Source organism: Bradyrhizobium sp. MI1.4, from assembly GCF_055811315.1.
The window spans coordinates 1-55,940 of the sequence record NZ_JBVVPP010000022.1; the positions used below are offsets into that span (position 1 = coordinate 1).

The window sequence follows — 55,940 nt, forward strand, 5'->3', positions numbered from 1 at the left end:
GCGGGCCCTCAGGATGGCCGCAGATACGCTCTCTCTATTGCGCGGCTGCTTCCCGCTTGCGCGATCCTGTCGCGGCGAGATATCAAACCCTCATGGTGAGGAGCCCGCCAAGGCTGGCGTCTCGAACCATGCAGGCCGAGGTCTCAGGGAGTAGAGATCTAGTCGCCCCACTGCGCGAAGGCGTCGTTGAAGGCGCGCTCGCCGGGAGCGCCCTTCTCGATGGCGATGATGGCGCGGCGCTGGTTGGCGTAGACCAAGGGCACGTCGAACCAGGAGCGCTCCTTCAGCAGCTGGACGTTGCGGCTGCGGTCGGCATCGACGTTGGAGAGGCCGACCAGGAAGAAGCCGTCGGTGACCTTGACCGCGAGGCCTGCGAGCGGCGTGCCGCGTGCCTGCTCGTTCGACTTCATCAGGATGCCCGGCACGTTGGAAACGCCGCCGCCCGGAAAGTCCGGCGGCAGGACGAAGGTCAGCTCCGCGGTGTGGCTCGCCGGCAGCGAGGAGTCGGTGTTGCGGCGGAACGACATCGTCATCTTGAACTTGCGGTCGGGAATCTCGATGTCGGCGCGCACGGCGACGTCGGCCTTCTGATTGCCCGACGCCTTGATCGGCTCGAGCCGCCACACCACCGAGCCGACATATTGCTTGCCCTTCGGATCGGATGGATCCTCGTCGTAGAGCACGACTTTCTGCGCCACCGGCGCGACCGGCTGGTCGCTGGCCGAGGGCTGGCCGACGCGATCCGGAATCTTGGGCTTGCTCTGCGGCTGAGACGAATCCTTGGGCGCCTCCACCACCTGCGTCGGCGAAGACTTCAACAGGTTGGTCGCGGTCTGGACCAGCTGCTTGCCCCACAGGATGCCGGCACCGACCAGGATCAGCACGATGCCGACGGCGATCGCGCTCTTGAACGGAAAGGCGCGGCCGGTGCGGGCGCGCTTCTTCTTGGGTTCGCGGTCGAGAACGGGGATGTGCGGACGTTGCGACGGCGGCTGCGACGGCGGCGCGTAGCGCTCAGCTTCCTCGATCGATTCGTCGTAGGAATACGGCGCGTCGGCTCCGGCGCCGCGATTCTCCAGGCTCGGCTCGAGCCGGTCGAATTCCGGCGAGGGCGAGGGCACGTTGGCGTAGGTGCGGCGCGCCGCGCGGTTGGCCTGCGCGGCGGCGCCGCCGAGCTCGTTGGCGTCCGCCGTGATGTCGCGGAAGCCGCGCACGCCCGGTGCGGGCGGCAGCGGCGGTGGCGGTCCCATGTCCGGCGGACGGCGCCCACCAGCGCGATCACGTCCGACCGGCGGAGGCTCCGGCATCGACGACGGGGCCGGCGGACCCGGCTGCCGCGGCGCGTCGAAACGCGGGGCCCGCGGCGCACGCGGGGCGTCGCCCTGGTCATCGACATTGAAGGAGGGCCGGTCAGCCCGCGGCGGCGGCGGAGCCGGACGGGTGCGCGGCGGGGCAGCGGTTTGCGGCGCGGGCGAGTTGCCCTCGGTGGCGCGGGTGCTGGCACGGCGGAAGGCGTCGCCGCTGCCGCTGCTGCGGGCGCCGCCACCGGGGCGCGAGGCCTCGCGGGCACGCTGGGCCGCCTCTGATTCGACCTTGCGGACGGCCTCTTCCAGCGAGAGGCGCTCGCGGGTGATCTCGGATTCGGAGAGCGGCGGCTGCACGCTGCGCAGTTGCGCGATCAGCGCCGTGCGCGCCCGCTCGTAGAGCGCGCGACGGCTCTCGCCGGGAGCGTTGGGGTCCAGGGCGGCAATAGCGCGGGCGATCAGCGGGTAGTAATCAGCCATTTCTACTCAATTATACGCGCGTCCCGGTAAGAGATCGTTAAGCCTCAAACGGATTTTGTACCAGGATAGTATCCTCGCGTTCGGGGCTGGTGGAAAGCAGCGCCACCGGGCACCCCACCAATTCCTCGATCCGGCGGACATATTTGATCGCCTGGGCCGGCAGCTGGGCCCAGGACCGCGCATTGGCGGTCGGCTCCTTCCAGCCCTCGATGGTCTCGTAGATCGGCTCGACCCGGGCCTGGGCGCCCTCGCCCGCCGGGAAATGATCGATCTCCTTGCCGTCCAGCCTGTAGCCGGTGCAGACCTCGATCGAATCGAAGCCGTCGAGGATGTCGAGCTTGGTCAGCGCCAGACCGTTGATGCCGCAGGTCCGGACCGCCTGGCGAACCAGAACCGCATCGAACCAGCCGCAGCGGCGGGGCCGCCCGGTATTGGTGCCGAACTCGCGGCCGCGCTCGCCGATCTTGCGGCCGGTCTCGTTGTCCTGCTCGGTCGGGAACGGGCCCTGGCCGACGCGGGTCGTATAGGCCTTGCAGAGGCCGAGCACATAGCCGACCGCGGCGGGGCCGAGGCCCGAGCCGGTCGCCGCCTGCGCCGCCACCGTGTTGGACGAGGTGACGTAAGGGTAGGTGCCGTGATCCACGTCGAGCAGGGCGCCTTGCGCGCCTTCGAACAACATGCGCTTGCCCTCGCGCCGCTTGATGTCGAGCAGCCGCCACACCGTCTCGGCATAGGGCAAGAGCTGCGGCGCGAGCGCGGTCAATTCCTTCACGATCTCCTTGCCGTCGAACTCCGGCAGGCCGAGGCCGCGGCGCAATGCGTTGTGATGCGCCAGCAGCCGGTCGATCTTGTGCGGCAGGGTGTCGAGATCGGCGAGGTCCATCAGGCGGATGGCGCGGCGGCCGACCTTATCCTCGTAGGCCGGGCCAATGCCACGGCGGGTGGTGCCGATCGCGGTCGCCGCATTGGCGGATTCGCGATGCGCGTCGAGTTCGCGGTGCAGCGGCAGGATCAGGGTGACGTTCTCGGCGACCCGCAGATTGTCCGGGCCGACCGCGACGCCCTGCGACCGCAGCTTGGTGACCTCGTCGAGGAAGGCGGCGGGATCGAACACGACGCCGTTGCCGATCACCGACAGCTTCTGATCGCGCAGCACGCCCGAGGGCAGCAGCGCCAGCTTGTAGGTCTTGCCGTTGATCACCAGCGTGTGGCCGGCGTTGTGGCCGCCCTGGAAACGGACGACGATGTCCGCCTGCTCCGACAACCAGTCGACGATCTTGCCCTTTCCTTCGTCGCCCCACTGGGCGCCGACGACGACAACATTGGCCATTCGCGGGTAATCCCTATGCAATCTGTCAGATGCGCCCAGCCCAATCACGGCCGGGGCCGCTCGAACGCGAGGCAGCCAACCGGATAAAGGATGCAGCCTCTCTAGGCAAGCAAGAACGGGACTTTTTCGAGGCCGCGAGCGCATCCCAAGCCTTTGATATCCCCTGAAAATCCAGAAACCTTCGCGGCGGGTGCAATGCTTCGACCAAAGCGTGAGAGGCTGCTTCCGCCGCTGCATGGTCGCGATGCATCCGGCCCCCGTTGATGCAACCTCGATTTCCGTGTCTTTGAACGGGGCCGGGTTTGAACCGGCCCGGGTGCCACCGGGCTGGAGGCTTGGCGCATGACGCGGGGCCACAACAATCCAATGTCCGCCACCGACGAGACCACCGGCGCCGCCACGTCCGGCCACAACTGGATCGCCAACCAACCTTATCTGCTGCTCAGCATCACCGCGCTGTGCTGGGCCGGCAATGCCATCGTCGGCCGGCTCGCCGCCGGTCACATCCCGCCGGTGACGCTGTCGTTCCTGCGCTGGTTCTTCGCCTTCCTGCTGGTGCTGCCGTTCGCCTGGAAACACCTTGCGCAGGACTGGCCCGCGATCCGCGGCAGGCTCGGCCTGATGGTCACGCTCTCGATCACCGGCATCGGCGCCTTCAACACGCTGCAATATTGGGCGCTGGAGCATACGCAGGCGCTCAACACTCTCCTCTTGCAATCCGCCGCGCCGCTGGTCGTGGCGCTGTGGTCGCTCGCCATCCTCGGCGTCCGCCTCACCGTAGCGCAGGCCTTCGGCGTGCTGCTGTCGATGTGCGGCGTGCTGATCATCCTGCTGCATGGCGACTTCACCACGCTGTCGAACATCGACTTCAACAAGGGCGACCTCATCTTTGTCGTCGCGCTGATCATCTTCGCGCTCTATTCGGTGCTGACCTTGAAGCGGCCCCCGATGCACGGCCTGTCGTTCCTCGCCTTCACGTTCGGCTGCGGTGCTGCCTGTCTCATTCCGCTGGAGATGTGGGAGTTGTCCGCGCGTCCCGTGATGAAGCTCGACGGGCCGAACCTCCTGACCCTGTTCTATGTCGCGGTATTCCCCTCGACGCTCGCCTATCTCTGCTTCAATCGCGGTGTCCGCCTGATCGGCGCCAACCGCGCCGCGCCGTTCTTCCATGTCGTGCCGGTGTTCGGCTCGATCATGGCAATGGCGTTTCTGGGCGAGCACCCGCAGGCGTTCCACTTCATCGGCTTCGCGCTGGTGCTGGCCGGCGTGTTCGTGGCGTCACGGAAGCAGGCGAGCTAGGCTTGGGGCCCGGTTCGATCGGCTGCGATCAAGCGTTTGTCGACGGGTTCATCCACACCATCTCCCAAACATAGCCATCGGGGTCTTCAATGTGTCGGTTGTACATGAAGCCGAGATCCTGCGCCGGATTGGGATCGGCGCGACCGCCCGCAGCCACCGCGCGCGCCAGCGTTGCATCGACGGCATCGCGGTCGTCGACCGTGAGAGCGAACATAGCCTGGCTGTGGCGCCGCGCGTCGCCGATCTCGCGGCTGGTGAATTCACGATACCGGTCGTGGGTCAGCAGCATCACGCCGATCGCGTCCGTGAACATGAGCGACGTCGAATTTGCTCCGGAGAATTGAGGATTCACCGCGCCACCCAGGGCTACGTAGAACGCTGTCGATGCGGCGAGATCGCGTACCGGCAGGTTGACCAGAATCATCTTGGACATTGCTTTTCCTTCGAAAGCGGCTGGAAGCCGCGCTATGGTCTGACATTGGGAACAGAGAGCTCTCAACACTCCTCCCTGGACTGCATTCAAATGTAGCGCGCGGCGCCCATGCAGAGCGCGGCGATGCCCAGCAGGCCCGCCGCCGCACGTTGGGCGGCGGCGATACGTGCACGGAGGTCCTCCGGCTTGCCGGTGCCACGACGCAGGGCCACGAGCGCACGGGGACCGATGACAGCCTGAACGCCCGCCGCAATCAGTGCGCAGACAGCACCGACGGCGAGCACCTGTTCGGTCGTGCCGAAGCTGTGGGAATGAACGAGATGGCCGAGATAGCCGCCGGTCAGGATGGCAATCGTCGCCGCGCCGAGTTGTGGAAAGACCAGCTGCTCACCGGCAACTCCGCCGATGCGGGCCAGCGCAAAGCTTGATCCCGCCCAGAACACGGACGACAACACATGAAGTGACAAGGCGATCACGAGGGCAGTTTGCATGGCAAGCTCCGAACCGGCTTCTAAATTAGATATACTACATGTATAGTCAATACGTCAACAGAATGGCAAGGCGATGCCGAAGCGCAATTATGTGAGCTCCGCGCGGGCTTCCGCGGCGGCGGCGACGCGCGAGCGCATCATCGCGGCCGGCGCGCGACTCCTACGCGAGGACGCGAGCATTGCGAACTTCTCCCTCGACGTGGTCGCCAAGGCGGCCGGCGTCACGCGATTGACCGTCTACAACCAGTTCGGATCGCGGCGGGGATTGCTGGAGGCCGTGTTCGACGACATCGCGCACCAGGGCGGACTGTTCGAACTGGCCGAGGTGATGACGATGGCGGATCCGCGCGCCGCGCTCGACCGCGTCATCGAAATCTTCTGTACGTTCTGGGGGCGCGATCCCGCCATCGGTGGGCTCAACCAGGCCATCGCGACCGATCCGGAATTCGGCGAGGCGCTGATCGAGCGTAACGAGCGACGGCGCGAATTGCTGACCGCGCTGCTGTCGCGGATCGTGGGCAAGCACGCGGCAAAGCGCGCCATGCGGGACACGGTTGATTTGATCTTCGTGCTGACGAGTTATCCGACGTTTGCAGCGCTGAGCCGGCAGCGGTCGACGGAGGAGGTCTGTCGCTTGCTGCAGACGGCGTGCCACGCGGCTGTGGACGGGCTGAAGTAAGCCGGCAGCAGGCGGCGCTACTTCATCTTGAACTTGCTGTACGCTTCGCTGGTCGCAATGATGACGTGCTCGGCGCAGGCGTTGACGCGGTGCGGATCAGCCTCCGTCTCGTAGGCCTTCGAGGTCATCATGTCGATGAAAGCCGTGACGGTGGGATAATAGACCAGCGCCGCGAAATCCCAGTCGTTGCCCTGCTGCGGGCCGAGCGCGACGGCCCTGGCCTCGCCGGTCCAGAGCAGCGTGCCGCCGCGTGCCTTGATCATCGGCACTGTGACCGCACTGTAGCGCAGATAGGCGTCCCAGCCGGAACCGTCGCCGTCGCCGGAGTGCGCGTGGAAGCGCATCAGGTTCAACATCACCACCGGTGCATGCCGATCGAGCCGATCAAGGCCATCGATGTTCAACATATTAACCGCCAATGCCGCCTCCTCTGGTCATGCCTGCATTGTAGCATTGCGGTCGCATGACTTGTGTCACGACGCAAATCCGGCGCAAGCTCGTATGCAACGCCAATGACGATCGCTTCGCCCGCGCCACCGGCCTCCAATCCGGCCAGTTGGCTCAACAACCAGCCTTATCTGCTGCTCAGCCTGAGCTCGCTGTTCTGGGCCGGCAACATCGTGCTCGCGCGCCACGTCGGCGCGCATGTGCCGCCGCTGACGGTGACCACGATCCGCTGGTTCGGCGTGTTCCTGATCCTCCTGCCCTTCGCCTGGCCGCATCTGAAGCGCGACTGGCCGAATCTGCGCAAGAGCCTGCCGCTGATGCTGTTCCTGTCGCTGGTGGGCTTTGCCTTCAACAACGCGATCTCGTACTGGGCGATGCAGTACACGGAAGCGCTGAACGCGCTGCTGATCCAGTCGGCCGGACCGTTGTTCGTGGCGCTGTGGTCGCTGGTGCTGTTCGGCGTGCGGCTGACCGGTGCGCAGCTCGCCGGCATCGGGATCTCGCTTCTCGGCGTGCTGATCATCATCCTGCGCGGCGATCTCGCCGCGCTCGCGAGCATCAGCTTCAACAGGGGCGACATCATGTTCGCCTCCTCGCTGGTGGCGTTCGGGATCTACTCTGCCTTCATCCCGCGGCGGCCCAAGATCCACCAGCTCTCCTTTCTCTCCTTCACCACCTGCTGCGGCGCGACGATGCTGCTGCCGACCGCGATCTGGGAGGCCTGGAGTGGTCGCGTCCTGCAACTCGACGGGGTGACGCTGGCGACGCTGGGCTACATCCTGATCTTTCCCTCGACGCTGGCCTATCTCTTCTTCAACCGGGGCGTGGCGCTGATCGGCCCGAACCGCGCCGCGCCGTTCTTCCATCTGGTGCCGGTGTTCGGCTCGGCGATGGCGATCCTGCTGCTCGGCGAAAAGATTCAGCCCTTCCACCTGATCGGCTACCTGCTGGTGCTCGCCGGCGTCGTGATCGCCTCGCGCCAGGGTTCTGCGGTGAAGTAATTCCGCGACGCGAGACGAGGCGACAAACTCGCGCCTTCCGATTTCGACGAGGAGACGCTAGGTTCCCCGCCAACCAAAAAAGAGGGAACGACCAGACATGCTTTCAGCGTTGATCCGAAACCTGCGTGCCATCGGCACGGGCGCCCTTTGTCTCGCCGCCGCGTCCGCTGCGCAGGCCGACAATTATCCGAGCCGCAACATCACGCTGGTGCTGCCGTTCGCCGCCGGCAGCGGCACCGACACCACGACGCGGCTGATCTCGCAGCATTTGTCGCAGGCCCTCGGCGTCGGCATCGTCATCGAGAACAAGGCGGGCGCCAACGGCATGATCGCCGCCACCTATGTCGCGCGCGCCGCGCCCGACGGCTACACGCTGCTGGTGACCACCAACACCACGCATTCGGCCAATCCCTATCTGCTCAAAAGCCTGACCTACGATCCGGTCAAGGACTTCACCCCGATCGCGCGCACCGGCGACCTGCCCTTCATGCTGGTGATCCACCCGGAGGTGCCGGCCAAGACCGTCGGCGAGCTCATCGCCTACGGCAAGGCCAATCCGGGCAAGCTGAGCTACGCCTCGGGCTCGTCCTCGGCGATCGTGTCGGGGGCGACCTTTGCACACAATGCCGGGCTCGACCTCCTGCACGTGCCCTACAAGAGCTCGCCGCCGGCGCTCAACGACGTCATGGGCGGCCGCGTCTCGATGATGTTCGTGGACATCCTGACCGGCCTGCCGCATGTCCAGGGCAACGCGCTACGCGCGCTCGCCGTCACGACGAAGGACCGCTCGTCGCTGGTGCCGAACCTGCCCTCGATGCAGGAGGCCGGCGTGCCGGACTTCGACATCTCGTCGTGGCAGGGCTATTTTGGCCCCGCCGGCATGCCCAAGGAGATCGTGACGCGACTCAACGCCGAGATCCGGAAGATCGTCGAGAAGCCGGAGATCAAGGCCCAGCTCGCCACCCTCGGCATGGACGCGTTTTCGGGCACGCCCGAGCAGCTCGGCACGTTCGTGAACGAACAGCTGGTGTTGTGGGAGAAGCTGATCCGCGAGGCAGGGATCGAGAAGCAGTAGGGGCTCGCGAAAGCCGCGCGCTCGGCATTCTCCGTCATGGCCGGGCTTGTCCCGGCCATCCACGTCGATCAAAGCGTCCGGTGTCCAAGAACGTGGATGCCCGGGACAAGCCCGGGCATGACGATAGAGGAGATGGCGTCGCTTTGGTGTGGCGACCTACGCCGCGCGCACCTTGGCGAGGAAGCCGTCGACTGCGCTGCGCAGCGCGCCGGACTGGCTGTCGAGCTCGCGAGCGTTGGTGAGCACGTCGCTTGCCGCCGTGCCGGTCGCTTCCGCGGCCGAGGTGACGCTGCCGATATTGGCGTTGATCTCGTTCGATCCGGCCGCGACCGACTGAATGTTGCGGGCGATCTCGCGGGTCGCCTCGCCCTGCTGCTCGATCGATGCTGAAATGCCCGCGGTGATCTCGCTCATCTCGGCGATGGTCTGAGTGATGCCGCCGATGGCGGCGACCGCATCGCTGGTCGATGTCTGCATCGCCGCGACCTGGGCGGAGATTTCCTCGGTCGCCTTGGCGGTCTGGTTGGCGAGCGCCTTGACTTCGGAAGCGACGACGGCAAAGCCGCGGCCGGATTCACCGGCGCGCGCCGCTTCGATGGTGGCGTTGAGGGCGAGCAGATTGGTCTGTGCCGCGATCGAGTGGATCAGCTTGACCACCTCGCCGATCTTCTCGGCGCCGGTGGAGAGTTCCTGCACCGTGGCATTGGTACGCTCGGCGTCGTTGACAGCGCGGCTCGCCACTTCGGTCGAGCGGGTGACCTGGCGCGAGATCTCCGCAACCGAGCTCGACAGCTCTTCGGCAGCCGCGGCAACCGTGCCGACATTGCCCGACGCTCTCTGCGAGGCCGCGCCGACCGTCGCCGCACGCGACGAGGCGTCGCCGGCGGTCGCGGTCATCGATTGCGCAGTGGCTTGCATGCCCGTCGCAGCCGAGGAGACCGAGCGGACGATACCATTGACGCTGCGTTCGAAGTCGCTGGCGATGCCCTCCATCACGCTGCGACGTTCCGCCGCTGCGCGATCCTTGGCATCGGCTTCGCTCTTCTCGATGTCGCGGATGCGGACAGCGTTGTCCTTGAAGATCTGGACGGTCGACGCCATTGCGCCGACCTCGTCACCACGGCCGACGCCGGGAATGTCGCCGTCGAGCTTGCCCTCGGCGAGATCCTTCATGCGGGCTCCGAGCAGGGCGAGCGGGCGGCTGATGCTGCGACCGATCAGCCAGGCAACGCTGCCGGCGACGATGACGATACCGAGCATGGCCAAGCCGAGCAGCCAGTAGACCGGACCCATCTTGGCGTCGATATCATCGAGATAGGCGCCGGTGCCGAGATACATGTCGAAGCCGGGGACCGCGACCGCGTAGCCGAGCTTGCGGATCGGCTTCTCCTGGCCGGGCTTCACATATTCATAATACAGCAGGATCGAACCATTGGCCTTAACCCCGTCCATCAACTCGGCAGACAGCTTGCGGCCGTTGGTCACGACATCCATGCGGTTGCTGCCGATCTGCTTCGGATCGGGCGCGAGCTGGGTGATGCCGTCATAGGACGTGCCGAACAAATAGCCCGCACCGTTGTCATACGTCATTGCATTGCCGTAGCGACGAATCTCGGCCATCGCCGCATCCTTCGTCAGCTCGCCGGCGTCGACCCGCTTCTTGAGGGCAGCGGCGTAGTTGCGCCCCATCTCCACGATCGCCTTGGCCTGATCGATGCGCGCGTTCACCATCTCCTGCTTCATCAGGTATCCGGCGAGGATCCCGGAAATGCACAGTCCGAACAAGGTGACGCCGACGAGGATGCCGAGCTTGGGGGCGATCTTCATATTGCTTAATTTCACGGGATGCTCCGGCAACACAGGGATAAGGACGCGCGAGTGAATCGATCGAAATCAAATTAACCTTTTAGGGGGTGACCCCTTAGCAAGCTGTTACGGGGCGCCCCGTAGAAGCCCGGAGAAGACGTCGAACCAGTCGTATAAATCGCCTCAATGACAACCGGGAATTGTACGCGACCTCCTCGATTTCGCGTAAAAGACGCAAAGGCCCGCGCAAAGCATGGGTCACAACAAGAAACCAAATCGGGAGCAGGATATGCCGAAATACAGGGTGGTGACGCCGAAGGGCGCGAGCTTCACGGTCGCGAGCAGCGATTATTCCTACGAGCGCGAGGCGCTCGATCCGATCGACGCCGAGATCGTCGAGGCGCCGGCCGACGAGGCCGGGTTCATCGCCGCCGCGAAGACAGCGGACGCCATTTACGCCAAGGGCATCCCGATCACCAAGACCATCATCGACGCGCTGGAGAGCTGCAAGGTCATTACGCTCGGCTCGGTCGGCGTCGATAGCGTCGACATCAAGGCGGCAACTGCGCGCGGCATTCCCGTCACCAACATCCCCGACACCTTCATCGAGGAGGTCGCCGACCATGCCATGATGCTGCTGCTCGCAGGCTTCCGCCGGCTGGTCGAGCAGGACCGGATGGCGCGCAGCGGCCGCTGGGCGGAGGGCCGGCCGGCGTTGTCGAAGATCCCACGACTGATGGGCCAGACGCTCGGCTTCATCTCGTTCGGCCGCGTCGCGCGTGCAGTTGCGAAACGCGCAGCTCCGTTCGGTCTGCGGATGATGGCCTACGATCCCTTCATCCAGGAAACGCTGATGTCCGACCACGGGGTGATTCCGGCGACGCTGAACGAGGTGTTGTCGCAATCCGACTTCCTCTCGATGCACGCCCCCGCTCGGCCCGAGGTGCATCACATGCTCACCGAGAAGCACTTCCGGCAGATGAAGAAGGGCTCGGTCTTCATCAACACCGGCCGCGGCGCCACCGTGGACGAGGAAAGCCTGATCAAGGCGCTTCAGGAGGGCTGGATCGCCCATGCCGCCCTCGACGTGCTGGAGAAGGAGCCGCCCTCGCACAACAACCCCATCCTCAGCATGGAGAATGTGACCCTGACCGCCCATGTCGCCTCCGCCTCGGCACGGTTTGACGAGGCGCGCAAGCGCCGGGTGGGCTACGAATTGTCACTGGTGCTTCAGGGCATGTGGCCGGTAAGCTGCGTCAATCCGTCGGTGCTGCAAGACACCGCGCTCCGCCGCTGGCAGCCTGTCAGCATGGACCGCGGCCCGAACAGCTAGACGGGACGGCCGCGAAGGCGCGCCGGCAACCGGAAAGACCCTTCACCGGCGATCAACGCCGGGAAGGGAAACATATAGGGAGGAACCGATGAGGAACGACATCACGCGTCGTGATGCCTTGGCGCTGGGCCTGTCCGCTGCGGCAATCGCGGCAACCGGTGCTCCGGCAAATGCGCAATCCGCGATCAAGGCCGCGGACGTCCCCACACCGAAACTGCCGATCGAGAAAGGCGCATCCCTGCGCATGCTGCGACCGGTACGTTTCGTCCAGGCCGACGAGGACGTGTTCCGCGCCAATGCGGCCAAATTCACCAAGGAGACCGGGGTCGAGGTCAAGGTCGACTTCGTCGGCTGGGAGGACATCAACCAGCAGACCGCGGTGACCGCGAATTCCGGTGCCGGCCCCGATATTATCATCGGCTTCTCCGATGCGCCGCACATCTATATCGACAAGCTGATCGAGCTGACCGACGTCGCCGACTATGTCGGCAAGCGGTACGGCGGCTGGCTGCCGCTGGCGCAGCGCTACGGCAAGAAGAACAAGAGCGACGCTTGGATCGGACTGCCGTTCGGCGCGACCGCGGGTCCGCTGATCTACCGCAAGTCGATCCTGCGATCGGTCGGCTTCGACAAGGTGCCGGAAGACCATGCCGGAATCCTCGATCTCTGCCAGAAGCTTCAGAAGGCCGGCAAGCCGGCCGGCTTGGCGCTCGGCAACGCCAAGGGCGACGGCAACGGTTTTGCGAACTGGGCGCTGTGGTCGCACAACGCGGCGCTGCTCGACGAAGAGGGGAACGTCGTCATCAACAGCAAGGAGACGATCGCCGCACTGAACTGGGTCAAACAGCTCTATCCGACCTTCGTCGCCGGCACGACGTCATGGAACGACGTCAGCAACAACCGCGCCTACGCCGCGCAGGAGATCTCGCTGACCGCCAACGGCGTCTCGCTGTATTTTTCACTGAAGAACGATCCGGCGACCAAGGCGATCGCCGACGACAGCGAACATCAACTGCTGCCGAAGGGTGTCGCCAAGGTCTCGCCGATGGCGGGCCTGACGCTGAACGCCATGCTGTTCAAGCACAGCCAGTACCCCAACGCCGCAAAGGCCTTCCTGCAATACATGCTGGAAAAGGACCAGTACGAGCCGTGGCTCAACGCCAATTCCGGCTACTGGGCCCAGCCGCTCGCGGCTTACGCGGAGGCCAAGGTCTGGAGCGAAGATCCCAAGATCAAGATCTTCAAGGACACCATGAACACCATCTACTATGACGGCTATGCTGGCCCGATCTCGACCGCGACCGGTGCCGTCAGCGCCGACTACGTGCTGATTCAGATGTTCGCATCCGTCGCGACCGGCGCTGCCACGCCGGAAGCCGCGGCCGCGGAAGCCGAGCAGCGCTGCAAGCGGTACTTCCGGCGGCAGAAGTAGCGCTGGACAAAGGGCGTCATTGCGAGCGAAGCGAAGCAATCCAGCCTGTCTTCCCAGTTACAGCCTGGATTGCTTCGTCGCACCAGTGCAAAATTGCTTCGCAATTTTGTCACGGGCTCCTCGCAATGACGGGCTTGGTGACTTTCAGAGACGGGACAACAAACCGATGTCCGTGACCACACTCTCTTCTCCAGCCCTCGTGCACCGGCAACCCTCCTGGCTGGTGCGCCTGTTCGACTACAAGCCGTTCCTGATCGTGATGTGCCTCGCACCTGCGATCGGGCTGCTCACGGTGTTCCTGACCTATCCGCTCGGCCTCGGCATCTGGCTCGCCTTCACCGACACGACAATCGGCAGAAAAGGCGTCTTCGTCGGCTTCGAGAATTTCCAGTATCTGCTCACCGATTCCCTGTGGTGGAACGCGGTGTTCTACAGCGTGGTCTACACGGGGATCGCGACCTTTGGAAAGTTCGCGCTCGGCTTCTGGCTCGCACTGCTGCTCAACAACCATTTTCCGTTCAAGAGCCTGTTGCGTGCGATCATCCTGATGCCCTGGATCGTGCCGACGGTGCTCTCGGCGCTGGCGTTCTGGTGGATCTACGATCCGCAGTTCTCGATCATCTCCTACCTTCTGGTCGACGTGCTGCACTGGCGCACCACCAATATCGACTTCCTCGGCTCGCCCTGGCCGGCGCGCTTCTCGCTGATCGCCGCCAATATCTGGCGCGGCATTCCCTTCGTCGCGATCTCGCTGCTGGCGGGCCTGCAGACCATTTCGCCCTCGCTCTACGAAGCCGCGATGCTCGATGGCGCCAGCGCCTGGCAGCGGTTCCGCTACATCACCTTCCCGATGATGATGCCGATCCTCGCGATCGTCATGACCTTCTCGATCATCTTCACCTTCACCGATTTCCAGCTGGTCTACGCCATCACCCGGGGCGGCCCCGGCAACTCAACCCATTTGCTGGCAACGCTGGCCTTCCAGCGCGGCATTGCGGGCGGCGAGCTCGGCGAGGGCGCGGCGATTGCGGTGTCGATGATCCCGTTCCTCGTGTTCGCAACGCTGTTCTCTTATTTCGGCCTGGCGCGCCGCAAATGGCAGCAGGGAGAGAGCAATGACTGATACCGCCGCCGAGCCGGCCGCCGTCGCCACCACGCCGCCGGACACCATGGCCTGGGATTCCGGGCTGCGGCGGCTGATGATGATCTATCTGCCGCTCGGCTGCTTCGTGCTGATCCTCCTATTTCCGTTCTACTGGATGACGATCACGTCGTTCAAGCCGAACGCAGAGCTGATGAACTACAAGGAGCACAACCCGTTCTGGATCTCCTCGCCGACGCTGGCCCACATCAAGCACCTGTTGTTCGACACCGCCTATCCGCGCTGGCTGTGGACGACGATGCTGGTCGCGGTCGGGGCGACTACGCTGTCGCTGATCGCGAGCACGCTGGCCGCCTATGCGATCGAGCGCCTGCGCTTCCGCGGCAGTCCCTATGTCGGCCTCGGCATTTACATGGCCTATCTCGTGCCGCCGTCGATCCTGTTCATTCCGCTCGCGACCGTGGTCGTGCAGTTCGGCCTGTTCGACAGCCCGCTTGCGTTGATCCTGGTCTACCCGACCTTCCTGGTGCCGTTCTGCACCTGGCTCCTGATCGGCTATTTCAAGTCGATCCCCTACGAGCTCGAGGAATGCGCGCTGGTGGACGGCGCCACCAGGCTCCAGATCCTGCGACGGATCACGCTGCCGCTGGCGGTGCCCGGCCTGATCTCGGCCGGCATCTTCTCCTTCACGCTGTCCTGGAACGAGTTCATCTACGCGCTCGCCTTTATCCAGAGCGGCGCCAACAAGACGGTGCCGGTCGCGATCCTGACCGAGCTCGTCACCGGCGACGTCTATCAGTGGGGCGCGCTGATGGCGGGCTCGCTGCTCGGCTCGCTGCCGGTTGCGATCTTCTACTCGCTGTTCGTCGATTACTACGTGTCGTCGCTGACGGGCGCGGTCAAGGAGTAGCTGTCGGCTGCGGCGTTTGGCCCGGTTTCACAAAACTGCAATGCGCGGTCCGCATAAGACGGCCTCCGTTAACAGGAGACGCACATGCGCGCGACTTTGCTTAGTACCGTCGCAACGATCATTCTGACCGCGAGCTCCGCGCAGGCGCAGAGCGAAGGCGAATTCCCCGCCAAGCTCGCCGGCCACGTCGTGATGCCGGCCGCCACGTTCATCGACGCGCCGGCTGATGCTCCCGCCGATCTCAAGACATCCGGTAAATACACCACCGGGAAGCGGGTCGACGCGCTCGGCACGGTGATGGGCAAGTCCTATGAGCGGGCCACCGGCGTGTCGCTGCCGTTCAAGGGCCAGCCGCTGCAGGGCCATTCCGGTATCAAGTCGATGGGGGACGGCACTTTCTGGGTCATCACCGACAACGGCATGGGCGCGCGCGCCAATTCGCCAGATTCGATGCTGTACCTCAACCGCTACAGGATGGATTGGGCCGGCGGCAAGATCGAGCGGCTGGAGACCGTGTTCCTGCACGATCCCGACAGACGCGTGCCGTTCCGCATCGTGCATGAAGACACCGAGAGGCGTTACCTCACCGGCTCCGACTTCGACACCGAAGGTTTCCAGATTATCGGCGACACCTTCTGGATCGGCGACGAGTTCGGCCCCTACATCCTGAAGGCCGACAAGACCGGCAAGATTCTGGCCGTATTCGAGACGGTCGCCGACGGTAAGCCCGTGCGATCGCCGGATCATTGGGCGGTGGCGACCCCGGGCGCGCCGGGTGCGACCTACACCAACGTCAACCTCCGACGCTCCAAGGGTTACGAGGGCTTCGCCGCCTCGAAAGACGGCAAGTTTCTCTACGGCCTGCTCGAGGGGCCGCTCTGGGATGCCGAGAAAAAGGACTGGGAGAAGGTCGACGGCAAGGAAGCCTCGCGCATCCTCGAATTCGACGTCGCCGCGGAAAAATTCACTGGCCGCTACTGGCAGTATGTGTTCGAGCAGAACGGCAATGCCATCGGCGACTTCAACATGATCGACCCGAGCGCCGGCCTGATCATCGAGCGCGACAACGGCGAAGGCACGCCCGAAAAGGCCTGCCCGCAAGGCACCCGCGGCGAGAACTGCTTCCCCGACGTGGCCAAGTTCAAGCGCGTCTACAAGATCGAGCTCACCGACGCCAATGTCGGCAAGCCCGTGCGCAAGATCGGCTACATCGACCTCCTGAAGATCAGGGATCCCGACAAGAAGGCGAAGAAGCCGCTCAATGACGGCGTCTACACGTTCCCGTTCTTCACCATCGAGAACGTCGATCGTGTCGACGAAACCCACATCATCGTCGGCAATGACAACAATCTGCCGTTCTCGTCCAGCCGCGATCCCAACAAGGCCGACGACGACGAGTTCATGCTGCTCGATGTCGCGGACTTCCTGAAGGCGAAGTAAGCCAGCGCTCTCTCAACGCGGGTCATCGCCCGGCTCGACCGGGCGATCCAGTACGCCGCGGCGCCAGCGATCAAATCGTGAGGCCGCGGCGTACTAGATGCCCCGCCCTCGTGCGTAACTGCGCACTAGGCGGGACATGACGGACAGTGAGCGAGCACGAGGTAAAGACAACTCGCACCTCGGCGCCGCACATCAACCCGCCGGCACGATCACCATGCTCTTGTCCTTCGGCCAGCGAACGCGCCAGGCGAAATTGATGTCGCGGACCTCACCGGGCTTGGCGTCGAACGACCATTCCAGCACGCCGCGCCGGTCGCGAATGTTGCTTGCGGTCGGCGGCGTGGTCGCAGGCAGCATCTCGACGAGGATGTCCTCGTTCTCGCTGACCGGCAATTGATCCTCAATCGCGACCTTGATCGGGAAGTCGTGACCGTTGCGGATCGTCGTCTTGAACGATCGCTCGTCGGTCTTCGACGTCGTGACCAGGAGACCGGCCGAACCTTCGTTGCGCTTGAGCACCGCGCGCTCGATCCTGACCTTGTCGTCGGCGCCGAAGCCGAGCCGCACGATATCGTCCTTGGCCGAAGCCGAGAGTTTGCCGCGGCCGACGAAAGTCCCGTCGCGATAGATTGCGACCTTGCCCGGCAACAGGCTCGTGTCGTCGGTCTGCTTGAAGCTCGCTTCGAGGAAGGCGGTGGGGTCCATCACCGGTGCCGCGCGCACCATGAGATCGGCGGGCACGGTCATCGAGGCGATGCGCAGGCTCTTGGCGCCCTCGGCGGCCCCGAGGCTGACGCGGCCGGGAATTTTGTAGGTGGCCTGGAAGTCACCGATCTCGGCGACCGCCTGCTGCTCTTCGGCGCGTTCGCGGATATCGTCCGCCGCCTTGGCCGCCGAAGTTTCCATCTTGCGCTGCTGCATGGGCGCCGCCGCAGGCATTGCCGAATCCGAAACTGAGCCCAGCGCCCGCGGCCTCGGTACCTGCGGATATTGTGCGACCAGCGAATTCAGCTCCGGCGCGCTGCCGCCGCGGCCGATGCGGACCGTGGAGACGCCGAGCGTGACATTGGACCAGTCCTCGCCGGTCGATTGCGTGACTTCGGCACGGCGGACAAGCTCGAGCTGTGGTTTGCGATCCTTCGCGCCGGTGTCGAGGCGGGCGCCGTAGAGCGGCAGCCAGCGCGCATTGCGCACATTGTAGGTGACCCTCAACGTCGCCTTGGTAGCCACCGGCGCGGCGATGTCCATGCGGACTTCGAGCTTGCTCGGCGGCTTGGCCTTCCGCTCGACTTCGAGCTGGGCGATCTGCCGATCGATCTCGCGCATCTTGCGCGTGGCGTCGCGGACGGCGGTATCGGCGCTTGCAATTTCCTCGCCGACGGTGGCAAAGGCCGTGCGCCATTCGGCAATCGGCCGCGCCTCGCCCTTGTCGCCGATGCCCGCAGGCGACGCTTCCGCAAAGTGCTCCGCGAATTTGCGCCGCGCAATGGCCGAGTCGATCGCGCCTTGCAGGTCGGCGCGCTGGTCGTTCAGCGCCTCGATGCGCTTGTCCAGCTCCGGCAGATTGACCGGCGCCGCACGCGGCGTTCGCGCATCGATCGTACCGATGGTGAGCTTCGCTCCCCCCTCACCCTCCACCCGGATCGAGGAGGTGTCGAGACCAAGCGGGAAGTCCTTGGCAATGAGCGTCGAGTCACCAGACGGCAGGTCCACCGCGATGACGCGGGTGACGGTCGCGCCATCGGGGTAAACCGTAACGGTATCGATCGCCGATGTGGCGTCCAATTCGGCGGCCCATGACCACGACGCGAATGCCGTGGTCACCAGAACCAGGCTCGTCGTTGCCAAACATTTTGCGGTGATGCGCATCAAGTCCCTCCTCCAAGTCATCGCCGCCGCCAGCCGGACGCGCGATCCAATGCCTCGCCAACACGGTTGGACGCGGCAGGGGAGGAACTGGTTCGATTGGGGTTTCCGTGGGGCGCCGCCGCGGCGGCAGCAAGGCCCGCGACGGAGCGCTTAATCCTGAGGGGTAGAACCCTGCGCGAAGATGCGGCGAAGCAGGTCCGTCACGTTCTTCGCACCGGCCTTCCTCAGAATGCCGGCGCGATAGCCCTCGACCGTGCGCGCGCTCAGATGCATGCGCCGGGCGATCTCCTTGTTGGTCAGGCCCGCGGCGAGATGCTCGAGCACGTCGCCTTCGCGCGCGGACAGGGGTTCGCAGCCGGGCAACCACCGCTGCCGGTTGGAGCCCGGCTGCGCGAACTCGTCGATGGCGGCATCGATCCGGTCGACGATGTCGCGGGTGCGGAACGGCTTCTCGATGAAGTCGGCCGCACCGCTCCTGATGGCGTCGACCGCCATGGCGATGCTGCCGTTTGTCGCGGTCACCAGCACCGGCGCCATGCAGTTTTCCTCGCGCAGGCGCTTGAGCACGTCGAGACCGGAGCGATCAGGCGGCATCTCCAGCAGCACGCAGGCCGGCATCCGCGCCTTAGCCTCCGTGAGCAGAGACGCGCCGTCGGCGAAGCAGATCACGTTGTATGCGCTCTGTTGGAGCGCGGTGGAAAGTTGTTCGCGGGAGGCGGCATCGGTGTCGATGACGAATACCTCACCCTTGGAAAGCATGTTTCCCGGCATAATTCCGATCCAGCAATGTCTTGGTCAAAATGGTCCGAGACGGCAGCGGGGCCTCGTCGCGCCGCGCCGTCATTTGCACAGCACTCACGCCCGTGCTTCGGTTTCACTTATGTATGTTCCACCCTGTTCCCGGATTTGACCGATCGGGACAGAAACTTTACATTTCGGGACATCGGCGGGACGACCGGCAGGAACGGGGCGCATGACCGACCTCATTCGTAGCGCGGGCTTGAGCTATTACCTGGAGGTCGCCCGGTCGGTCGGGCTCGACCCCAAACACATGATGCGCAAGGTCAGGCTGCCGCTGGCCTGCCTCGACAAGCCCGATACACCCATTGCCGTCACAAGCCTGCGACGTCTGCTCGAATTGTCGGCCGAGGCGTCCGGAGCCGAAGATTTCGGGTTGCGGCTTGCTGAACGCGGCGGGCTGACCAATTTCGGCGCGGTCGGCCTGATCGTGCGCGAACAGGCGACCGTTGGTGAAGCCATCGAAGCCTTCTCGCGCTTCATCCCGATCCATCACGACGGCATGAAGCTGGACGTCACCCGCGACAAGCAGACCGTCAGCGTCACGCTGCACCTGCGCGGCCGGCAGCCGGCCGCGCCCCGCCCGGGGGTAGAACATGCGCGAGGCCCCCGGCCCCCCCTACATCAGTCGGGGGTAGGGAGCGGATTGCGGGCCCCGGAAGTGGAACCGCAATTCGGGCCCCCCTGCCCCCCACCCCCGCCCCCCGCCCTCCGACACAACCCGCCACCCCCCCCCCCCCCCCCGGCGCCCCGCCCCCCCCCCCCCCCCCCCCCCCCCGCCCGTCCCCGCCCCCCCCCCCCCCCCCCCCCCCCCCGCCCCCCCCCCCCCGGCGGGCCCCGGCCCCCCCCCCCCCCCCCCCCGCGCCAGTCGATCGACATGGCGCTCGGCAGCGTCCACCGCATCATCCAGTCGCTGTTCGGCAGCGATTGGCGGCCGCAGGAAGTGCACCTGCATTACCCGCCGCCGCACGACCGCAAGCGCTACCGCGAGTTCTACGGCTGCCGTGTGATCTTCAACGCAGAGGACGATTCGATCCTGTTGTCGGCGCACGACATGGAGCGCCGGATCCCGAGCGCGCATCCGCTGATCGCGAGCTATCTGCGCAAGCGGATCGAGGCGATCGAGACGCGGCCGGCAAGCTGGGAGGAGAAGGTCGACGAGGTCGTGCGTCTCCTGCTCGCCGGCGGCGACTGCACGGTCGAGCGCGTGGCCGAGCACCTCGCCTGCACCCGGCGCACTATCCACCGCCACCTCGCCGAAGCCGGCACCAGCTTCTCGGCCATTCACGACGCGCAGCGCGCCGATCTCGCGGTCCAGCTCATCGACGACCCTGGCCGACCGCTGGCGGACATCGCCGTGCAGCTCGGCTTCTCCGCACAGAGCGCCATGGCCCGCTGGTTCCGCGGCCGCTTCGGCTGCACCATCACCGCATGGCGCAAAGGCGTCCGGCCATTGGCGGCAACCGCGGCTTGATTTTCAAGACCGATCACATCGCCCGCGCGAACATGCGAAAGCCCGGCGCACCGATGATCGCCTCGAACTCAGGATCGCGCTTCTCCTCCGCAAAGAGGAAGCCGGCCTTGACGTAGGCGCGCTCGGCGGGCTCGTTGCCGATCAGGAACGATATTGTCGCTCGGGCAAAGCCAGCCGCCCGCCCCTTTTCCAGTGCGTGGATGATCAGCGACTGCACCAGGCCGCGGCCGCGATAGGCGGGATCGGTCGCGACATGCTCGATCATCCAATCGCCCTCGCCGCCCTGAACCCAGCAGGCGCGCGTGTAGCCGCCACGTTGACGAATGGCCTCCAGCTCTGCCGCGGCGAGTCCGGACGTGGCTGCGACTTCCTCGACCGCACGCCAAGCCGCTGGTCCCGTGCCGGCCGCCGGTAGCGCACACAAGGCGGCAGCAGGCTTACCATCGATCTCGGCGACCAGAAATTGCGAGACGTGCCACATCGACACCGCGCGAGCGGCTGCGACGTGCGCGATGAAATCACGGCACTGTGTTTCAGGCCAACCGAGCGCAACGTCGAACCAGCCACGCGGCCGGTAGCCGCGCTGCGATGACAGGATGGTTTGTGCGATGAAATCGGCGTCTTCGGGACGCGCAGACCGTATCGTCATGCGCGCCCCCTTCGCGAAAACCTTACGTGTTCTTCAGTGCGACGCGAAATTCGGCCTCGGTCTTGGCCTTGACCTCGTCGAGCGAGACGCCGTCGGCGAGCTCGATCAGCGCCATGCCGCCGCTGCCGTGCTTGTCGATGGTGAAGACGGCCAGGTCAGTCACGACCATGTCGACCACGCGCTCGCCGGTCAGCGGCAAATTGCACTGCTTCAGGAGCTTTGGACCGTCCTTGGCCGAATGCTCCATCACCACGACCACGCGCTTGACGCCGGCGACGAGATCCATCGCGCCGCCCATGCCCTTGACCATCTTGCCGGGGATCATCCAGTTGGCGAGATCGCCGTTCTGGGCCACCTGCATGGCGCCGAGGATCGACAGATCCATGTGGCCGCCACGGATCATGCCGAAGGAATCCGCGCTCGAGAAATACGAAGTCGACGGCAGTTCGCTCACGGTCTGCTTGCCGGCGTTGATGAGATCGGCGTCCTCTTCGCCCTCATACGGGAACGGGCCCATGCCGAGCATGCCGTTCTCGCTCTGAAGGCTGACGTCCATGCCGTCCGGGATGTAGTTCGAGACCAGCGTCGGGATGCCGATGCCGAGATTGACGTAATAGCCGTCACGCAGTTCCTTCGCGGCGCGCGCAGCCATCTGTTCACGGGTCCAGGCCATCTTAGTCTCCTGATCTCAAGCTGCCGTGCGCGGGCGGGTGTTGCGGAATTCGATGCGCTTCTTGGCCGTTCCGACCTCGACGATGCGCTTGACGAAAAGACCGGGCGTGTGGATGTGGTCGGGATTGAGTTCGCCGGCCGGAACCAGATGCTCGACCTCGGCCACAGTGACCTTGGCGGCGGTCGCCATCATCGGGTTAAAGTTGCGCGCGGTCTTGCGATAGATGAGGTTACCTGCGGTGTCGCCCTTCCAGGCGTGGACGATGGCGAGGTCGGCGAACAGGCCGCGCTCCATCAGGTATTTCTGTCCGTCGAATTCTTTCACTTCCTTGCCTTCGGCGATCAGCGTGCCGACGCCGGTCTTGGTGTAGAAGGCCGGAATGCCGGCGCCGCCCGCGCGGATGCGCTCGGCCAGCGTGCCCTGCGGATTGAATTCGAGTTCCAGCTCGCCGGCGAGGAATTGCTGGGCGAACAGCTTGTTCTCCCCGACATAGGACGAGATCATCTTCTTGATCTGGCGGGTTTCGAGCAGGCGGCTGAGGCCAATGCCGTCGACGCCGGCATTGTTTGAGACCACCGTCAGGTCCTTGACGCCGGAGTCGCGGATCGCGTCCGACAGCGTCTCGGCGATGCCGCAGAGGCCGAAGCCGCCCGACATGATCATCATGCCGTCTTTCAGAACGCCCTCGAGAGCCGACTTGGCGTCGGGATAGACCTTGTTCATGCAAATTACCTTCGAGTGAACCTTCGGCTTGCAGGCGTCGCGCCTTAGTGGCGGCGATTATTAGGCGAAATCGTCCGAAGCCGTCAATGATACGGGGTTCTCCGCTCCGCCCCTGGGTGATAGAAGCTGCCCAAGCCGTGGGCGCAACCGTTCCCGCGGCCTTGAAAGCGACAAGAAAACCCATCAAGTTGCGGCACTTAACACAATAGGTCTTGGGCGTGGGGCGCGCAGGTTTCCCAGCCCGCCTTCTGGCTCCAGCGACCAACTCGATCAGGACATGCCATTGACCATGGCCCAAGGAATGAAGCGCCTCGGGACGCCGATCGCGGCGCTGCTCGGCGTGGCGCTGATCGCCCTGATCGCGACCTCATGGCTCATCAACCGCGACGCACTGCGCAAGGCCGTGGAAACGCAGATCCGCGACGTCACCGGACTCGAGGTCAACGTCGCAGGCGCGATCGACATTTCGGTGCTGCCGGCAAGCTACATCTCCTTCCATGACGTCGGGCTGAAGGGCGGCGGCACCAGCGATCCCGCGCTCCATGTCGACGTTCTCACCGCGAACCTGCGGCTGCTGCCGCTGCTGCTGCAACGGTTCGAGATCGCGGACCTGACGCTGCTGCGGCCGCGCATCCATGTCAGCCTGAAGCCGGACGGTGAAAGCAACTGGACACCGTTCATCCAGACCATCGCGCGCACCATGAAGCCCGGCGCCGAGAATCAAGTGTCGTTCTCTGAGATCCGGATCCAGGACGGCGTGCTCAATTACGAGGACGCTGCCACGCACGGCACCGAGAAGCTCGAGGACATCGACCTGTCGCTGGCTTGGCCCTCGATCTCGCGCTCCTTCGCCGCGACCGGACAGTTCGACTGGCGCGGCGAACGGGTCGACGGCTCGATCAGCTTTTCCGATTTCGTCGCCGCGCTCTCCGGCGAGCGCTCGGGGTTGAAGGCGCGGATCGCGAGCGCGCCGCTCAAGCTCGCCTTCGACGGCAGCGTCGCCAACCGCACCAGCCCGATGATGGAGGGCACGCTCACCATCGACAGCCCGTCCCTGCGCAACGCGCTACGCTGGACCGGCCAACCGCAGCCCGCCAGCGGCGGCTTCGGCCGCTTCGCGCTGAAGGCGCGGGCCAATGTCGTCGGCGCGTCCATCGCGCTCACCAATGTCAATGTCGAGCTCGACGGCAACACCGCCGAGGGCGTGATGACCTACGCCAATAACGGCCGGCAGACGCTGCAGGCGACGCTCGCAGCCGACGCGCTCGACTTCACCCCCTATATCTCGACTTTCCGCCTGCTCGCGAGCGGCGCGCGCGACTGGAACAGGCAGCTGTTCGATCTCAACGCCTTGTCGACCACCGACCTCGACATGCGCCTGTCGGCCGCCAAGCTGACGGTCGGGACGTCGAAACTCGGCCGCACCGCGATCGGCGCGAATCTCCGCAACGGCACGCTGGCGCTCTCGGTCGGCGAGGCCCAGGTCTATGGCGGTATCGCCAAGGGCTCGTTCGGCATCGCGCGCTCCGACACCGTCGCCGACATCAAGGCGCAATTCCAGTTCACCGACGTCGACCTTCAGGCCTGCGCCTCCGAGCTGTTTGGCATCAACAAGCTGTCCGGGCGCGGCAACATCAACGTCTCGCTCCTCGCGTCCGGCTCGAGCCCGTTCGGCCTCGTGCAGTCGCTCGACGGCAGCGCCACAGTGACCGGGCATGACGGCGCGATCGCGGGCTTCAATGCCGAGCAGCTCCTGAAGCGGCTCGAGCGGCGGCCGCTGTCCGGCGGCGGCAATTTCCGCAACGGCTCTACCCCTTACGACAATCTCACCATCGCGGTGAAGTTCTCCGACGGCGTCGCCACCGCCGAGGACATCCGCGTCGAAGGACCGGCGGCGAAGATCACCATGACCGGTACCGCCTCGGTGCCGACGCGCGAATACGACATGAAGGGCGTGGCCAGCCTCAACAGCGCGTCGGGGTTCGAATTGCCCTTCGTGGTGCAGGGCCCCTGGGACGACCCCCTCGTCTTCCCCGATCCGGAAAGCCTGATCCGCCGTTCGCCGGCCTCTGCGCCCCTGCTCGACATGCTGAAAGACCGCAAGCCGGGCGACGCGGTGCGCTCCGCGATCGAGCGCATCACCGGCACCGGAAAACGTCCCGCACCGGCCGAAGCGCCGACGGCGGAGAACGCCAAGGAAGGCGCGAAGTCCAATTAAGGACGGCGATCAAGCGGCGCCAGCAGATCGGCGCGAATTGATCAGGGCGAATTGATGCGGCGATTGGATCGATGCGCACATTAAGCATCTCCTCTCGCCCGACACCCCACGACCTATGTCTGACAAGAAGCCGCTAGATCGGATAGCGGCCATGCGCTAGTGTTTTATACGACCGGTTAAAAACACCGGCCGTTTGAGGGAGAAAAACGTGAAATCCAAGGTTATTGGCGCAGTATCACTGGCGGTCGCTGCGGCCGGGCTGTTTGCAGCCGCTGCACCCGCATTTGCGCAGCAGAAGACGATTACGGTCTGGTGGGGCAAGGGCTTCTACCGCTCCGAAGACGACGCGCTGCTCGAGACGATCAAGAAGTTCGAAGCCAAGACCGGCATCAAGGTCGAATTGTCGCAGTACGCGATCCAGGACATGATTCCGAAGACGGTCGCCGCACTCGATTCAGGCACCGTGCCCGATGTTGCCTATTCCGACACCTACGACGTGCAGGTCCAGGGCAAGTGGGCCTACGAAGGCAGGCTCGAGGACCTCTCAGACATCATGGAGCCGATCAAGGATCGGTTCGTGCAGAACACGCTGGATGCGTCGATCCTCTATAACGACGTCACCAAGAAGAAGGCCTATTACGGCTTCCCGCTGAAGCAGCAGAGCATGCATGTCGAGATCTGGAACGACATGCTTGAGAAGGCCGGCTTCAAGCTCGCCGACATCCCGACCGACTGGGAAGGCTACTGGACATTCTGGTGCGACAAGGTGCAACCGGGGATCCGCAAGGCGACCGGCCAGCGCGTCTACGGCGTCGGCCAGCCGATGGGCGTGGAATCCACCGACGCTTTCCAGTCGTTCTACACCTTCATGGATGCCTATCACGTCAAGCTGGTCGACGACGACGGCAAGCTCACGGTCGACGATCCCAAGGTCCGCGAGAACCTGATCAAGGCGATGAAGGACTACACCGACACCTACATCAAGGGCTGCACCCCGCCGTCCTCGACGACCTGGAAGGATCCCGACAACAACGTCGCGTTCCACAACAAGACCATCGTGATGACCCACAACTTCACGATCTCGATCGCGGCGAAATGGTTCGAGGACTCCCAGAACCAGACGCTCACGCCCGAGCAGCGCGAAGCCGGCAAGAAGGCCTATGGCGAGGATATCATCACCGCGTCCTTCCCGAAGGCTCCGGACGGTTCGACGATCCGCTACCGCTCGGACGTCAAGACCGGGCTGGTCTTCTCCGTGGCCAAGAACAAGGCCGAGGCCAAGCAGTTCATCGCCTTCCTGCTCCAGGAGGAGAACGTCCGGCCCTATATCGAGGGTGCGCTCGGCCGCTGGTTCCCGGTGACGAAGGAAAGCCAAGAGAGCCCGTTCTGGCAGGCTGACCGGCATCGCAAGGCGGTCTACTCGCAGTTCAAGGGCGGCACCGCCGCGTTCGACTTCACCAAGAACTGGAAGTTCACCATCCTGAACAACGAGAACGTCTGGGCCAAGGCGATGAACCGCGTGGTCAGCGAGAAGGTGCCGGTGGACAAGGCGGTCGACGAGCTGATCGCCCGCATCAAGGCGGTCGCGGGCTGATCTCGGACTGCAATAAGGTATATGCTAATACCGGTCGCGGCTCTCCGCGACCGGTTGCTTTCGGTGGGTATGCGATATGGCGATCACACTTTCCGGCTCAGACACAATTCCGGCCCCTCCCCTGTCGGCGCGCCTGACCACGCAGCAGGTCTGGGGCATCTTGCTGCTTGTGCCCTATCTACTCGTCTTCCTGGCCTTCGTCGTCTATCCCGTCGGCTACGGCCTGTGGCTGGCGCGCAGTCCGGCGAACTATGTCGCGCTGTACAACGACCCGATCTTCGCGCGCGCCGCGGTCAACACGCTGATCTTCCTGGTCATCGGCATCAACGTGAAGATGCTGATCGCGCTGTTCCTGTCCGGCTTCTTCGCCCAGCAGCGCCCCTGGATCAAATGGCTGTCGGTGATCTTCATCCTGCCCTGGGCGGTGCCGTCGATCCCGACCATCCTGTCGGTCCGCTTCATGCTCAATCCCGAATGGGGCATGGTCAACCATTTCATCTTCTCTCTCACCGGCGATGACGGGCCGAACTGGCTGAACGATCCGACGGTCGCGCTGACCATGGCGATCGCCGTGCATATCTGGAAGTCGCTGCCGTTCTGGACGCTGATCCTGCTGACCGGGCGGCTCGCGATCCCGCAGGATCTGTACGAGGCGTCCGAGGTCGACGGCGCCAGTCCGTGGCAGAAATTCCGCTTCATCACCTGGCCGTCGATGCAGATGCTCTACGTCACCTGCACGCTGCTCTCGATGATCTGGACGCTCGGCGACTTCAACAGCGTCTATCTGCTCACTGGCGGCGGGCCGGCCGACCTCACGCACGTGCTGTCGACACTCGGCATCCGCTATCTCCGGCTCGACCAGCTCTCGCTTGCGATGGCCTCTATCGTCTGCGCGATACCGCTCGTGCTGCCGCTGATATACTTCATGATGAAACGGTTGTCGCGATGAAGCTTCCCACCCTCCGCGAAGTTGGCACCGAAGCCAAGCTCCTGCTGATCGGCATCCCGGTCTTCATCTGGACCATGATTCCGATCTACCACATGTTCCTGTTCGCGATCTCGCCCAAGGAGGACGCGTTCTCGGGCAAGCTGTGGCCGGATCATCCGACGCTGCACAACTTTCACATCGTGTTCTACCAGGAGCACTATTTCCTGCGAGACTTCTGGATCCAGTTCTGGAACTCGACGGTGATCGCGCTGGCCGCAGGCGCGCTGACCTTGTTCGTCGCGACCGCCGCCGCATTCTCGATCTCGCGGCTTAAGGCGCCGGGCGGCCGCTGGGTGATGAATCTCGCGCTGTTCACCTACTTCATCCCGGCGGCGTTCCTCGCCGTGCCGATGTACCGCACCATGGGCAACTACGGCCTGCTCAACAATCACTGGTCGCTGATCCTGGCGATGGTGACGATCGCTTCGCCTTACGCGATCTGGGTGCTGAAGCAGGCGTCCGACAAGCTGCCGGTCGAGCTCGACGAGGCCGCCGTGATGGACGGCGCGACCACGCTGCAGCTGTTCCGCCTGGTCTATGTGCCGCTGATGATGCCCTCGCTGGTCGCGATCGGCACCTATGCCGTGCTGCTGGCCTGGAACGAATATCTCTACGCGTTCCTGCTCTTGTCCAAGGACACCGATATCACGCTGCCGGTCGCGCTCGGCAACTTCCTCGCCGCCGACGACTCGCCGTGGGAGCTGTTGATGACCACCGGCTTCATCTACGCGCTGCCGCCGGCCGCGGTCTATTACGCCTTCAAGCGCTACATGGTGGGCGGGCTCACGGCCGGTGCGGTGAAGTCCTGAGATCCACGGCGCGCTTTCTTTGGTAGGCAACCAGCAGCGCGATCGTCGAGCCGATGAAATAGCCCGCGGTCGCGCCCGAAATCGCGCGGCCGACGACGAGTGCGAGTGCACGGTCGCTCGCATCGACCGTCGAGATCACGCCGACCGCATACTGCAGAGAGAATATGACGAGGTTGCGGATCAGCGCAAAGGCGCCACCCGCGCGGATGATCTCGCCTGTCTTGTGATCGACGTCGAACGGACGCGACGTTAATACGCCGATCGGCAACAACACCAATGCGGCCCCGCCCCAGGCAACCAGCGGCCACGCGCTATCCTGATGTCCGAAGCCAATCCGCGAAATGCCCCAGACGATGAATACGATCGGAACGATCAGCGCACGCCAGACCGGCGTCTTGCGCGGCTGCATCGCCTTGATGCCCTGCCAGACCAGATAGGCGAGCAAGGTCCAGACCCAGAGCGGCGTATGCACCAGGACCTGATAGGCAAACGTCATCATCGCCTCCCGTTATAGCGGCGCCGCGCTCTCGCCCTGCGAACTCGACAGTTTCGAGGCGAGCGAGGCGATGACGATGACAACAGCAATCAAGGCGATCACCAGCGTGCAGATCGCGTTGATCTCGGGCTTCACTCCGAGCCGCACCTCCGAATAGATCCGGATCGGCAGCGTCGCCGAGCCGGGGCCGGTGGTGAAGCTCGCGATCACGAGATCGTCCAGCGACAGCGTGAAGGCGAGCATCCAGCCCGCGACGATCGCAGGCGCGATCAGCGGCAGCGTTACGGCCACGAACGCGCGCAGGGGGTCGCAGCCGAGATCCATCGCGGCCTCTTCCAAGGAGCGGTCGAGCGAGCCGAGGCGGGACTGCACGACGACGGCGACGAAGCACATCGTCAGCGTGGTATGGGCGATCGTCACCGTCCAGAAGCCGCGCTCCGCGTTTAGCGCCACGAACAGCAGCAGCAGCGACAATCCGGTGATCACCTCCGGCATCACCAGCGGCGCATAGAGCATGCCGGAGAACAGGGTGCGGCCGCGAAACCGCTCGCCGCGCGACAGCGCCACGGCGGCGAGCGTGCCGATCAGGGTCGCAATAGTCGCCGACGAAACCGCGACGCGCAGGCTCATCCAGGCCGCCTCGATCATGGCGCGGTCATTGAAGAACTCGTGATACCAGCGCAGCGACCAGCCACCCCACACCGTCACCAGCCGCGAGGCATTGAAGGAATAGATCACGAGGATCAGGATCGGCAGATAGAGGAAGGCAAGACCCAGCGCGAGCGAGGCGACGTTGAAGCGGGACAGGCGGGAGACCTTGCGCATCGCCTCACCGCCCCTGTTCCAGCTGCCGCTTCTGCAGCCGTTCGTACAGCAGCAGCGGGACCAGCAGCACCACCAACAACACGATGGCCGCGGCGGAGGCGACCGGCCAGTCCTTGTTGGTGAAGAATTCGAGCCACAAGGTCTGGCCGATCATCAGCGCATTGGAGCCGGCCAGGAGATCCGGAATGACGAACTCGCCGACGATGGGGATGAAGCACAGCAGCACGCCGGCGCCGACGCCGGGCAGCGACAGCGGGAAGGTGACGAGCCAGAACACCTGCCAGCGCGGCGCGCCGAGATCGGAGGCCGCCTCCTCCAGCACCGGCTCCATTTTGGCCAGCGTGGCGTAGAGCGGCAGGATCATGAACGGCAGGTAGGAATAGACGATGCCGATATACATCGCGCTGTCGGTGGAGAGCCACACCACGGGCTGACTAACCAGATGCAGCCCCAGCAGGATCTGGTTGAGCAGGCCGTCGTGCTGGAGGATGTTGATCCAGGCATAGATCCGGATCAGGAACGAGGTCCAGAACGGCACGATCACCAGCACCATCGCCACGGCCTGCCAGCGCGCCGGCAGCCGCGCCATGCCGTAGGCGATGGGATAGCCGATCAGGAGCAACAGCGCGGTCGCGGTGACGGCGACGGTGAGGCTACGCACATAGGCGAACACGTAGATATCGTCAGAGACGAGCAGCCTGAAATTGTCGATCGACAGCGCGGCAAAGGCGGCCTTCAGCGCCCCCCATCCCGCCATCAGGTCGAACACCGGCTCGTAAGGCGGCTGCGCGATCGCCGTCTGCGACAGGCTGATCTTCAGCACGAAGCCGAACGGCACCAGGAAGAACAGCACCATCCAGACATAGGGCGCGATCGCGGCAAAGCGAGCCGGTCGCGCAAAAATGCGGCGCCCGCTCATGACGGCAGCACCACGCAGTCGTCGGGCGTGAACCAGGCGACGACAGGCTGGTTCAGGCTGTAGGCGTCGACATCAAGGCGCGCACTGTTGGCGACCGAAGCCTGCACCATCCCTCCGGCCTCGAGCTTCACCTTGTAAGTGGTGGTGCCGCCGAGATAGCAGATGTCGGCGATCACGCCGTCCAGCTGGTTGATCGCCGTTTCATGACCGGCCTCCCTCGCCGGACCACGGCGCGACAGCCTGACCTTTTCGGGGCGGATCGCAACCGATAATCTGACCTCGCCGAACGGCTCGCGCGGCTCCGCCACCACCAACGGTCCCGCATCGCGCGTGCCTATGACCAGACGATGACCGTCGCGCAATTTGGACTCGGCGTCGAACAGGTTGATGTCGCCGACAAACTCCGCGATCCAGCGCGAGCGTGGCGCCTCGTAGAGTTCGCGGGGACTCGCGACCTGCGCGAGCTTGCCGTCTCTCATCACGCCGATCCGGCTCGCCATCGTCATCGCCTCTTCCTGGTCGTGGGTGACGATGATGAAGGTCATGCCGAGCCGGCGCTGAAGCTCCATCAGTTCGCCTTGGGTGCTTTCGCGCAGCTTCTTGTCCAGCGCTGCGAGCGGCTCATCGAGCAGAAGGAGCTGCGGGCGTCGCGCCAGTGCACGCGCCAACGCCACGCGCTGGCGCTGTCCCCCGGAGAGCTGGTCGGGCTTGCGCTTCTCGAGTCCGTCGAGCTTCACCAGCGCAACCATCTCCGCCACACGCGTGGCGATGTCAGCGCGCGCCATACCGGCGCGCTTCAGGCCGAAGGCGATGTTGTCGCGCACCGACAGGTGCGGAAACAGCGCGTAGTTCTGGAACATCATGTTGATCGGCCGCTCATGCGGCAGCGCCTGCGCGATGTCCTTGCCGCCGAGCAGAATGCGCCCTTGATCCGGCGCTTCGAAACCGGCGAGCATGCGCAGAAGCGTGGTCTTGCCGCAGCCGCTGGGCCCGAGCAGCGCAAAGAACTCGCCGGCCTTGATGTCGAGCGAGACGCCATCGACGGCCCGGAACGTCCCGAACGTCTTGGCAACGCCCTCGATGCGCAGCAACGGCTCGCCGGCAGCGAACTGCGTCTCTCCGACCGCAGCCGCAGCCGCGTCTGTTCTGGGCAACTCGTCAGTCATGGTTCCTGCCAACCCCAATCAAGCCGCACGCTAGCGGCCGATCGTCCCTCACTCAACCGGTTAGAGGCCGTTCGTTCACGCATTCGCCATGAACGCAGCCAGCGCATCGCATTCCCCCGCTGACATCGTCAGGCCGAGCTTGGAGCGGCGCCACAGGATGTCCTCGGGAAAACGCGCCCATTCGTGGGTCATGAGATAGCGCACCTCGGCCCCGGTCAGTTCGGGACCGAAGGCGGGGCCGAGATCGTCCCGGGTCTTCGCCTCGGCAAGCACAGCCGATAGCCGCGAGCCATAGGCCGCGACGAGGCGTTGGGCCTGCGCCTCCGAGAGAAAGCGCCAGCGGTCACGCGCAAGATCGACCTCGGTGTCGAAACGATCCCAGGCAAAATCTCCGCCCGGCAGCGCCGCGCCTGCGGTCCAGGGCGGCGACATCGGATAGAACGGCGTCAACTTCGTCACCGCGCGCTCCGCCCGCAGGCGCGAGGTGGTGACGTCACCGCCAAACATCGTGATCAGCGGCGCCTTGCGCCGTCGCGCGTCGAACAGCGTCGTGCCATCACGCCCGCGCGCGGACGCCAGCGTCAGGTTGACGCCGGAGACCGCGCGCACCACGTCGGTCGGGGCAACGCGCTCGCGGAAATAGCGACTGGCCGCTTCGCAGAGATAGCTGACGTCGGCCCCCCGCATCGCGACGATCGCAGGATCGCCGGTGAAATCGTGCGTGACTGTTCCGATCAGGGTGAAATCGCGCGCGAGGGGACTCGCGAAGATCAGCCGGCCATCGCTGTTCTGGAAGACGTAGACGTTATCGGAATCGAACAACCGCGGGACGATGATCTGGCTCATCTGCATCGCCGCCATGGCGGGTTGCGGCTGCCGCAGCACGGTCTCGGCGACTATCGACGTCCAGCCGCCGGTGGCGTTGGCCAGCGCCCGGGCCGTGATCGTGCGACGATGGCCGCGGTCGACCACCGCGAGCCGCCATGTGTCGGTTCGATCGGCGCGCACACAGCGCGCTCCAGTCCGAATCACGGCGCCGCGCTCGGCCGCATCCAGTGCCGTGAGCACCACCAGTCGGGAATCGTCGACAACGCAATCCGAATATTCGAAGGCCGTGCCGAATGGTCGTTTCAGCGCGTTGCCGACCGAATGATGCGTGATGTCGAGGGTCGCCGTTGCAGGCAGGCCGCACCGGCTGGTGAGGCTGTCGTAGAGGAGCAGGCCGACGCGCAGCAGCCATGGTGGGCGCTCGTCGGAATGCGCCGGGATCACGAAGCGCATCGGCCGAACCAGATGCGGCGCGATCCGGAGCCAGATCCGGCGCTCGGCGAGCGCCCGGCGCACCCGGCGGAAGCCGCGCCGTTCCAGAACCGAGAGATCGCCATGGATCAGCCGCGGCGTTGCCGACGACGCCGCGCCGCCCAGATCGCCCTGCTCCAACAGGATGACCCGCAGGCCGCGGCCGGCGGCATCGCGGGCGAGGCTGACGCCGTTCAGGCCGCCGCCGATGATCGCAAAATCGTAATCCGCCATGAAGCCGTCGAATGGGAGCGAAACGCTCGCCATCTCTAGAGCCATTTCCCTTCCGATGAAAATCGGAACGGGGCTCTAGATTCTGATTTGGCGCGTTTTCTTGACGCGAACCCGCATCCGCTGCGCTCGAAAAACGCTCTAGCCGGTCTTGAGCGCAAGCTCCATGACTTCGGCACGACCGACGAGGCCGGCATATTTCCCGATCGGCAGTGGCTTGCCGAGCAGATAGCCCTGCACGCCGTCACAGCCTTCCGCGGCGAGGAAGGCGAGTTGTTCCAGCGTCTCGACGCCCTCGGCGACGATCGACATTTCCAGGCCATGGCCGAGATCGATCACCGCGCGCACGATCGCCGCCGATTGCGGGTTGCGGCCGAGATTGATGATGAAGGCGCGGTCGATCTTGATCTTGTCGAACGGGAATGCCTGGAGATAGCTCAGCGAGGAATAACCGCTGCCGAAATCGTCCATGGAGATGCGCACGCCGAGCGCCTTGAGCCGGCGCAGCAGCGCCAGACCGCGATCGAAGTCCTCGATCAGCACGCCCTCGGTGATCTCGAGTTCGAGCCGACCGGGTGCGAGACCCGTCTCGAGCAGGATGGAATGCACGAGTCCGACCACGTCGCCGTGCATGAACTGCGCCGGCGACAGGTTGACCGCGATCTGAAGCGGCTTCGGCCAGGACGCGGCCTCGCGGCAGGCTTCGCGCAGGATCCACTCGCCCATCTCGACGATCAGGCCGCTTTCCTCCGCGATCGGGATGAATTCGGCCGGGGAGACCTGGCCGCGCACCGGATGCTGCCAGCGCGCCAGCGCCTCGAAGCCGATGATCTCGCTCTCGGCGACGCTGTGGCCCGCTGCTCCCTGCGGCTGGAAGGCGAGCGAGAGCTCGCCGTTCTTGATCGCCATCGAGAGATCCTGGTGCAGCACGCGGCGATCGCGGATCTGCTGGTCCATCTCCGGCTGGAACAGGCTGATCGTGCCGCGCGACTTCTGCTTGGCGCGGAACAGCGCCGCGCCGGCATTGGCGAGCAACGAGGCGGCGTCGGCGCCGTTGTGCGGGAAGATCGACATGCCGGTGGTGACGCCGGCGCGGACCGGGCGGCCGTCGATCTGGAATTCCTTAGCGACGGCATCACCGATCTGCTGCGCCAGCGCGAGACCTGCATCCGGCTGCTTACCGTCGATGATCAGGCCGAACTCGTCGCCGGACAGGCGCGCCACCACGCCGCCGCGCGCGGAGTCCTGGAGCCGCTGGGCCACCTCGACCAGGAGCTTGTCGCCGTGCGCATGACCGAAGACGTCGTTGACCTCCTTGAGACCGTCGAGATCGACGCACAGAACCGCGAACTCCTCGCCGGTGCCCTCGCAGGCCTCGATCATCTGGGTCAACGCCTGCAGGAAAGCGGCACGGTTCGGCAAATCGGTGAGGCCGTCGTGATAGGCCATGTGCGCCATGCGCGACTCGGTCTGCCGGCGATCGGTGACGTCCTCGTGGGTCTTGATCAGATATTGCGGCTCGCCGGTGTCGCTCAGCACGGTGGCGCGGCGGGTGAGGAACAGCCGCAGCCCGTCCTTGGTGGAGATCGGGTGCTCTTCGGTGATCATCCCACGCTTCTTGATCGCGGCTTCGTCGCGCGCGATGATCAGCTTGGCTTCCTTGGGATTGAAGATGTCGGACGCGGTCAGGCCCGTGGCTTCCTCGCGCCTGCGGTTGAGGATCGTCTCGGCGCTGCGGTTGGCGAGCAGGTAGCGGCCGTCCTTGACCTGCTCGACGATCAGGGCCACCGGGATGTTGTCGACCACGAGCTCGAGGAACTTCTTCGTGCTCTCCAGCTCCTTCGACAGCGAGCGGCGATCGGTGATGTCCTCGAACACGAGCATCAGGAATTCGGGTTTGTTGCTCTCGTTGCGGACAACGATCCGGATCGAGGCAACCATGCGTCGCTCACCGGCGCGGTCGACCTCGAATTCGTTGCGAAACTGGCCGTCCGGCGAATCGAGTGCCGTGCGGTCGGTCGCCTCGATGCTGTCCGCCGAGATCGGCGCAAACAGCTCGCGCGCGTTCTTGCCGACGACATGGTCGCGCGAGAAGCCCCAGAACCGCTCATAGGCGCTGTTGGCGAAGATGTAGCGACCATCCTCGATGTTCTTTGCGGCCACGCAGGCCGGCACGTTGTCCAGCACCGTTTCCAGGAACTGCTTGGTGGAGGCGAGCTGCCGCGACAGCCTGCGCTGCTCGCTGACGTCCAGATGCGTCGTCACCGAGCCGCCGTTGGGCAGCACGAAATATTTCACCAGGATGGCCCGCCCGTCCGGCAGTTCGGTGATCAAGCCGTTGGTGCTTGCCGCCTTCTCGTAGAACTCGTCGTTGGAGGCGGCGCCGAGCACCCCGCGCTTGCGTCGCAGCTCAAGGAGTTCGTAGCCGTTCATGTTGGCCCAGAGATCCGACCGCGCCAGGCCGTAAATCTCGATATAGCGGTCGTTGCAGAAGATGACGCGCCGCTGCGCATCCGTCATCACCACGCCCTGGTTGAGATTGTTCATGGCGGAGGAGACGAAGGCATTGCGCCGCAGCTGCAGACGCCTGGTCCGGCGCAGCGAGGAATGGATCCACAGCGCGATCGCGGCGAAGAACGAACAGATCACAATTCCCGCGATCAGGGCTTCCCAGATCACGTTGGGATCAAGCTCGCCGAGATAGCTCGGAGGGGTGAAGCTGTCTGAGAGGGCAAAGGCGCGCGCAGGCGCGACCGCTGCGGCCAGGCACACGACGGCCTGCACCGCAATCGGAAGCGCGCTGCCCGCGTGCCAGTTCTTCTCAGCCATCAGCCACCCGCGATTTCAACGTCGGATTGTCTGGCCTCGCGAGTTTGGATCGGGTAAACGCCTGTACGCGCAACGGAACAATGTGGCATCAAATACGGCAATTGCCCTGACATGATAAATGCTTCCTTAACGGAAAAAGCCCCCGCGCCGCCCTCCCCAGGCGTGGGGCCATCGTCGCTTCGAGCGGACGTCCTGCACGACCATGGATAGGGTGGACTGCGTCGTCATCGGAGCCGGCGTGATCGGGCTCGCGGTGGCTCGAAAGCTGGCGCAAGCCGGGCGCGAGGTGATCGTGCTCGAGCAAGCCGAGGCCATCGGCACCATCACCTCCTCGCGCAACAGCGAGGTGATCCATGCCGGCATCTACTACCGCGCCGGAAGCTGGATGGCGCGCATGTGCGTCGACGGCAAGCACGCGCTCTATCGTTACTGTTCCGAGCGCGGCATCCCGCACAGGAATTGCGGCAAGCTGATCGTCGCGACCAATCCGAAAGAGACCGAGAAGCTGCAATCGATCAAGGCGCATGCCGAGGCCAACGGCGTGCTCGACATGCAGTTGCTCACGGGTGATGCGGCACGTGCGCTGGAGCCGGCGCTCGCCTGTGACGCCGCGCTGCTGTCGCCGTCGACCGGCATCATCGACAGCCACGCCTACATGCTCTCGCTGCGCGGCGAAGCCGAGGACGCGGGCGCGGCCTTCGCGTTTCACACCCCGCTGATCCGTGCCAAGGCGACCGCCGGCGTCATCGAGATCGAGGCGGGCGGCGAAGCGCCGATGACGCTGCAATGCAGCCTCCTCGTCAACGCCGCCGGGCTCTCGGCGACCACCGTGGCGCGCAACATCGAGGGCATGCCGCTGGAACGGATCCCGACGGCCTACCTCGCCAAGGGAAACTACTTCAGCTGCAATGCTAGGGCGCCGTTCTCGCGCCTGATCTATCCGGTGCCCGAGCCCGGTGGCCTAGGGGTGCATCTGACGCTGGACATGGCCGGGCAGGCCCGTTTCGGCCCTGACGTCGAGTGGATCGAGACGATCGACTATGAGGTCGACCCGTCACGCGCCGAGCGCTTCTACCCGGCGATCCGCAAATACTGGCCGACGTTGCCTGACGGTGCTCTCATGCCGAGCTATTCGGGCATCCGCCCGAAGATCGTGCCGCCGGCGGTGGCCACGCAGGATTTCTTGATGCAGGGCCCGCGCGATCACGGCGTCGAAGGCCTGATCAATCTGTTCGGCATCGAGTCGCCCGGATTGACGTCATCGCTCGCGATCGCGGATCACGTCGCCGAGCTCGCAAACATCTAGTGGTTTAAAGCGAATTGGATTCCGGTTGCGCGTAAAGAACTGCGTCCAGACAAGACGCTGGAGCCGCGCAAATCCTTGCACGCTGCGCGCCTTGCGGCAGGGATGAGCGCAAAGGCTCCCATCCCTGCCTGAAAGGGTGCGATCAACTCTACGCTGTTACGGGGTTACTAGTGGAGCGTGTCGCCGTGCCTGAGACGCTCGATCTGGTCCTTGACCATCAACTTCCGGCGCTTCAACTCAACAATTTGCAGGTCGTCTGTTGAAAGGTGCACGAGAGCTTCGTGCAATTCGTTTTCGAGAGTTTTGTGCTTCCGTTCCAATTCAACCAGATGTGCCTGAATTGTCATTCGAAACCTCCTCGGTAGGGGTGAACCTTGGATTCGACCGGACGAGGAAGTGTACATCACCGATTTGTTCTGTCGATGGATATCAGTCGTCGCGCTGTCATTTTTAGAAATTCATATGTAACGAAGCGTGAGTAAGGGAACCACGCGGGAAAAATCCGTGATATCAATGCGCTTGCGCAACGCCGGAGCGACCGCAGAAATATCTCGCGGGAGATCGGCTCGCGACAGCCCGAGATCGCTTGCGATCACGGCGCGCAAGGACGATAGTTTCCACAGGGCATCCACAGCCTTAATCTCACGCCTATCGGTTTTTCGGCCACCGCAGACATGACCAATGAAGATGCGCGCGAACTCGAATCCGAGCTCGCCCGGTTGCACCAGGAACACCGAGATCTCGATGTGGCGATCGATGCACTGCATCAATCGCCCGCCCCCGACCTGTTGCGGTTACAGCGGTTGAAGAAACGCAAGCTGTTGTTGCGTGACCGTATCGCGTTCATCGAAGACCAGATCACGCCCGACATCATCGCCTGATCCACGGGTAGAACTTTACGGCGGCCCCGCCGCACGTAAATCCGCTTGACTCGAAAGGAACAAAATAAGAACATTTGAGCACCCAACACCCCCGGGGAAACCGTCTAAGGAAAATGCAGATGTCGGCAACCGCCCTTCTCGACAACAGCCATTATGAACAAGCCTGCGATCAGGCGATCGCGATGTGCGACGGCAATCTGCGCAGCACCATCAAGGCGCTGATCATGGCCAATGAATATCTGGAGGCCGAGCTGGAAGAATTGCAGGCGGCGGTTTCCGCAGGCTGCATTCCGGAGACCTCGCGCAGCAAGATGCGGAGCAAGAGCAGCGCCGCCTGACTGTCAGCTATCGGAGCCGACCATGTCCGATGTCACCTATTACGTTGCATTACCTTTCCTGACCGACGAGGACGGATCGCCGGTCGCGGGTGCGGCCGAGGAATGCCAGAGCGCGGCGGCCGCGCTACGGCGCGCCGAGATTATGTCGCACGGCGCCGGCCACACCGGCGCGGTCGCGTTCAGCCGCAGCGGCGATCCCATGACCGGCGAATTCGGGGACGCAAAACTGCTCCGCAGCTTCGGCGACGTACCGAAAGACCTCGGCACGCTTTAACTAGCTGCTGACGAGCCTGATGTGCGGCTCGTGCCGCCGGTGCGCCTTGCGCACATACATCGCGGCATCGGCCTCCTCCAGGGCGCGCGTGGCGTCGGATTGCACTCCGAGCAGGGCGACGCCGGCGGAAGCGCCCGCGCTCACGTGCTGGCCGCGAAAGACAAAGGACAATTCGTCGATGGCCTGCTCGAAAGCCGCGGCCTTCGCCTTGGCGTCGGTCTCGCTGAGATTCCAGAGCAGCAGCGCGAACTCGTCGCCGCCGAGCCGGCCGACCACGTCCGAAGCGCGGATCTGCCGCGTCAGCGTGGTGGCAATCGCCTTCAGGACCTCGTCGCCGGCCGCATGGCCGAAGGAATCGTTGATCGGCTTCAACCGATCGACGTCGAGCACGATCAGCGCCCCGCTGGCGCGGTAGCGCTTCATGTAGGCGACGGCGCGGGCGAGCTCGCGTTCGAAGCCGCGCCGGTTCGGAATTTCGAGCAGGAAATCGGTGTCGGCAGCCGCCTCGAGCTCCGCGACCCGCCGCAGCGCCCCCCTGAGCTTGCTCCGGAGCTCGCGGATGGTCGCGTTGATGGCCGGCTCGATGGCCGCTTTGGCCCCGTCATCGGCAGACGCTGCCCGCTGCGACGGCCTGGTCGGACGCCGCGCCGGACCCTTGATCCGACGCTTGGCCGGACGCTTGAGAGCAACTTTGGAGCGGCCGGCACTGGCCTTCGGGCCCTTTTTGGCCTTCGCAGCGCTTGCCCTTTTTGGTTTCTTCATGGGCATCCTGCTCAATGAAGGCTTGCGGGGATTCACCAAGACAGGATAGTTCATTCCCTTCTCCTTGCCACCGCCTTGCGAGCCACCGGCCGGAACCTTTAGTCTGGCCTATCTTTCTGTTTTTCGAGAACAATTCACGTCATGACAGCGCCGATCGCCATCATCATGGGAAGCCAGTCGGACTGGGACACGATGCGGCATGCCGCCGACACGCTCGCAGGGCTCGGCGTTGCCGCCGACACCCGCATCGTTTCGGCCCACCGCACCCCCGACCGGCTGTTTACGTTCGCCAAAGGCGCCAAGACGGCTGGTTACAAGGTCATCATCGCCGGCGCGGGTGGCGCAGCCCACCTGCCCGGCATGGCGGCGGCTCTGACGGAATTGCCCGTGTTCGGCGTCCCCATCGAATCCAGGACGCTCAAGGGCATCGATTCGCTCTATTCGATCGTCCAGATGCCCGCAGGCATCCCGGTCGGCACCCTCGCCATCGGCAAGGCGGGCGCCATCAATGCGGCGTTGCTGGCGGCGGCCGTGCTGGCCTTGTCCGACCCGGCCTTGTCCGATCGCCTCGCCGCCTGGCGCAAGGCGCAGACCGAGGCCGTGGCCGAGCGCCCGGAGGACAAGGCGTGACTGACGCAAAGCAGGTGAAGCTGAAGCCCGGCGACACCATTGGCATCCTCGGCGGCGGACAATTGGGGCGGATGCTGGCCATGGCGGCGGCCCGGCTTGGCCTGCGCTGCCAGGTGTTCTCGCCCGATCCGGACTCACCGGCCTTCGACGTCGTCCTGAATGCGACCTGCGCCGAATATGCCGATGTCGAAGCACTCGAGCTGTTCGCCAACGACGTCGACGTCATCACCTACGAATTTGAGAACGTGCCGTCCGCGGCCGCGATGGTGCTGGATGCGCGCCGCCCGGTGCTGCCCAACCGCAAGATCCTCGAGACCACCCAGGACCGGCTCGCCGAGAAGGATTTCGTGACGCGGCTGGGCATCGGCACCGCAGCCTACGCCGACGTCACCTCGGTCCCGTCATTGCGCGAGGCGATCGCCAGGATCGGCCTTCCGGCGGTGCTGAAGACCCGTCGCTTCGGCTATGACGGCAAGGGCCAGGCCATCATCCGCGAGGGCGACGACGTCGCGAAAGTGTGGACCAGTCTCGCCACCAAATCGGCCATCCTGGAAGCCTTCGTGCCGTACGAGCGTGAGATTTCCGTGATCGCCGCCCGCTCGGCCACAGGCCAGGTCGAGTGTTTCGACGTCACCGAAAACGAGCACCGCGACCACATCCTGAAGATCTCCCGTGCGCCCGCCCGGATCCCGGACGTGCTCGCCGAGGAAGCGCGCAGTATCGCCGGCAAGATCGCGGGCGCGCTCGATTATGTTGGCGTGCTTGCCGTCGAGATGTTCGTGCTCGCCAACGGCACCGGACCCAAGGTGCTGGTCAACGAGATCGCTCCGCGCGTGCACAATTCCGGACATTGGACGCTCGACGGTGCGTCCGTCTCGCAGTTCGAGCAGCACATCCGCGCCATTGCCGGCTGGCCCCTCGGCAAGCCCGTGCGCCACGGCGAAGTCGTCACCATGACCAATCTGATCGGCGACGAGATCAACGAATATGACAAGTGGTTGAGCGTCGCGGGCGCAACGGTGCACATCTACGGCAAGGGCGCGCCGCGTCCGGGCCGCAAGATGGGACATGTCACCGAAGTGCGACCCACGACCGGCAAATAACGGGACCGCGGCGCATGCCGCGATCCCGCTTTGCAGTTATGCCGTCTTCGCGCCCGCGACGACGCCAGTGGGCTCTTCGCTGAGCCAACGATAGATCACCCCGCCCAGCGCGCCGCCGATCAGTGGCGCAACCCAGAACAACCAGAGCTGCGACAGCGCCCAGCCGCCGACGAACAGCGCGGGCCCCGTGCTACGCGCCGGGTTCACGGAGGTGTTGGTGACGGGGATGCTGACGAGATGGATCATCACCAGCGCGAGCCCGATCGCCAGCGGCGCAAAGCCGGCGGGCGCGCGGCCGTGAGTCGCGCCCATGATGATGAACAGGAACATCATGGTCATGACCACCTCGGTGAGGAAGCACACGATCATGCTGTACTGGCCGGGAGAATGGGCATCGTACCCGTTGGACGCGAACCCCTTGCTGACGTCGAAGCCGGGAGCTCCGCTTGCGATGACGTAGAGCAGCCACGCGGCCACGATCGCGCCGGCGACCTGCGCAATCACATAAGGCAGGATCTGTCCGGCCGGAAAACGTCCGCCGGCGGCAAGACCGACAGTGACGGCCGGATTGAGATGACAGCCTGAGATGTGGCCGATCGCATAGGCCATGGTGACCACGCTCAGTCCGAACGCGAGGGAGACACCGACCAGACCGATGCCAACCTGCGGAAAGCCGGCTGCGATCACCGCACTTCCGCAACCTGCGAATGTGAGCCAAAAGGTACCGATAGCTTCGGCCGCGTATTTCTTCATATCCATGTGTCGTCCCCTGCTTTCAAAGATTCCGGAACAAAGCTCCGGAAACGGCCCCACCCTTGGCGTCAAATCTCCCAAATCAGGGCCGCACGGAGGTATTTTGCCTCATTTAATGGCTGAACTTGGCCCGAAGACCCGCTTGGCCGGTGGACATCCCAAGTTTTGTCTGATACATCCGCGCCCTCAAGGTTAAGGGCTTGTGCGTTTCGCCATCCCCTTTGATTTACCAGAATTCAAATCCGATCCACTGAAGAGGATGCCGCGTGCAGGTTCTCGTTCGCGATAACAATGTCGATCAAGCCCTCAAGGCGCTGAAGAAGAAGATGCAGCGCGAGGGTATTTTCCGCGAGATGAAGCTCCGCGGTCACTACGAAAAGCCCTCCGAGAAGAAGGCCCGTGAAAAGGCCGAAGCCGTGCGTCGCGCACGCAAGCTGGCCCGCAAGAAGCTGCAGCGCGAAGGCCTGCTGCCGATGAAGCCGAAGCCGGTGTTCGGTGCTGGCCCCGGCGGTGATCGTGGCGGTCGCGGCGGCCCGGGTGCAGGCGCAGGTGCAAGTGCTGGTCCGCGCGGACCGCGCTGATTTACCCGACTTGAGAGATTTCACTTTTCGATGACGCGGGCCCCTGGCCCGCGTTATTGTTTTGTGAGCGGTGCCTTGCTGGGATGGGGCACTACCGATGCGGCACTAGCGCGAGCGAACCGTAGATGGCCTCCCCTCTCCCCAAGCGCGGCTTGGCGCGGCTACGGCAGATCTTGCAGCAGCCGTTTGCGCTGGCCTTGATGGGGATTTCGCTATGCGGCTGCTCCTTCGACCTGGGGTCGCTGACGCCGGAGAAGGAGAAGCCGCAGGAGGCACCCAAGGCGGCCACGACCGCTGAGAACGTGGTCAGCGCCGGCAATGTCAGCGAAGCCCAGGCCCATACGGCAAAGGCCCAGGCTCTGGCAAAGTCCGGCGAGACGGCGGCCGCGCTCGATGAATTCAATCACGCGGTCGGACTCGATCCCTACAATGCGCAGGCGCTCTATGGCCGCGCCCTGATCTACCAGGGCAAGAACCAGCACGACTTCGCCATCGCCGATTTCAGTGCCGCGAGCGGCCTTAACCCGCAGAAGGTCGAGCCGCTGCTCGGCCGCGCCACCAGTTATCTCGCCCTCGGCAAGGTCAAGGAGGCCGCGGCCGATCTGGATGAGGCTTCCGAGGCCGATCCCCACAATGCCCAAGTCTGGACCATACGCGGGCAAGCCTATGAACGGCTGGGCGACAGGACCAAGGCGGCGGCGTCCTACACCAAGGCGGTCTCGCTTCGCCCACGCGACGACGCCGCCCGCAGCGGCCTCGCCCGCGTCGGCGGCTGACAAGTCTGGCGCAGCGCAGGCGCCGTCTTAATCCGGGGTGACGCTCTTCGGCAGAACGGAGTGGAACATGGACTTAACGCCCGACAGCATGTCGTCGGCGACATTGGTCTTCGGCCGCGGCATCGACGCGCCGGCATCGGCGCGCAGATCGAGCGGGGGCGCAATCATCGGGACCGGAATATCAGCCGGCGGCGTCAGCCGATTCGGGTTCTCGTTGCCGATCGACGCCGTGTAGGGCGGGCTCGGCTGCAACGAGCCGCCATTGCCATAGGCCTCGGCTGCGGGTGTCGAGACCGTGATCGGCGGCGGCAACGGACGCACCGATGACGTATCCACGGGAATGATACGCGGGGCCTCTGGAGTGCGGGCGGCTTCACGCACCGCAGGCTCCTGAGTCTTCTCGGGCGCCTTGATCTCAGAAGACTTGTTGTCGGAAGCCTTTGAGTCGGAAGGCTTTGTATCGGAAGCCTTGGCCTCAGCCGCTTTGCTCTCAGGCGACTTGCGCAGGCGCTCGATAGCAGCGCGCACGAGATCGTTGGCGTCGGGGGCTGCGGCCGGCGCGGCAGCAGCGGGCGCCGAATTGGCCTCCACCACCGGGGTGGCGGGAGCGGCTGCACTGACGGCCGGCGTGGACTTGGCGACTGCCTTCTCGCGACCGGACGGCTTGCCGCGCGGGGCGGCCTCGGCCGGTGCCACGTCCGCCGTCGAGGTCTTCGACTCCGCGCCCGGATGATCGGCAGCCTTCTCGGCCGCCGGCTTGTCCGTCACGTTCTTCTCGGAGATGCCCTTGGCCTTGACGCCGGGCGCGGGGAGGTTGGCCACATCGGCGGGCTTGCCGTTCTTGCCGGCCTCGGCGGGCGCCGTCACGGCCGCGGGCGCATCCGCCGCCGGCTTGGCGTTGATGTAATGATTAACGATATACGCCCCGATGATCGTTGCGAGCACCGAGGGGAAGATGTCCATCGAGATTTTAGCGATGTATTTCAGCATTCCGGCCACTCCCCGCGCGATCTGATGCGGGAACTTTGAGGCATAGTGAGGGATCAACTGCGACGGATCAATGGCAAAGGGGTACGCCGGACTTACGACTTCAGCTCAACCTCAAGGAACACGATCTCGGTTGCGGTTTCGTTAAGCACGTCGTGCTGGACGCCGGCCTTGCGAAAATAGGATTTCCCGGCCGCAAGCTGTGCTTTGGACCGCTCGCCATCGGGCGCCACGATGGTCATTTCCCCTCCGACCATGGGAACAATGACGTAGTCCATGCCATGGGTGTGATGCCCGGTGGCGCTGTTTGGCGCGAGCCGCCACTCGGTCACCCGAACCTGCTCATTGTCGACCTGAACCTCGGACTCGGCGGCAAGCATCGGAACTCTCCTGGGGCATATCCGGAAAACCGGTTCAGGGCACGAAAACCACGAACACGTAGACGGCAAATACCACCTTATGGACCAGCCCGAACAGGACATTGGTCCTGCCCGTACCGAAGGTCAGCATGCTCAGGAAGAAGGTCAGGAGCAAAGGCAGGCGGCGCGCCGATCCTGGCCGCGACGGCATCGACCACCAGCGAGAATTTCTTGGACAGCAACACGACCGCCAGCAGCGCAATCAGCAGCAGCACGACGCTGAGCACCAAGGCCCGGCCCGACAGATGCGCCTCGCACGGCCAGCGCCGGAAAGATCCAGGCCGATCGAGGCGTCGGATTGTGCGCGCGCATCCATCGGCTCCAATTGTCTCAGCCGAGCAGTAGCAATCGCGCGGCAGATTCAATGCCAGCGCAGGATCGGAGCGAACGGCAGCAGCGTCAGCAGCACGAACAGCGGGATCAGCACCGCGCCGGCGCGCAGGAAATAACCGAAGAAGCTCGGCATCTCGATGCCGTTCTCGCTGGCGATGCTGCTCACCATGAAATTCGGCGCATTGCCGATATAGGTAAGCGCGCCCATGTAGACTGCGCCCATGGAGATGGAGGCGAGCGTGCCCGAGAGTTCGTGCATCAGCACCTGCGGGTCGCCGCCGGCGAGCTCGAAGAACAACAGATAGGTCGGCGCATTGTCGAGGAACGCCGACATCAGACCGGTGAACCAGAAATAGGCAACCTCGCGCGGCGTGCCGTCCGGAGCGGTCACGGCCGACAACAGCCAGGCGAACGCGCCGTGATGGCCGGCATCGAGCATGGCGATGACCGGGATGATCGCGATGAAAATGCCGGCGAACAGCTTTGCGACTTCGCGGATCGGCTCCCAGGTGAAGCCGTTGGCCTGCCGGTGCTCGTCCGGCGTCAACCACACCGACAGGCCCGCTATGGCCAGCAGCGCCGCGTTGCGGGCGATATCTTCCAGCTCCAGCCTGGTTCCGAGAATGTCGAAAGCGATGCCGGGCTTCCACATCGCCGAGGCCAGCAGGCTCGCGACGATGGCTGCGATCAGCACCAGGTTGACGAGGCCGCGGATGCGGACCGGCTTCGCGGCGCCGGCGGCGCCGAGCAAGGGTTCGCTGCGGAAGCACCAGACGTCGATGACGACGAAGATCGCGAGCAGCAGTCCGGCAACGATCGCCGTCTGCAGCCAGATGGTCCGCGTGGTCCAGAAGAAGTCGACACCATGCAGGAAGCCGACGAACAGCGGGGGATCGCCGAGCGGGCTCAGCGCGCCACCGACATTGGCGACCAGGATGATGAAGAAGATGACGACATGGGCGTTGTAGCGCCGCGGCCGGTTGGCGCGGATCAGAGGGCGGATCAGGATCATGGCCGCCCCCGTGGTGCCGACGACACTCGCCATCACCGTACCGAGCGCGAGGATGCCGGCATTTGATGCCGGCGTCGCCTTGATGTCGCCCGTCACGAGAATGCCGCCAGCCACGACATAGAGCGAGAACAGCAGCACGATGAAGCCGAGATATTCGGCGAGCATGGCGTGAACGAGCGCCGCCAACGTCGCCATGCTCCCGGCCAGGATGACGAGCGAGGCGAGTGCCAGCAGCGACCAGGCCGCGGCGATCTTGCCGTAATGATGGTGCCAGACTTTTGCAAACAGCAGCGGCCCGAGCGCGATCGACAGCAGGAGGCCGGCAAAGGGCAGCGCATACGGCCAGCGCATCGCCGCGCCGTCGAGCCCGGTCGCCGCCCATGCGTGCTGTGGCAACAACACGACGAGGATCGCGGCGATGAACCCGCTCGCGCGCCGAACGACAAGCCGTCTAGAAAGCAATGAAGTGCCTCGCCGTTTCAATCGCACCGAACGCATCGAGATTGTCGTGTCCACCGCCCGCAAAGCGAACGAACTCCTTCGGTTCGTGCGCAAGCGCGAACAGACGCTCTCCGAACACGATGGAAATGGCAAGGTCATCGGTGCCATGCATCACCAATAGCGGCACAGTGACGCGCGGGATGCGCTCGTCGGAATGAAATGGATCTCGCATCAGCAGGCGGACCGGAACGTACCAGAACGATGAAGCTGCAATATCGGCCGTCGATGTATAGGGCGCTTCCAGGATGAGTTTTCCAACACGATGCTCCGAGGCGATCGCGACCGCCACGCCGGTCCCGAGCGAAAAGCCCCACGCGACGATTCGCTCCGCCGCGTAGCGCGCGGTGGTGAAGGCGTAGGCGGCCGCGGCATCGCGCAGCAGGCCCGCCTCGCTCGGCGCCCCGCTCGAGCCGGCATAGCCGCGATAGGACAGCGCGACCAGGCCGGTGCCGTCCGCCGTCATGGCCTTGAGGCGGCTGACGCGACCGGCGAGATAATCGCCATTGCCCGGAAAATACAGGATCACGGGGCGGCCTGGCTTCGCCGGCACGTGCCAGACGATGACATTCTCGCCATCGGAGGTAGTCAGGACGTGCTCTTCGGCCTCGGGGAAGCCTGCGGCGTCCGGCGTGGTGCGACCGACGGGCGGGATCGGAAACAGCATCTCGCGCTGCCTGACATACAGCACGAGGAGACCGGCGCAATAGACGGTCACGAGCAGGATGGCGATCCATTTGACGATGGTCATGATGACGCGACCCGGCCCCTGTTCAGGGTTTGCACCGGCTCGGCAGCAATTTCATGACATCGCCCGAGGCGGGCCGGAACGTCACGGCAGCCGGATGCCGCCTGGTGAGCGGTGTGCCACGCGACGCGCTGCTCGCGCGTCGCATTGGCAATGGCCCGCTTGCCTCCGCGCTACATCGCCTTGACGATGTTCTCGGTGACCTTCTTGGCGTCGCCGAGCAGCATCATGGTGTTGTCGCGATAGAACAGCGGATTGTCGATGCCGGCATAGCCGGAAGCGAGCGAGCGCTTGATGAACATCACGGTGCCGGCCTTCCAGACCTGGAGCACCGGCATGCCGTAGATCGGCGAGGTCTTGTCCTCTTCGGCCGCCGGATTGGTGACGTCGTTGGCGCCGATCACGAAGGCGATATCGGCTTGCGCGAATTCGGAGTTGATGTCCTCGAGCTCGAACACCTCGTCATAGGGCACGTTGGCCTCGGCCAGCAGCACGTTCATGTGGCCGGGCATGCGGCCGGCGACCGGGTGAATGGCGTATTTCACCTCGACGCCTTCTTTCTTCAGGATGTCGCCCATTTCACGCAGCGCATGCTGAGCCTGCGCCACCGCCATGCCATAGCCGGGCACGATGATGACCTTCTGCGCGTTCTTCATGATGAAGGCGGCGTCGTCGGCCGAGCCGAGCTTGGCCGGCTTCTGCTCGCCGCCGCCACCGCCGGCCGCCGCGGTCTCGCCGCCGAAGCCGCCGAGAATGACCGAGATGAAGGAGCGGTTCATCGCGTGGCACATGATGTAGGACAGGATCGCGCCGCTTGATCCCACCAGCGCGCCGGTGATGATCAGCGCGGAATTGCCGAGGGTGAAGCCGATGCCGGCCGCGGCCCAGCCCGAGTACGAGTTAAGCATCGAAATCACGACCGGCATGTCGGCGCCGCCGATCGGGATGATCATGAGGACGCCGAGCGCCAGCGCGATGATGACGATCAGCCAGAAGTCGAGCGCGCTGCCCGTCATGACCAGCCCGACGATGAAGACGACGAGCGCGATCGCGAGCGCAATGTTGATGATGTGGCGGAACGGCAGGATGATCGGCGCACCGCTCATGCGCGCGGACAGCTTCAGGAACGCGATCACCGAGCCGGTGAAGGTCAGCGCGCCGATGGCGACGCCGAGCGACATCTCGACCAGGCTCTGCGGATGGATGTTGCCGGGGCTGCCGATGTCGAAGGCCTCCGGCGCGTAGAACGCACCGGCGGCGACCAGCACCGCGGCCATACCGACCAGCGAATGGAACGCGGCGACCAGTTCCGGCATCGAGGTCATCGGCACCCGGCGGGCGATCACCGCACCGACGCTGCCGCCGATCGCGATGCCAAGGATCACGAGGATCCAGGCGAGGCCGTCCGCCGGCGGATGGCTGGCCAGCGTGGTGGCGACCGCGATCGCCATGCCGATCATGCCGAAGAAATTACCCTGCCGCGATGAGGCGGGGCTGGACAGCCCGCGCAGTGACAGGATGAACAGCACACCCGCCACGAGATACAGAACTGCAGCCAGATTGGCGTTCATCTCAGGTCCCCTTTGTCTTTGTCACCCCGAGGTGCACGCCGCTCACTTCACCTTCTTCTTGTACATCGCCAGCATGCGCTGGGTGACAAGGAAGCCGCCGAAGATATTCACGCAGGCGAAAATGAGCGCGATGAAGCCGAAGCCGCGCGCCCAGCCTGAGCCGCTCGAGATCATGCCGACGCCGACCGCGAGCAGCGCGCCGACCACGATCACCGAGGAGATCGCATTGGTCACGCTCATCAGCGGCGTATGCAGCGCCGGGGTCACCGACCACACCACGAAATAGCCGACGAAGACGGCGAGAACGAAGATCGACAGCCGGAAGACGAAGGGATCGACGACCTGTGCAATATGCTCCATGACGGCTCTCCTTACGCTTTCGGCTGGAAATTCGGGTGGATGACGGCGCCGTCCCTGGTCAGCGCGGTCGCCTTGACGAGTTCGTCGTCCCAGTTCACGGCCAGCGCCTTGCTGGTCTTGTCGACCATCGTTTCGATGAAGTTGAACAAATTGCGCGCGTAGAGGCTGGAGGCCGACGCCGCGACGCGGCCGGCGACGTTGGTGTAGCCGACGATCTTGATGCCATCGACCTCGGCGACCTCGCCCGCTTTGACGCCTTCGACATTGCCGCCGCGCTCGACGGCGAGATCGACCAGCACCGATCCCGGCTTCATCGACTTGACCATGTCAGCCGTGACGAGCCTCGGCGCAGGCCGGCCCGGAATCAGCGCGGTGGTGATCACGATGTCCTGCTTCTTGATGTGCTCGGCGGTGAGCGCGGCCTGCTTGGCCTGGTATTCCTTGGACATTTCCTTGGCGTAGCCGCCGGCGGTCTGCGCGTTCTTGAATTCCTCGTCCTCGACGGCGAGGAATTTTGCACCGAGCGATTCGACCTGCTCCTTGGTGGCGGGCCGGACGTCGGTCGCGGTGACGACGGCGCCGAGACGGCGTGCGGTCGCGATCGCCTGGAGGCCGGCGACGCCGACGCCCATCACGAACACTTTGGCGGCGGGCACCGTGCCGGCCGCGGTCATCATCATCGGGAAGGCGCGTCCGAAGGCCTCCGCGCCCTCGATCACGGCGCGGTAGCCGGCGAGGTTGGCCTGCGAGGACAGCACGTCCATCACCTGCGCGCGCGTGATGCGCGGCATCAATTCCATCGCGAAGGCGGAGACACCGGCATCGGCGATCGTCTTCAGCGCGGCCTCGTTGCCGTAGGGGTCCATGATGGCGATGACGAGCGCGCCGCGCTTGTACTGCGCCAACTCGGAGGCTTCAGGGCGCTTCACCTTGATGATGATGTCGGCGTCCTTCAGCGCGTCGGCGCTGACGGTGGCGCCCACGGCGGTGAATTCGGAGTCCGGCAGGCCCGACTTGAGGCCGGCGCCCGGCTCGACGGCGATCTCGGCGCCCAACGCCTTGAACTTCTTCACCGTATCCGGCGAAGCGGCGACCCGCGGCTCCGACGGATCGATTTCCTTGGCAACGGCGATCTTCATAGGCCCTCCGGCGACGCGGGAAGAAGCGCGCACGCGAACTTAGCGTTACTCCCGCAACGTTGGATACCGGTTTTCAATCCGGCTTGATTGCAAATTTTATAGGCACCGACGACACTGGCGGTGCTGCAGGGGATGGATCAGGTCAGGAAGATCGCCATCAGGATCACGATAAGCGCGACCGAGACCGTGCCGTACTTCACCAGCTTGATGAAGCCCTCGTAGGTCTGCTCGTGGGCAACGTAGTCGTTGCCGTCGGCGGTGCTGTACGCCACTTCGCTATGGTCAGCCATGAATTGTCCCCAGTCGAAAGTCGAATTTCGTGGCTGGGATACCGCAAACTTCCGGGCAGGGCAACGGCACGGAGGCGCGGTTTCCCGGCAAATCAGGTCATTTGGAATTCCAATGGGCGGGAATTCGGCTCAGACCGGTGATCCGCCCGTCAGAGGCGGTCTCCGATGCCACGAGCCGAGGCCTCTCAGCGCAGGCCGAGCGCACGGCGGACTGCGCCGATCGGCTCCACCTTGCTGTCGCAGAAGTTTCGCTTTGCGCAGCGTTCTCCCGGAACGTTGACGACGATTGCATCCGCGCCGGCATCCTCGGTGAGAAAACCGTGGCTCATGTGGAAACCCAGCGCGCGGTAGACCTCGAACTGCTCCTCCGAGAAGAACTGGTCACCGGTGGTTTCATGCGGGAAGGTGTCGTTGCGGCGTGCATAGTCGCGGATGTAGTCGTTCTCGTCTCCGGTCAGGGACGACTTGATGTACACGAGGTACCCCTTTTCCCCCGAGCCGTAGTCGATGGTGCCGACCGCCACGTGCGGTCCGCCCGCCGTGCGCCGGGCCGGGGATTTGGTTGCGTTGCACTTCATCCACTCGAGCGTGGTGTTGCGGATCGGCGTCCACGGCAGATCGATGATGATCCCGAGATCGATGCGCGCATAGCGCTGCAGCGTCACCAGGGATGAGAAATTCATGGGTGCATCGGCTTCGGCGTCAACCGCGATGATCACCTTGCAGCGTCGTCGCAACAACTCGTAGACACCGAGATTCTCGATGTGTCCGCCGTCCGTCAGGTAGACCGCATCGGCATTCTCGTAAAGCCGGCCCGAGATCTCAGACCATAGAAACAAAGGGGTCGAGTGGTGCTGCGGCTTGTCCTTTGTCGAGACCCAGCGCGGGTTCTTCAACCAGTACCCCAGGCGCACGTTGAGGAGCGCCAGGGTCGGGGTCAGCGAGCGGATCGACCCCGAGCCCATGTTCGACGAAGCGGCGGCCCCGGAGATTGCCATCGCGGTCGCAAGATCGAGGCCCGGCGCGACCTTCTCGAATGCCGGTGTATTCGCATAGCCAGTGGCCTCGCTGCCGACGTGCAGCGGCGAGAATATGAAGAAATCCGCGTTCCGTCCCCGCCGATTGGCGAAGTCGGATCCTTGGATGTTCAGCGCGGCGTTGATGATGGGATATGGCGAGGCCAGGCTGCATTTTTTCGATGTCGCGACCGTCATCGCTCCCGCTGGATCGACCCCGTAGACCATCTGATGTAACAGACCGCTCAGCTTCTCCTCGTCGAGCGGAAGGAAATCCCTCCCCTGGTCCAGGCTCGGCATGTTCCGCGACGGCTCCCCGTCGGCGTAATAGAGCGGATTGAACAAGAAGGCCTTGCTGAGGCGATCACGATAGAGCCGGTGCAACGAATTGGCATTCGGCCCGAGAACCCACGACAGGCCGAACATGGCCGAGCCCGACAAGAAGTAGAGCAGCATCATCCGCCAGCTGACACTGTTGCCGAACTGGTACTTCGACCAAGTGAATTTGTCCGGGGACTGCAATGACGCAACGGAAAACAGCCATGCGGGAATGTGCGAGATCGGCCCCACCGGCTTGGAGACGACGACCTTCGCTTCGCGATTGGTGATTTCGGCCGAGAGCTTGCGGGTCGCCGAGTCAAACTGGACATTTCCCTTGACATCGACACCGGCCGCGGGCGGCACGGGTTGCACGCCAGCCGCTCCCCACTCCTCGATCATGGGGTATTGACGGTAGGCGGCGTCGAGCGTCTTGTCGTTCGCGATGCCCCAATAGCAAAGATAGAGATATCCGACCCAGATCAGCAAGGGCAGCGCCAGTCCCGCGACAAGCACGGCTGCTTTCGCCGCATGGGCGAGCAGGCGTGATCCCAGGTCCGAGGCGCCGGCGCCCTTCAGCAGGTCGGCGAATTGCTGCCGGAACAGCGTGACAGCCGCCGCAACCGGCGCAGTGATGGCCGCAAGCGATTGGACCCACTTGATTGCAACGCCGCCAATGATGCCGCCGGACTGAGTCGTGTTAGCGTCGGCGACATCGAACATCTGGGCGATCATGAAGGGCTGAAATTCGAAGAAGCAGATGGCGGCAAGCAGAACGAGATAGGTCGCGCCGACCGTCGACGGATAGCCGCGGAATTCACCTCCCTTGGTCGACGAAATCGATCGCAGCACTGCCCAGCCAAAGAAAAGCGCAAGGCCGAGCAGGACCGCTGCAAGCGAAAGGCCAAAGTGATCGACATTCAGGCAGCTGGCGATCGCACAGATGAGACCCATCGCAAACGCAAGACCGGCCAGGTACCGAAACAGCTCGCGCCGCCCGACTTTGAAAAGGCGCCCGACCAACAAAAGCAGCAAAGCGACAACAAGGCCGACAAGAAAGAAGGCAGGCATCAATCCCAGGCTGGAGAGGGGACCAAGATTGTGGGTGTCGTCGACGCTCAGGCCGAAGAAATTGGTCGTATAGAGTGACGAGCGTGCGGCGTTGGACAGGATCGTGATCACTGCAACGAGCAGTACGACCGGCAGCGTCAGGCTCAGATTGGCAACGAGTCCACGCACGACGATTGCGACGCCGGTGATCAGGTCGCGCGCGCCGGCCGGAACGAGATAGTTCGAGTAATTCCGGATATGGCCCACCGCAGGCGTGTCACTGATCTCATTTGCGCTCTCGGCTCCAGGTGTCGGCGTGCTTCCGAAGACGAAATTCTGCGCCCGCGTCATGGTCGCCGTAAACGAACAGCCGGTGTAACCGCCGCCCGATACGGTCGACAGATAGTCGATGTGCTTGATGAGCCCGTGGTGATTGAAAGCCTGCAAGACGCCGAGGCAGATTGCGGAGGATCGGATCCCGCCGCCTGACAGCGCAAGGCCGACCGTGTCGATCGCCTTTTCGTCGCCAGGGTATGCAACGGGATCCATACCCTGGGCTAGGCGGCGGTTGTTGATGGCTGCGAGCTCGCGCTTGACGATCTTCCGGTGCTGCGTCCCCCACAGCTGCTGTTCCCCCACAGCCCGTGGCGGCTCTACCTTGGGGTCTGGGGCACTGATCCTGGCCATGTTCGCCTCCCTGGCCGAGCACACCGCGACGATCAACAATCACAGATTGCATTGCAGGTCGAACCCGCCTGCAAGAATTAGTCTGGTCCCGGGCACAAACGTTCAATGCGCATGGCGGGATCTTTACAACCCGCCTCCCCCGTTGTCGGAACAACGGGACACTCGGACGGCCGACCCGACCTGCTCGCTGCAGCGCTGAAGGCGGTTCGGCTCAGCCCATCGCTTCCAGTTCGTCGATCATGCCGGCGATGACGCTCAGGCCGCCGTCCCAGAACTTTGGATCCTTGGCATCGAGCCCGAACGGCCGCAGCAGTTCGGAATAATGCTTGGTGCCGCCGGCGGCGAGCATGTCGAGATAGCGCTCGGCAAAGCCTTCGGCCGCGTTCTCGTAGACGGCGTAGAGCGAGTTCACGAGACAATCGCCGAATGCATAGGCGTAGACGTAGAACGGCGAATGGATGAAGTGCGGGATGTACATCCAGTAGTTCTCGTAGCCCGCTTTGATCTCGATTGCCGGACCAAGGCTCTCGCCCTGCACCGAGAGCCAGATCTCGCCGAGCCGCGTCGCGGTGAGCTCGCCGTTCTTGCGTTCGGTGTGGACCGCGCGCTCGAAGGAATAGAACGCGATCTGCCGCACCACGGTGTTGATCATGTCCTCGACCTTGCCGGCGAGCAGCGCCTGGCGCCGCCTTGCGCTCCTGGTCTGCGCCAGCAGCCGCCGGAAGGTCAGCATCTCGCCGAACACGCTCGCGGTCTCCGCCAGCGTCAGCGGCGTCGGCGCCATCAACGCGCCGTTCCTGGCCGCCAGCACCTGATGCACGCCATGGCCGAGCTCATGGGCGAGCGTCATCACGTCGCGCGGCTTGCCCTGGTAGTTCATCAGCACGTAGGGGTGCGCGGACGGCGTGGTCGGATGCGAGAAGGCCCCCGGCGCCTTGCCCGGGCGCACCGGCGCGTCGATCCAGCGGTCGGTGAAGAAGCGCTCGGCGATGTCAGCCATCTTTGGCGAGAAGCCGCGATAGGCGGTGAGCACCATGTTTCGCGCATCGCCCCAGCCGATCACGTCGGTCGCCGCAAAAGGCAGCGGCGCGTTGCGGTCCCAATAGGCCAGGCGCTTCCTGCCGAACCAGCGTGCCTTCAGCGCGTAGTAGCGATGCGACAATTTTGGATAGGCTGCGCGCACCGAGGCGACCAGCGCATCCACCACCTCGCGCTCGACGCGGTTGTTCAGGTGCCGGGAATCTGCGACGTCCTTGAAGCCGCGCCAGCTATCGGAGATGTCCTTGTCTTTGGCCAAAGTGTTGGTGATCAGCGCAAAGGTGCGCTCATTGGCCTTGAAGGTCTTTGCGAGCGCCTCTGCCGCGGCCTTGCGCTTGGCGCCGTCGCGGTCCTGCAACAGATTGAGCGTCGGCTCGATCGCGAGCTCCTTGGGCCCGACCTTGAAGCGCAGGCTCGAAATGGTCTGGTCGAACAGCCGATTGAAGGCGGAATAGCCGGTCTGCGCCTTCTCCAGGAAGAGCTGCTCGAGCTTGTCCTCGAGCTGGTACGGTTTCTCCTTGCGTAGATCCTCGATCCAGGGACGGTAGTGCGCGAGCTCGGTGGCCTGCATCGCGCGGTTCAAAATATCGTCATCGATCCGGTTGAGCTCGAGCGCGAAGAACAGCAGATGCGTCGATGCCGCCGTCAGGCGCTCGGAAACGTCGCCGTAAAACTTTGAAATCTTGGGGTCCACGCTGTCGCCGGCATGAACGAGGCCAGCGTACGAGCCGAGCCGGCCGGCGAGGTCGTCGATCGCCTCATAGCGTCGCACGGCTTCTGCGAGCCATTTTCCGCCATCTTCCTTTGCTGTTCCTGTTGCGAGCTTGCCCTTGTAGTCCGTCTCGAACGCGACGCAATCGGCATCCATCTTTGCGAGATCGCGCGCCACTTCCGGCGCATCGATCCCGGAATAGAGGTCGGCGAGGTTCCACTCCGGAAGCTTGCCGG

Annotated in this window: 52 protein-coding genes and 1 pseudogene (1 of these 53 running past the window's edge); 22 read left to right on the plus strand and 31 right to left on the minus strand. The window is 64.4% G+C overall.

Annotated elements, in window-relative coordinates:
- Window positions 1-158: 158 nt before the first annotated feature.
- Both AC0L23_RS22805 and AC0L23_RS22810 read right to left on the minus strand, forming a co-directional pair.
- Window positions 159-1,784, minus strand: a complete 1,626-nt coding sequence (locus AC0L23_RS22805; protein ID WP_085349173.1) for a hypothetical protein — start codon at window positions 1,782-1,784, stop codon at window positions 159-161.
- Window positions 1,785-1,821: 37 nt separating this feature from the next.
- Window positions 1,822-3,114 (minus strand): adenylosuccinate synthase, encoded by a 1,293-nt coding sequence (locus tag AC0L23_RS22810; RefSeq protein WP_085395141.1) that lies wholly within the window; start codon window positions 3,112-3,114, stop codon window positions 1,822-1,824.
- Between the two features lie 366 nt (window positions 3,115-3,480).
- On the opposite strand from AC0L23_RS22810, the gene AC0L23_RS22815 reads away from it, so the two are divergent.
- Complete coding sequence (locus AC0L23_RS22815; protein WP_085395142.1) at window positions 3,481-4,413, plus strand: DMT family transporter; 933 nt, start codon at window positions 3,481-3,483, stop codon at window positions 4,411-4,413.
- Between the two features lie 28 nt (window positions 4,414-4,441).
- Here AC0L23_RS22815 and AC0L23_RS22820 read toward each other — a convergent pair whose 3' ends face one another.
- Both AC0L23_RS22820 and AC0L23_RS22825 read right to left on the minus strand, forming a co-directional pair.
- Window positions 4,442-4,846 (minus strand): VOC family protein, encoded by a 405-nt coding sequence (locus AC0L23_RS22820; protein ID WP_018453853.1) that lies wholly within the window; start codon window positions 4,844-4,846, stop codon window positions 4,442-4,444.
- 86 nt (window positions 4,847-4,932) lie between these two features.
- Window positions 4,933-5,337, minus strand: a complete 405-nt coding sequence (locus AC0L23_RS22825) for a hypothetical protein (protein ID WP_204512197.1) — start codon at window positions 5,335-5,337, stop codon at window positions 4,933-4,935.
- A 73-nt stretch (window positions 5,338-5,410) separates the two neighbouring features.
- Between AC0L23_RS22825 and AC0L23_RS22830 the strand changes: the two genes are divergently transcribed.
- A complete protein-coding gene (locus tag AC0L23_RS22830) occupies window positions 5,411-6,016 on the plus strand; it encodes a TetR/AcrR family transcriptional regulator (RefSeq protein ID WP_018453851.1) in 606 nt (201 codons plus the stop codon).
- Window positions 6,017-6,033: 17 nt separating this feature from the next.
- On the opposite strand, the gene AC0L23_RS22835 is transcribed toward AC0L23_RS22830, so the two are convergent.
- Window positions 6,034-6,423, minus strand: a complete 390-nt coding sequence (locus tag AC0L23_RS22835; RefSeq protein ID WP_018453850.1) for a hypothetical protein — start codon at window positions 6,421-6,423, stop codon at window positions 6,034-6,036.
- 105 nt (window positions 6,424-6,528) lie between these two features.
- On the opposite strand from AC0L23_RS22835, the gene AC0L23_RS22840 reads away from it, so the two are divergent.
- Together AC0L23_RS22840 and AC0L23_RS22845 are read left to right on the plus strand one after the other, a co-directional pair.
- Complete coding sequence (locus AC0L23_RS22840; RefSeq protein WP_007614154.1) at window positions 6,529-7,464, plus strand: DMT family transporter; 936 nt, start codon at window positions 6,529-6,531, stop codon at window positions 7,462-7,464.
- Between the two features lie 97 nt (window positions 7,465-7,561).
- On the plus strand, window positions 7,562-8,539 hold the full coding sequence (locus tag AC0L23_RS22845) for a Bug family tripartite tricarboxylate transporter substrate binding protein (RefSeq protein ID WP_018453849.1): 978 nt from the start codon (window positions 7,562-7,564) through the stop codon (window positions 8,537-8,539).
- 156 nt (window positions 8,540-8,695) lie between these two features.
- Here AC0L23_RS22845 and AC0L23_RS22850 read toward each other — a convergent pair whose 3' ends face one another.
- Window positions 8,696-10,381 (minus strand): methyl-accepting chemotaxis protein, encoded by a 1,686-nt coding sequence (locus AC0L23_RS22850; protein ID WP_026232608.1) that lies wholly within the window; start codon window positions 10,379-10,381, stop codon window positions 8,696-8,698.
- Between the two features lie 253 nt (window positions 10,382-10,634).
- Here AC0L23_RS22850 and AC0L23_RS22855 point away from each other — a divergent pair, with 253 nt between their 5' ends.
- The 5 genes from AC0L23_RS22855 (at window position 10,635) to AC0L23_RS22875 (ending at window position 16,562) form a co-directional block, all read left to right on the plus strand.
- Window positions 10,635-11,678, plus strand: a complete 1,044-nt coding sequence (locus AC0L23_RS22855; protein WP_085395144.1) for a C-terminal binding protein — start codon at window positions 10,635-10,637, stop codon at window positions 11,676-11,678.
- Window positions 11,679-11,766: 88 nt separating this feature from the next.
- Window positions 11,767-13,110 (plus strand): ABC transporter substrate-binding protein, encoded by a 1,344-nt coding sequence (locus AC0L23_RS22860; RefSeq protein WP_085395145.1) that lies wholly within the window; start codon window positions 11,767-11,769, stop codon window positions 13,108-13,110.
- A 166-nt stretch (window positions 13,111-13,276) separates the two neighbouring features.
- The gene (locus AC0L23_RS22865) at window positions 13,277-14,233 is read left to right on the plus strand and encodes a carbohydrate ABC transporter permease (RefSeq protein WP_018453845.1); all 957 of its coding nucleotides are present in this window, start codon (window positions 13,277-13,279) and stop codon (window positions 14,231-14,233) included.
- Window positions 14,226-15,122 carry a carbohydrate ABC transporter permease gene (locus AC0L23_RS22870; RefSeq protein ID WP_018453844.1) on the plus strand — a complete coding sequence of 299 codons (897 nt, stop codon included), beginning with the start codon at window positions 14,226-14,228 and terminating at the stop codon, window positions 15,120-15,122. Before AC0L23_RS22865 ends, AC0L23_RS22870 begins: the two co-directional genes overlap by 8 nt.
- A gap of 84 nt (window positions 15,123-15,206) precedes the next feature.
- Complete coding sequence (locus AC0L23_RS22875) at window positions 15,207-16,562, plus strand: esterase-like activity of phytase family protein (protein WP_085395146.1); 1,356 nt, start codon at window positions 15,207-15,209, stop codon at window positions 16,560-16,562.
- Between the two features lie 192 nt (window positions 16,563-16,754).
- Here the strand turns inward: AC0L23_RS22875 and AC0L23_RS22880 are convergent, their stop codons facing one another.
- Entirely contained in the window at window positions 16,755-18,431 is a 1,677-nt protein-coding gene (locus AC0L23_RS22880) for a mucoidy inhibitor MuiA family protein (protein ID WP_473357440.1), read from the minus strand.
- 150 nt (window positions 18,432-18,581) lie between these two features.
- Window positions 18,582-19,202, minus strand: coding sequence for a response regulator transcription factor (locus AC0L23_RS22885; protein ID WP_085359434.1), 621 nt, complete (start codon window positions 19,200-19,202; stop codon window positions 18,582-18,584).
- A gap of 202 nt (window positions 19,203-19,404) precedes the next feature.
- Here AC0L23_RS22885 and AC0L23_RS22890 point away from each other — a divergent pair, with 202 nt between their 5' ends.
- Entirely contained in the window at window positions 19,405-20,703 is a 1,299-nt protein-coding gene (locus tag AC0L23_RS22890) for an AraC family transcriptional regulator (RefSeq protein ID WP_473357441.1), read from the plus strand.
- Between the two features lie 13 nt (window positions 20,704-20,716).
- Here AC0L23_RS22890 and AC0L23_RS22895 read toward each other — a convergent pair whose 3' ends face one another.
- Genes AC0L23_RS22895 through AC0L23_RS22905 form a run of 3 tightly spaced genes read right to left on the minus strand, consistent with a single transcriptional unit; the run spans window position 20,717 to window position 22,748 of the window.
- On the minus strand, window positions 20,717-21,352 hold the full coding sequence (locus AC0L23_RS22895) for a GNAT family N-acetyltransferase (RefSeq protein ID WP_085359438.1): 636 nt from the start codon (window positions 21,350-21,352) through the stop codon (window positions 20,717-20,719).
- Between the two features lie 22 nt (window positions 21,353-21,374).
- Window positions 21,375-22,025, minus strand: coding sequence for a CoA transferase subunit B (locus AC0L23_RS22900; RefSeq protein WP_007596236.1), 651 nt, complete (start codon window positions 22,023-22,025; stop codon window positions 21,375-21,377).
- 15 nt (window positions 22,026-22,040) lie between these two features.
- Window positions 22,041-22,748 carry a CoA transferase subunit A gene (locus AC0L23_RS22905; RefSeq protein WP_085349162.1) on the minus strand — a complete coding sequence of 236 codons (708 nt, stop codon included), beginning with the start codon at window positions 22,746-22,748 and terminating at the stop codon, window positions 22,041-22,043.
- A 289-nt stretch (window positions 22,749-23,037) separates the two neighbouring features.
- Between AC0L23_RS22905 and AC0L23_RS22910 the strand changes: the two genes are divergently transcribed.
- The 4 genes from AC0L23_RS22910 to AC0L23_RS22925 all read left to right on the plus strand — a co-directional run bounded on the left by AC0L23_RS22910 (window position 23,038) and on the right by AC0L23_RS22925 (window position 28,357).
- Window positions 23,038-24,966 carry an AsmA family protein gene (locus AC0L23_RS22910; RefSeq protein ID WP_162496341.1) on the plus strand — a complete coding sequence of 643 codons (1,929 nt, stop codon included), beginning with the start codon at window positions 23,038-23,040 and terminating at the stop codon, window positions 24,964-24,966.
- Window positions 24,967-25,174: 208 nt separating this feature from the next.
- Entirely contained in the window at window positions 25,175-26,560 is a 1,386-nt protein-coding gene (locus AC0L23_RS22915; RefSeq protein ID WP_018453835.1) for an ABC transporter substrate-binding protein, read from the plus strand.
- Window positions 26,561-26,636: 76 nt separating this feature from the next.
- Entirely contained in the window at window positions 26,637-27,509 is an 873-nt protein-coding gene (locus AC0L23_RS22920) for a carbohydrate ABC transporter permease (RefSeq protein ID WP_018453834.1), read from the plus strand.
- A complete protein-coding gene (locus AC0L23_RS22925; protein ID WP_018453833.1) occupies window positions 27,506-28,357 on the plus strand; it encodes a carbohydrate ABC transporter permease in 852 nt (283 codons plus the stop codon). Before AC0L23_RS22920 ends, AC0L23_RS22925 begins: the two co-directional genes overlap by 4 nt.
- Here the strand turns inward: AC0L23_RS22925 and AC0L23_RS22930 are convergent.
- From AC0L23_RS22930 to AC0L23_RS22955, 6 genes are all read right to left on the minus strand, one after another.
- On the minus strand, window positions 28,332-28,853 hold the full coding sequence (locus AC0L23_RS22930) for a DUF6622 family protein (RefSeq protein ID WP_085349159.1): 522 nt from the start codon (window positions 28,851-28,853) through the stop codon (window positions 28,332-28,334). The genes AC0L23_RS22925 and AC0L23_RS22930 overlap by 26 nt on opposite strands.
- A 12-nt stretch (window positions 28,854-28,865) precedes the next feature.
- Window positions 28,866-29,678, minus strand: a complete 813-nt coding sequence (locus AC0L23_RS22935; RefSeq protein WP_085349158.1) for an ABC transporter permease — start codon at window positions 29,676-29,678, stop codon at window positions 28,866-28,868.
- Window positions 29,679-29,682: 4 nt separating this feature from the next.
- Window positions 29,683-30,597 carry an ABC transporter permease gene (locus AC0L23_RS22940; protein WP_085359440.1) on the minus strand — a complete coding sequence of 305 codons (915 nt, stop codon included), beginning with the start codon at window positions 30,595-30,597 and terminating at the stop codon, window positions 29,683-29,685.
- Window positions 30,594-31,763 carry an ABC transporter ATP-binding protein gene (locus AC0L23_RS22945; protein ID WP_085359442.1) on the minus strand — a complete coding sequence of 390 codons (1,170 nt, stop codon included), beginning with the start codon at window positions 31,761-31,763 and terminating at the stop codon, window positions 30,594-30,596. The genes AC0L23_RS22940 and AC0L23_RS22945 overlap by 4 nt, the downstream gene beginning before the upstream one ends.
- Before the next feature lie 75 nt (window positions 31,764-31,838).
- Window positions 31,839-33,296 carry a glycerol-3-phosphate dehydrogenase gene (locus tag AC0L23_RS22950; RefSeq protein ID WP_317246391.1) on the minus strand — a complete coding sequence of 486 codons (1,458 nt, stop codon included), beginning with the start codon at window positions 33,294-33,296 and terminating at the stop codon, window positions 31,839-31,841.
- Between the two features lie 138 nt (window positions 33,297-33,434).
- Complete coding sequence (locus tag AC0L23_RS22955) at window positions 33,435-36,122, minus strand: sensor domain-containing protein (RefSeq protein ID WP_018453827.1); 2,688 nt, start codon at window positions 36,120-36,122, stop codon at window positions 33,435-33,437.
- Window positions 36,123-36,324: 202 nt separating this feature from the next.
- Between AC0L23_RS22955 and AC0L23_RS22960 the strand changes: the two genes are divergently transcribed.
- The gene (locus AC0L23_RS22960; RefSeq protein WP_018453826.1) at window positions 36,325-37,428 is read left to right on the plus strand and encodes an NAD(P)/FAD-dependent oxidoreductase; all 1,104 of its coding nucleotides are present in this window, start codon (window positions 36,325-36,327) and stop codon (window positions 37,426-37,428) included.
- A 167-nt stretch (window positions 37,429-37,595) separates the two neighbouring features.
- On the opposite strand, the gene AC0L23_RS22965 is transcribed toward AC0L23_RS22960, so the two are convergent.
- Window positions 37,596-37,775, minus strand: a complete 180-nt coding sequence (locus tag AC0L23_RS22965) for a YdcH family protein (RefSeq protein ID WP_007596254.1) — start codon at window positions 37,773-37,775, stop codon at window positions 37,596-37,598.
- A 327-nt stretch (window positions 37,776-38,102) separates the two neighbouring features.
- Here AC0L23_RS22965 and AC0L23_RS22970 point away from each other — a divergent pair, with 327 nt between their 5' ends.
- From AC0L23_RS22970 to AC0L23_RS22980, 3 genes are all read left to right on the plus strand, one after another.
- Window positions 38,103-38,309, plus strand: a complete 207-nt coding sequence (locus tag AC0L23_RS22970) for a YdcH family protein (protein WP_007596255.1) — start codon at window positions 38,103-38,105, stop codon at window positions 38,307-38,309.
- 119 nt (window positions 38,310-38,428) lie between these two features.
- A complete protein-coding gene (locus AC0L23_RS22975; protein WP_007614210.1) occupies window positions 38,429-38,647 on the plus strand; it encodes a hypothetical protein in 219 nt (72 codons plus the stop codon).
- A gap of 22 nt (window positions 38,648-38,669) precedes the next feature.
- Entirely contained in the window at window positions 38,670-38,921 is a 252-nt protein-coding gene (locus AC0L23_RS22980; RefSeq protein ID WP_007614211.1) for a hypothetical protein, read from the plus strand.
- On the opposite strand, the gene AC0L23_RS22985 is transcribed toward AC0L23_RS22980, so the two are convergent.
- Window positions 38,922-39,683, minus strand: coding sequence for a GGDEF domain-containing protein (locus tag AC0L23_RS22985; RefSeq protein ID WP_085384897.1), 762 nt, complete (start codon window positions 39,681-39,683; stop codon window positions 38,922-38,924).
- Between the two features lie 141 nt (window positions 39,684-39,824).
- On the opposite strand from AC0L23_RS22985, the gene purE reads away from it, so the two are divergent.
- Window positions 39,825-40,313 carry a 5-(carboxyamino)imidazole ribonucleotide mutase gene (purE, locus tag AC0L23_RS22990; RefSeq protein ID WP_007614214.1) on the plus strand — a complete coding sequence of 163 codons (489 nt, stop codon included), beginning with the start codon at window positions 39,825-39,827 and terminating at the stop codon, window positions 40,311-40,313.
- On the plus strand, window positions 40,310-41,416 hold the full coding sequence (locus tag AC0L23_RS22995; RefSeq protein ID WP_018453821.1) for a 5-(carboxyamino)imidazole ribonucleotide synthase: 1,107 nt from the start codon (window positions 40,310-40,312) through the stop codon (window positions 41,414-41,416). Before purE ends, AC0L23_RS22995 begins: the two co-directional genes overlap by 4 nt.
- Before the next feature lie 36 nt (window positions 41,417-41,452).
- Here AC0L23_RS22995 and aqpZ read toward each other — a convergent pair whose 3' ends face one another.
- Complete coding sequence (aqpZ, locus tag AC0L23_RS23000) at window positions 41,453-42,175, minus strand: aquaporin Z (RefSeq protein WP_018453820.1); 723 nt, start codon at window positions 42,173-42,175, stop codon at window positions 41,453-41,455.
- Between the two features lie 260 nt (window positions 42,176-42,435).
- On the opposite strand from aqpZ, the gene rpsU reads away from it, so the two are divergent.
- Both rpsU and AC0L23_RS23010 read left to right on the plus strand, forming a co-directional pair.
- Window positions 42,436-42,750 (plus strand): 30S ribosomal protein S21, encoded by a 315-nt coding sequence (gene rpsU, locus AC0L23_RS23005; protein ID WP_007614218.1) that lies wholly within the window; start codon window positions 42,436-42,438, stop codon window positions 42,748-42,750.
- A 125-nt stretch (window positions 42,751-42,875) separates the two neighbouring features.
- Window positions 42,876-43,526, plus strand: a complete 651-nt coding sequence (locus AC0L23_RS23010) for a tetratricopeptide repeat protein (RefSeq protein WP_085349151.1) — start codon at window positions 42,876-42,878, stop codon at window positions 43,524-43,526.
- Between the two features lie 27 nt (window positions 43,527-43,553).
- On the opposite strand, the gene AC0L23_RS23015 is transcribed toward AC0L23_RS23010, so the two are convergent.
- From AC0L23_RS23015 to AC0L23_RS23065, 11 genes and pseudogenes are all read right to left on the minus strand, one after another.
- Window positions 43,554-44,516 carry a hypothetical protein gene (locus tag AC0L23_RS23015; RefSeq protein WP_085359444.1) on the minus strand — a complete coding sequence of 321 codons (963 nt, stop codon included), beginning with the start codon at window positions 44,514-44,516 and terminating at the stop codon, window positions 43,554-43,556.
- Window positions 44,517-44,608: 92 nt separating this feature from the next.
- Window positions 44,609-44,893, minus strand: a complete 285-nt coding sequence (locus AC0L23_RS23020; protein WP_085359446.1) for a cupin domain-containing protein — start codon at window positions 44,891-44,893, stop codon at window positions 44,609-44,611.
- 34 nt (window positions 44,894-44,927) lie between these two features.
- Window positions 44,928-45,183 (minus strand): annotated as a pseudogene (locus AC0L23_RS23025) (ionic transporter y4hA); the annotation flags it as partial.
- Window positions 45,184-45,293: 110 nt separating this feature from the next.
- Window positions 45,294-46,775, minus strand: a complete 1,482-nt coding sequence (locus AC0L23_RS23030) for a sodium:proton antiporter (protein ID WP_085359448.1) — start codon at window positions 46,773-46,775, stop codon at window positions 45,294-45,296.
- Window positions 46,729-47,526 carry an alpha/beta hydrolase gene (locus tag AC0L23_RS23035; RefSeq protein ID WP_018453814.1) on the minus strand — a complete coding sequence of 266 codons (798 nt, stop codon included), beginning with the start codon at window positions 47,524-47,526 and terminating at the stop codon, window positions 46,729-46,731. The genes AC0L23_RS23030 and AC0L23_RS23035 overlap by 47 nt, the downstream gene beginning before the upstream one ends.
- A gap of 170 nt (window positions 47,527-47,696) precedes the next feature.
- Window positions 47,697-49,094 (minus strand): NAD(P)(+) transhydrogenase (Re/Si-specific) subunit beta, encoded by a 1,398-nt coding sequence (locus tag AC0L23_RS23040; RefSeq protein ID WP_085349147.1) that lies wholly within the window; start codon window positions 49,092-49,094, stop codon window positions 47,697-47,699.
- 42 nt (window positions 49,095-49,136) lie between these two features.
- On the minus strand, window positions 49,137-49,454 hold the full coding sequence (locus AC0L23_RS23045; protein ID WP_007596278.1) for a proton-translocating transhydrogenase family protein: 318 nt from the start codon (window positions 49,452-49,454) through the stop codon (window positions 49,137-49,139).
- Between the two features lie 11 nt (window positions 49,455-49,465).
- Entirely contained in the window at window positions 49,466-50,593 is a 1,128-nt protein-coding gene (locus AC0L23_RS23050; RefSeq protein ID WP_007596279.1) for a Re/Si-specific NAD(P)(+) transhydrogenase subunit alpha, read from the minus strand.
- 137 nt (window positions 50,594-50,730) lie between these two features.
- Window positions 50,731-50,883: an aa3-type cytochrome c oxidase subunit IV gene (locus tag AC0L23_RS23055; protein ID WP_007596280.1), complete on the minus strand. Its 153-nt coding sequence runs from the start codon at window positions 50,881-50,883 to the stop codon at window positions 50,731-50,733.
- 185 nt (window positions 50,884-51,068) lie between these two features.
- The gene (locus tag AC0L23_RS23060) at window positions 51,069-53,954 is read right to left on the minus strand and encodes a patatin-like phospholipase domain-containing protein (protein ID WP_026232600.1); all 2,886 of its coding nucleotides are present in this window, start codon (window positions 53,952-53,954) and stop codon (window positions 51,069-51,071) included.
- Between the two features lie 211 nt (window positions 53,955-54,165).
- On the minus strand, window positions 54,166-55,940 hold the 3' portion of the coding sequence (locus tag AC0L23_RS23065; protein ID WP_085359450.1) for a M3 family oligoendopeptidase. It continues 133 nt past the right edge of the window; 1,775 of the gene's 1,908 nt are visible here — the last part of the coding sequence; its start codon lies beyond the right edge, outside the window; the stop codon is at window positions 54,166-54,168.

What these genes read in the sequence shown, in the direction of transcription:
- aqpZ (WP_018453820.1), bottom strand. Translation starts at nt 42,175, where the DNA reads ATGGATATGAAGAAATACGCGGCCGAAGCTATCGGTACCTTTTGGCTC.
- AC0L23_RS22925 (WP_018453833.1), top strand. Translation starts at nt 27,506, where the DNA reads ATGAAGCTTCCCACCCTCCGCGAAGTTGGCACCGAAGCCAAGCTCCTG.
- AC0L23_RS22970 (WP_007596255.1), top strand. Translation starts at nt 38,103, where the DNA reads ATGACCAATGAAGATGCGCGCGAACTCGAATCCGAGCTCGCCCGGTTG.
- AC0L23_RS23045 (WP_007596278.1), bottom strand. Translation starts at nt 49,454, where the DNA reads ATGGAGCATATTGCACAGGTCGTCGATCCCTTCGTCTTCCGGCTGTCG.
- AC0L23_RS23055 (WP_007596280.1), bottom strand. Translation starts at nt 50,883, where the DNA reads ATGGCTGACCATAGCGAAGTGGCGTACAGCACCGCCGACGGCAACGAC.
- AC0L23_RS22935 (WP_085349158.1), bottom strand. Translation starts at nt 29,678, where the DNA reads ATGCGCAAGGTCTCCCGCCTGTCCCGCTTCAACGTCGCCTCGCTCGCG.
- purE (WP_007614214.1), top strand. Translation starts at nt 39,825, where the DNA reads ATGACAGCGCCGATCGCCATCATCATGGGAAGCCAGTCGGACTGGGAC.
- AC0L23_RS23035 (WP_018453814.1), bottom strand. Translation starts at nt 47,526, where the DNA reads ATGACCATCGTCAAATGGATCGCCATCCTGCTCGTGACCGTCTATTGC.
- AC0L23_RS23040 (WP_085349147.1), bottom strand. Translation starts at nt 49,094, where the DNA reads ATGAACGCCAATCTGGCTGCAGTTCTGTATCTCGTGGCGGGTGTGCTG.
- AC0L23_RS22975 (WP_007614210.1), top strand. Translation starts at nt 38,429, where the DNA reads ATGTCGGCAACCGCCCTTCTCGACAACAGCCATTATGAACAAGCCTGC.
- AC0L23_RS23050 (WP_007596279.1), bottom strand. Translation starts at nt 50,593, where the DNA reads ATGAAGATCGCCGTTGCCAAGGAAATCGATCCGTCGGAGCCGCGGGTC.
- AC0L23_RS22920 (WP_018453834.1), top strand. Translation starts at nt 26,637, where the DNA reads ATGGCGATCACACTTTCCGGCTCAGACACAATTCCGGCCCCTCCCCTG.
- AC0L23_RS22980 (WP_007614211.1), top strand. Translation starts at nt 38,670, where the DNA reads ATGTCCGATGTCACCTATTACGTTGCATTACCTTTCCTGACCGACGAG.
- AC0L23_RS22845 (WP_018453849.1), top strand. Translation starts at nt 7,562, where the DNA reads ATGCTTTCAGCGTTGATCCGAAACCTGCGTGCCATCGGCACGGGCGCC.
- AC0L23_RS22950 (WP_317246391.1), bottom strand. Translation starts at nt 33,296, where the DNA reads ATGGCGGATTACGATTTTGCGATCATCGGCGGCGGCCTGAACGGCGTC.
- AC0L23_RS23060 (WP_026232600.1), bottom strand. Translation starts at nt 53,954, where the DNA reads ATGGCCAGGATCAGTGCCCCAGACCCCAAGGTAGAGCCGCCACGGGCT.
- AC0L23_RS22945 (WP_085359442.1), bottom strand. Translation starts at nt 31,763, where the DNA reads ATGACTGACGAGTTGCCCAGAACAGACGCGGCTGCGGCTGCGGTCGGA.
- AC0L23_RS22870 (WP_018453844.1), top strand. Translation starts at nt 14,226, where the DNA reads ATGACTGATACCGCCGCCGAGCCGGCCGCCGTCGCCACCACGCCGCCG.
- AC0L23_RS23015 (WP_085359444.1), bottom strand. Translation starts at nt 44,516, where the DNA reads ATGCTGAAATACATCGCTAAAATCTCGATGGACATCTTCCCCTCGGTG.
- AC0L23_RS22985 (WP_085384897.1), bottom strand. Translation starts at nt 39,683, where the DNA reads ATGAAGAAACCAAAAAGGGCAAGCGCTGCGAAGGCCAAAAAGGGCCCG.
- AC0L23_RS22960 (WP_018453826.1), top strand. Translation starts at nt 36,325, where the DNA reads ATGGATAGGGTGGACTGCGTCGTCATCGGAGCCGGCGTGATCGGGCTC.
- AC0L23_RS22965 (WP_007596254.1), bottom strand. Translation starts at nt 37,775, where the DNA reads ATGACAATTCAGGCACATCTGGTTGAATTGGAACGGAAGCACAAAACT.
- AC0L23_RS22835 (WP_018453850.1), bottom strand. Translation starts at nt 6,423, where the DNA reads ATGTTGAACATCGATGGCCTTGATCGGCTCGATCGGCATGCACCGGTG.
- AC0L23_RS22910 (WP_162496341.1), top strand. Translation starts at nt 23,038, where the DNA reads ATGGCCCAAGGAATGAAGCGCCTCGGGACGCCGATCGCGGCGCTGCTC.
- AC0L23_RS22840 (WP_007614154.1), top strand. Translation starts at nt 6,529, where the DNA reads ATGACGATCGCTTCGCCCGCGCCACCGGCCTCCAATCCGGCCAGTTGG.
- AC0L23_RS22905 (WP_085349162.1), bottom strand. Translation starts at nt 22,748, where the DNA reads ATGAACAAGGTCTATCCCGACGCCAAGTCGGCTCTCGAGGGCGTTCTG.
- AC0L23_RS22830 (WP_018453851.1), top strand. Translation starts at nt 5,411, where the DNA reads ATGCCGAAGCGCAATTATGTGAGCTCCGCGCGGGCTTCCGCGGCGGCG.
- AC0L23_RS22805 (WP_085349173.1), bottom strand. Translation starts at nt 1,784, where the DNA reads ATGGCTGATTACTACCCGCTGATCGCCCGCGCTATTGCCGCCCTGGAC.
- AC0L23_RS23030 (WP_085359448.1), bottom strand. Translation starts at nt 46,775, where the DNA reads ATGCGTTCGGTGCGATTGAAACGGCGAGGCACTTCATTGCTTTCTAGA.
- AC0L23_RS22940 (WP_085359440.1), bottom strand. Translation starts at nt 30,597, where the DNA reads ATGAGCGGGCGCCGCATTTTTGCGCGACCGGCTCGCTTTGCCGCGATC.
- AC0L23_RS22875 (WP_085395146.1), top strand. Translation starts at nt 15,207, where the DNA reads ATGCGCGCGACTTTGCTTAGTACCGTCGCAACGATCATTCTGACCGCG.
- AC0L23_RS23020 (WP_085359446.1), bottom strand. Translation starts at nt 44,893, where the DNA reads ATGCTTGCCGCCGAGTCCGAGGTTCAGGTCGACAATGAGCAGGTTCGG.
- AC0L23_RS22810 (WP_085395141.1), bottom strand. Translation starts at nt 3,114, where the DNA reads ATGGCCAATGTTGTCGTCGTCGGCGCCCAGTGGGGCGACGAAGGAAAG.
- AC0L23_RS22900 (WP_007596236.1), bottom strand. Translation starts at nt 22,025, where the DNA reads ATGGCCTGGACCCGTGAACAGATGGCTGCGCGCGCCGCGAAGGAACTG.
- AC0L23_RS22865 (WP_018453845.1), top strand. Translation starts at nt 13,277, where the DNA reads ATGTCCGTGACCACACTCTCTTCTCCAGCCCTCGTGCACCGGCAACCC.
- AC0L23_RS23010 (WP_085349151.1), top strand. Translation starts at nt 42,876, where the DNA reads ATGGCCTCCCCTCTCCCCAAGCGCGGCTTGGCGCGGCTACGGCAGATC.
- AC0L23_RS22825 (WP_204512197.1), bottom strand. Translation starts at nt 5,337, where the DNA reads ATGCAAACTGCCCTCGTGATCGCCTTGTCACTTCATGTGTTGTCGTCC.
- AC0L23_RS22890 (WP_473357441.1), top strand. Translation starts at nt 19,405, where the DNA reads ATGACCGACCTCATTCGTAGCGCGGGCTTGAGCTATTACCTGGAGGTC.
- AC0L23_RS22860 (WP_085395145.1), top strand. Translation starts at nt 11,767, where the DNA reads ATGAGGAACGACATCACGCGTCGTGATGCCTTGGCGCTGGGCCTGTCC.
- AC0L23_RS22895 (WP_085359438.1), bottom strand. Translation starts at nt 21,352, where the DNA reads ATGACGATACGGTCTGCGCGTCCCGAAGACGCCGATTTCATCGCACAA.
- AC0L23_RS22820 (WP_018453853.1), bottom strand. Translation starts at nt 4,846, where the DNA reads ATGTCCAAGATGATTCTGGTCAACCTGCCGGTACGCGATCTCGCCGCA.
- AC0L23_RS22885 (WP_085359434.1), bottom strand. Translation starts at nt 19,202, where the DNA reads ATGCCGGGAAACATGCTTTCCAAGGGTGAGGTATTCGTCATCGACACC.
- AC0L23_RS22930 (WP_085349159.1), bottom strand. Translation starts at nt 28,853, where the DNA reads ATGACGTTTGCCTATCAGGTCCTGGTGCATACGCCGCTCTGGGTCTGG.
- AC0L23_RS22955 (WP_018453827.1), bottom strand. Translation starts at nt 36,122, where the DNA reads ATGGCTGAGAAGAACTGGCACGCGGGCAGCGCGCTTCCGATTGCGGTG.
- AC0L23_RS22855 (WP_085395144.1), top strand. Translation starts at nt 10,635, where the DNA reads ATGCCGAAATACAGGGTGGTGACGCCGAAGGGCGCGAGCTTCACGGTC.
- AC0L23_RS22815 (WP_085395142.1), top strand. Translation starts at nt 3,481, where the DNA reads ATGTCCGCCACCGACGAGACCACCGGCGCCGCCACGTCCGGCCACAAC.
- AC0L23_RS22880 (WP_473357440.1), bottom strand. Translation starts at nt 18,431, where the DNA reads ATGCGCATCACCGCAAAATGTTTGGCAACGACGAGCCTGGTTCTGGTG.